This is a genomic window from Thalassospira sp. CA1, assembly GCF_059052855.1.
On the sequence record NZ_JBZCIA010000002.1, the window covers coordinates 1 to 56,152 of the forward strand.

The following is a 56,152-nucleotide window of genomic DNA, read 5'->3' on the forward strand; positions in this document are numbered from 1 at the left end:
GTAAATAAAAACAAATAGTTATTTGATTTTCCTGTTTTTGGTGTTCGGACGTCCTGTGGCAGGCAGCCGATTACGGAGCCCGATTTGCGAAGACAATTCGCGCACAAGCTGCATGAGGCGGGACAAAAAGTTAACGATGTGGATTTTTTGGACAGCCGGTCATTAAAAGGTGCCTTTTGCCGCCTTGTAATCTGTGCCACAAGAATTCTTCCGGTTCGCCCGGATGCCCCACAGCTTGATCCATAGACCGAGGTCCAAATGAACCGCACGCGCCGCTGGTTCGGCAAGGGTGATCGACGCGTTCTGGCGTTGACCCTGCCGATTATTCTTTCCAATGCGACTGTTCCGTTGCTTGGCGCGGTCGATACGGCTGTGGTCGGACATCTCGATAGCCCGCACTATATCGGGGCGGTCGCGGTTGGCGCGCTTATTTTTTCCTACGTGTTCTGGAGCTTTGGCTTTTTGCGCATGGCCACTACGGGCCTTGCGGCACAAGCCTATGGACGGCGTGACCCAAATGGCGTGCGTGCAGTATTTGCCCGCGCGGCCCTGATTGCGGTGGTTGCCGGTTTGGCGGTCATGGTGTTGCAATGGCCGATCATTGAACTGGCGATGAGCCTGATTGCGCCGACACCGGCGGTCGAGGCCGCCGCACGCGATTATTTCCATGTCCGGATCTGGGCGTCGCCTGCGACGCTGATGCAATATTGCATGCTGGGCTGGTTGCTGGCGATGCGTGACAGCCGGGCAGTGTTTATTTTTCAGGTGGTCCTAAATTCGCTGAACATCATCCTGGATATCCTGTTTGTGCAAGGGTTCGGCTGGGACGTGCGCGGGGTGGCTGGGGCCACGGTGATTGCCGATTATTCCGGTGTGGTGTTGGGCTGGTTCCTGATGCAGCCGCATCTGAAAAGACTGGGTGGGACCTGGCGCGGCATTGGTCTTTTTGATCGCGCGCAACTGGCCCGGCTGATGAAGATTAATGGCGATATCTTTATCCGCACCATGGCGCTGACATCGGCCTTTGCACTGTTTACCAGCTTCTCCGCCCGGTTTGGTGAAGTGACGCTTGCCGCCAACGCGGTTTTGCAAAACTTCCTGATGTTCGGGTCATTTGCCCTTGATGGTTTTGCCCATGCGGCAGAAACCCTTGTCGGGCAAGCCTATGGCGCGGAAAAGCGCAAGCAGTTCCTGTGGGCGGTGCGCAAGACGACCGTTTGGGGGATTGTTTCAGCCGTGGTGATGGCAGCCCTGTTTGCAGCATCGGGGCCTTGGATCATTGATGCCCTTACAAGCATTCCGGAAGTCCGCGCAGCATCCTATGAATATCTGATGTGGGCGGTGGTATTGCCGATTACCGGCGTATTGGGCTTTCAGTTTGACGGGGTGTTTCTGGGCGCGATGCAGACCAAGCATTGGCGCAACATGATGTTGCTGTCAGTCGCGGTCTATGCCGGTTTTGCCTGGTGGGCCGTGGTGATGGGCAGCAACCATTTTCTGTGGGCCGCGTTTAACGGGTTTTTCCTGCTGCGCGGGCTGACACTGGCGGTGCTGTTCCCGACGATCATTCCCAAGCAGCGTCAGGCTGTGGCGTAGAGCGTTTGTCAGGTTCGGGAACTTGCGGATCGAGGTCCCCGCCTTTGCGGGGATGACGGTGCCAGACGATGTGGTTCCTGCCGTCACGCCCGCGAAGGCGGGCATCCGACTGTTATCAGTCGGCGTCAGCAACCGGCAGGGTGGTGCTGTTTTTGACTTCGTGCAGGGTGAAGCTTGATTTCATGTTGGCGACGCCGGGCAACTTCATCATGACTTCGGACAGGAAACGCTGATAGGCGGCCGGATCGGGCACAACGATGCGCATCATGTAATCCTGATTGCCGACCATCGCATAACAATCGACGATTTCCGGGTGTTCCTGCACTGCCGTTTCAAAGCGGCGCAGCGACGGTTCGTCATGCTGGGTCAGCGATACGGTGACGAAGACATTCACACCAAGGCGAAGATGGGCCGGGTCCAAAAGGGCGACATATTTGCGGATGACGCCACTTTCTTCGAGCTTGCGCAGACGCCGCAGGCAGGGGGAAACGGACAGGCCGACCTTGTCAGCCAGTTCGACCATGGAGATTCGACCGTCTTCCTGAATTTCACGAAGAATTTTGCGATCAATTGCGTCGAAACCGTTGCGCGCCATAGCGTGCCACACTCCTTTGGACGATAAGATAACGGGCCGAAATTCGCCCGGAGAACCGTATTTTCGGAAGGGTGGATTTTGCCAAATTCCCGACCGAGCATACATAATTTCTGCTGCGCGATAAGCCATGACTTCGCGTTTCTGTCAATCTTTGCGTCGTCAAACGGTGCAATTTTTACGTCGAAATCCTGTATATGATCGCAATGCGGTGCAACAGATCTTAACCGCATCGTGCATGCCAAAGACTTGCAACAGGCAAGCAATGCAAGTATGACCTTCAATTCCTTGGAATGCCTGCAGTTGTGAGCATCTGCAGCGGAAGTTATCGTTGCCGTGTGCCATCCGGGCAGTGTAGTATAATCGTACCAATTTACTTATTTCGATTGTGATTATTCTCCTGCCGGGAGCCCGGGGGAGGTTGGCACTGTCTGACACTCGTCTGACATTGGCAGCCGATATACTGAAAGGCACGTATGGTGGACGCTGCGCAAAACACGCCGGGATATAACCTGGTTACAATTGGCGAGCATAAAATCAATATTCGTCCGGCGGTTCAGGCAGATCTCGCCAATGTTGTCGATCTTGATGACCGGACCACGGGACTGCGCAAGCCGGATTACTGGGACGACCTGTTTACCCGTTATGGTAACCGCAAGGATTCCCGTTTCTTTCTGATTGCCGAAGAAAACGGAACGCTTCTGGGCTGCATTTTCGGTGAAGTCCGGTCGTGGGAATTCAATTCCGTGCCGTGCGGTTGGGTTGGCACCGTTAGTGTCGAACCGGACCTGCGCATGGGCGGGATCGGTACCATCCTTTATAACGAAATCTGCCGCTGTTTCCGTAAGGCCGGGGTGACCAAAATCCGGACCATGATCCCGCGCGATGCGACCGACTTGATGTCGTTCTTCCGCGCGCAGGGCATGATGGCGGGTCCATTTATCCAGCTGGAAACAGATATGGACGAGGGGGAATAAGCCGATGATGTCCTTGCAAAAGGCGACGCTGTTTGCCCTCTATGCCGTGCTGGAACTGGCCGAAGATACCGACCGCCAGCTTTCGGCATCGGAAATTGCCGAACGTTACAATATTTCGACCAACCATCTGGCAAAGGTCCTGCGTGATCTGGGCCGGGCCGGGCTGGTTGAGTCGGTCCGTGGGGCTGGTGGCGGTTATCGTTTCTGTGGCAATGCCAAGCGCACGACACTTTTGGATGTTGTGCAGTTGTTTGAAGAGGTCGGGACAAGCCCGTCCAACAGCATCGTGCAGAATACCAATGCCGGTGCGGCGCTTTCGATGGTGATGGATGAGATCGAAGAGATCACCCATGCCACATTGCTGTCGATCACGATCGAGACGATGCTGAAACTGATGCGCAAGCGTCGCCCGGAAAAACCGACCTCCACCGGATTGTTCCGAGCGGTTTAACGCATAAACCAACGTACAGATACCTACCAGATAGACAAAAGGCCGTCAGATTACCCTGACGGCCTTTTTGATTTGCGAACGTGCGGCGGGCTTAGCTCTCGCTTTCTGCCGGGGCCGGTTCTGCTGATGCCTGGGCGGTATCCGCAGCCTTGTCAGCCGTTTCTGCCTTTGGGGCAGCCTTCTTGCGCGGACGGCGCGGTGCGCGCTTTTTGACTTCCTTGGCTGGTGCGGCGTCGGACTTTGCGTCGCTAGCAGCCTCAGCCGGTGCCTCGGTTGCTGCGGGTGCAGCGTCCTCTGCCGGTGTTTCGTCGCTGGCCTTTTTGGTCGAACGGCGCGGCTTTCGGGCCGTCGATGATTTCGACTTTTCAGCAGCAGGCTTGCGCTTGGCTGTGGTGGTCTTTTTCGGTGCTTCTTCTTCGTCGTCAGAAGACTTTTTGCCAAGGCTTGAGGCCGGCACTTCGGTCAGAAGGAAGCTTGGCACGTGATCGCCAAAGCCGATGACTGTTTTGTCATCGCGGTCGTCACGGTCACGGCGATTGTTGCGGTTGCGATCAGTGTTGCCCGCATTGTTGCGCGCGTCGCGTGCCGGTGCCTTGGGGGCATCGGCGTCTTTTTGCGGTTGCGCGTCGGATTTGGCCGGTGACGGGGCGTCAGCAACCGCTTCCTTTTTATCCGATCTTGCCGGACGGGCAGGTTTGTCGTCACGCGTATTGGGCTTGCGGCTTCTCTTGTTGCGGCGCTTCTTGCCCGTAAAGTCCAGCTCCAGCGTCTCGATGCCTTCAAGTTCGGTCAGCGGGATGTCCATATTGATCGTCTTGTTGATCGCAGCAACAAGTTTGCCATCCTCTGGCACGGCAAGGGTAAAGGCCTTGCCATCGCGGCCTGCGCGACCGGTACGACCGGTACGGTGGACATAATCCTCGGCGTTGAACGGCACATCAAAGTTAAAGACGTGCGAAACATCAGCAACGTCAATGCCGCGTGCGGCAACGTCCGAGCAGACCAGAAGGGTGATCTCGCCGGTTTTGAACTTTGCCAGCGTTTCGGTACGTTCGCTCTGCGCCAGATCGCCATGCATGCGACCGGCATTAAAGCTGTGCTTGGTCAGCGATTTATAGAGAATGTCGACGTCTTTTTTGCGGTTGCAGAACACAAAGGCGTTGCGGACATCTTCGGCGCGGATCAGGCGACGCAGGGCTTCGCGCTTGTCGAAATCGTCCATGACAAGGAGCTTGTGTTCAACCGTGGTTGCCATCGTTGAAGGCGGCGATACGGTGATTTCCTTGGGATTGGACAGGAACTTGTCGGCAAGGCGTTTGATTTCCTTGGGCATGGTCGCCGAGAAGAAAAGCGTCTGACGCTGCTTGGGCAGCATGTTGACGATCTTCTCGATGTCGGGAATGAAGCCCATGTCGAGCATGCGGTCGGCTTCGTCAATCACAAGCAGTTTGCAATCAGACAGCAGCAGCTTGCCGCGCTCAAACGTATCGATCAGGCGGCCCGGGGTGGCGATGATGACATCGGCACCTTTTTCCAGGACCTTGCTTTGCTCGGCAGCAGATTCGCCACCAATAATCAACGCCTTGGACAGCGATATATATTTGCCATAGGTGTCAAAGTTTGCAGCAACCTGGGTGGCCAGTTCGCGGGTCGGTTCCAGAATGATGGAACGTGGCATCCGCATGCGGGCCCGACCATGATGGAGAATATCAAGCATCGGCAGGGTGAAGCTGGCCGTTTTGCCCGTACCCGTTTGCGCACAGCCCAGAATGTCACGTGCCATCAGCACCGACGGAATAGCTTGGGCCTGGATCGGGGTTGGGGTGTCGTAGCCGGCGTCTGCGACGGCTTTGAGGATATCTTCGCTCAGACCGAGATCGGCGAAATTCATATGGTTCGTTTTCCCGCAAAGAAATGCGTTAAGGTTAAGCGGATCGCTAGAAATCTGATTGCGTCGTAAAGCCAACCCTTAATTAAGTCAAGAAAAACGCCGCTTAATTGCCTTGGAAAACCCATTCGGCGGGCTTTGAGAGGCTTGTTTGCAACAATTTCACAGCGTAATCTGCCACAACAGCTCATACTCGGGGAGAAAAACAGTGCTGATGGACGCAACCCGTTCAAGTTTGCTGATAATCGACGTTCAGGAAAAACTCTATCCGGCCTGTCTGGAACCGGATCAGATCATTGCCAATTGCTGTTTTCTGATCAAATGCGCCAATCGCCTTGAGGTGCCGGTGATCGTTACCGAACAGTATCCCAAGGGTCTTGGACATACGGCCAAACCGATTGTCGACCTTCTGGAAAAGCCGGGTGATGCTGCTGATGGCGGCAATGTCGTTTCCAAGGTGGCATTTTCCGCCGTTCCGGCCGATGGCTTCATCGAGAAGATGGAAGAAAATCAGGGTCGTGATCAGGTGGTGGTTGCGGGCATGGAAACCCATGTTTGCGTGCTGCAAACCGTGATGGACCTGATCGAACGCGGTCGGGAGGTCTATGTCGTCTCCGATGCGGTGACATCGCGCAGCCAGCATGACAAGATTTTCGGGCTTGAGCGCATGCGCGATGCTGGCGCTAAAATCGTAACCCGCGAAAGCGTGATGTTTGAATGGCTTCGGGTGGCAGGCACGCCGGAGTTCAAGGAACTGAGCGCGCTGATTAAATGAGTTCGATCTCAAAGAAAGATACCGGGCACGCCGATGGTGATGGCGTGCCCGTTGTGTTTTTGTCAGGCATGCTTGCCGATCAGCGTATGTGGCATCCGGCGATTGCCGCATATGACGAACTTGACGATCCGGCCAAGCCCGCACTTATGCCGGTATTCTGCGAGTTGTTTGATCAGGATACGGCTGCGGATATGGCGCGCGCGGTCCTTGAAAGTGCGCCGGATCGCTTTGCGCTGGTGGGGATGTCGATGGGTGGCTATGCCGCCTTTGAAATCCTGCGTCAGGCCCCGGAACGCGTCAGTCACCTGATGCTGGTCAATACAAGGGCAACGGCCGACAGTGAGGCGGTGCGACGTCGACGGTTGTTGCTGTCGCGCATTGTCGCGGGCAAGACGCCGTTTGTTGCGGTCAATGACGGCATGCTTGATGAGATGCTTCACCCCGATAACCGCAATGATGCCGGATTGGTTTCCCTGTTGACCGCAATGGGCGACGCATGCGGGGTAGGTGTGTTTGAACGCCAGAATCATGCAGTTGCGACCCGCCCGGACAGCATGACGGATCTTGGCAATATCGCCGTGCCATGCAACGTTGTTGTCGGTACGCATGACCGGATCATAAGCCCTGAAAGCCATCGGGAGATGGCCGAAGCCATTCCCGGTGCGACTTATCAGGAAGTTCCCGGTGCGGGGCATTATGTGCCACTTGAGCAGCCCGTTGAGTTTGCCCGGTCACTTGCAGCGCTTTTGGTGCGTTAGCAGCTTGGCAGGAACGGGCTGCAATACCGGTCATCATTGTTGCGCAAATGACGCGGGAAGAGCTGAAAATTGACCGTGTCAGCGTTGTTTTCGACCTGTTCGGCAAACTGGGCCGCATTGAAGTGTGCGCGGGTTTCCGAAATGATTTTATCCCCGACACAGAAGCCGAAACGGACGGTGACACGATCGCTTGTCTCATCCTTGGGAAGAGATTTTGGGTCAGTGCAGAGCTTGCCCCGCATGGTGGATTGTTCCGGATTGACGACAGCAACCATACGGTTTTCCGGCTTGATGGTTTCCCCATCTGCAATGTCGGCCGGATCGGTAACAAAGCGCAGGCGCGGCGGGTAGCCATGGTTTGACATGGCCGCACTCCAGAAATCATCGGTGAAGGTATTATTGGCATCAACGATTTCAAGCATCATCACACGGCTTGGCGCGCCGGCTGTCCGGAAGCTGTCGACTTCGGAGACCTCATAATGGGCACGTTCGATCACGGCGATGTTGCAACCGGCAAGCGCAAGCAGACCACTTGCAGCAACAGCGATTGAAAACGGGCGTGTCAATTTTGACAGTCGCGATGCGGGCGCGGACATGGCTTTCATCCTTTCAGGCTTGCTGAGACCAAAGAACCTATTCCTAGATATTGTCTGAAAATGTCCAAAGTCACGTCCGGCACGGTTATTCTGCAACTTTAAAGTGATCTTATTCACGAGCGTATACTGAAATCAGCGGGATGATCGGGGCTGGATGTGGGTTTTTCCAGCCGATCAGACGCCGAGCAAAACCACCGGGGCGATCTCTAGAAAACCGACCGGCCAATGGCGCGGATCAGCATTTCCAGAGCACGAATGCCAGCAGCAGAATTGCCCCGCTGATCAAGAAGTGGCGACCATACGCAGACCGAAAATTCACCCGGAACCACGCCAATAATCCCACCGCCGACGCCACTTTTTGCCGGTATGCCAACCGTGAAGGCAAAGTCGCCAACGCCGTCATACATCCCGCATGTCAGCATAAGTGCGTTGATGCGACTGGTTTCTTCTGCCGTAATGACAGGTTTTCCATCAATGCCCACACCCCGGCAGGCCAGAAAACGACAGGCGCGTGCCAGTTCGCGGGCGGTCATTGCGACCGAACACTGTTTGAAATAGGCGCGTACAACGTCTTCGACAGGATTGTCGAGTTTGCCGAAGCTTTTCATCAGATATGCGATGGCACGGTTGCGATCACCGTGCTGGTCCTCAGACATATAAACATCGTTATCAACACGAATATCGGGATTGCCGCAAAGCTGCCCGAGAAATTCGGCAACAGATCGATCCGGGTTCGCATAACGGGACGTGATCAGGTCGGCGACCCGAATGGCGCCAGCATTGATAAACGGGTTGCGCGGTATGCCGTTTTCCTGCTCGAGCTGGATCAGGGAATTGAAGGCTGAACCGGACGGTTCGCGGCGCACGGCCTGCCACAGGTTGTCACCATGGGCGCGCTGGGCGAGCACAAGCGCGAACATTTTTGAAATGCTTTGAATGGAGAAGGACAAATCGGAGTGACCGATGGCAAATTCCTGTCCATCGGTGCCACAGATGACCATGGCAAAATGATCGTCTGGCACGTTCGAAAGAGCGGGAATGTAATCAGCCTTGCGCGCAGCAGCGAAATCCGCCTTCGCAACCTCGTCAGCGATTTGTTCAAGGATGGCAGCATAATCGTGAGACACCATGCGATCCTGTCTTTTTACGGTTGGGGAATGCGGACAAAAAACCCGGCACAACTGGCCGGGTTTTGTCGATGGTTTTGCGTGCTGATCAGACGTCGATATCCTCGACGAAGCGGGCGTGTTCCTGAATGAACTGGAAACGCAGCTCCGGTTTTTTGCCCATCAGGCGGGTTACAAGATCCTTTGTCTGCCCGCGGGCATCCGGTTCGGCTGCATCGGGCAGGGTAACACGCAAAAGCGTGCGTTTCTTGTGGGCCATGGTGGTTTCGCGCAACTGTTGCGGCGGCATTTCACCCAGACCCTTAAATCGGGAAATCTCGACCTTGTTCGGGTTCTTGAACTCTGTTTCGAGGATGACTTCCTTTTCGGCATCATCCATGGCGTAGATCGACTTGCCGCCTTGGGTCAGGCGGTAAAGCGGCGGCATCGCCAAGTAAAGATGGCCGTTTTCGATCAGGCCAGGCATTTCCTGATAGAAGAAGGTCATCAGAAGGGACGCGATATGTGCACCGTCGACGTCAGCATCGGTCATGATGATGATTCGTTCATAGCGCAGATCACCCAGCCGGAAATCGGATCCCGAACCGCAGCCAAAGGCTTCGATCATGTCCTTGATTTCCTGGTTGGCCATCATCTTTTCATAGGTCGCCGACGCAACGTTCAGGATCTTACCGCGTAGCGGCAGGACAGCCTGTGTTTCACGGTCACGGGCCTGCTTGGCAGAACCACCTGCAGAGTCACCCTCCACCAGGAAGATTTCAGTGCCCGCCGCGATTGAACGCGAACAGTCAGCAAGCTTGCCCGGCAAGCGCAGACGACGGGTCGCCGACTGACGCTTGGTTTCCTTTTTTTCCTTGCGGCGCTGACGTTCCTCGGCGCGCAGGATGATGCGTTCAAGCAGACGCTTGGCGTTTTCGGTATCCCCGGTCAGCCAGTGGTCAAAGTGGTCACGCACCGAGGTTTCAACCAGTTTGGTCGCACCCTGGGTGCCCAGCTTTTCCTTGGTCTGGCCCTGGAATTGCGGATCGGGAATAAACACCGACAGCATGATGCAGCCGCCGCCAAAGACGTCCTCGGCGGTGATGGCTGCGGCCTTTTTCTGCCCCAGCATATCGCCATAGGCCTTGATCGCCTTGGTAATGGCGTAACGGAAACCGGCTTCGTGCGTGCCGCCAAGCGGGGTCGGGACGGTGTTACAGTAGGAATGGAAATAGCCTTCGCCGCTTTCCGGCCAGCCAATCGCCCATTCAACACGCCCGGCACTTTCAGAAAACTTGGCTTCGCCAGCGAACGGACGGTCTGTGACCATCTCGCGGCCCTCAAGCGTCATTTCGAGGTAATCAAGAATACCGTTCGGGAACTTCAGGACTTCCTGCTGCGGGGTCGGGTCGTCACTGGTCAGAAGGCTTGGGTCAACCGACCAGCGGATTTCGACACCCTTGTAGAGATAGGCCTTGGAGCGCGCCATACGGAAGATGGTCGCTGCCTTGAGCTTGGCGCGGGTGCCGAAAATCTCGGGGTCGGGTCTGAAAATAACCGTGGTGCCGCGACGATTGTTGATCGCACCGCCATCCTGAAGCGGCCCCAGCGGCGTGCCCTTGGAATATTCCTGAAACACCATCTTGCGATCACGGCAGACTTCAACACGGAACTTGTCGGTCAACGCGTTCACCACCGACATACCGACACCGTGCAAACCGCCGGAGGTCTCATAGGCCTTGCCGGAGAACTTGCCACCCGAGTGCAGGGTGGTCAGGATCACCTCAAGTGCTGATTTGTCGGGAAATTTCGGATGCGGGTCGGTCGGAATACCACGTCCGTTATCGCGTACCAGCACAGTATTGTCTGGCTGCAATTCCAGTTCGATCCAGTCAGCGTGGCCAGCAACCGCTTCGTCCATCGAGTTATCGAGAATTTCCGCAACCAGATGGTGCAAAGCGGCATCATCGGTGCCGCCGATATACATACCGGGGCGTCGACGGACAGGCTCAAGGCCCTCGAGAACTTCAATATCCTTGGCGGAATAGGCTTTATCGGTGGACTGGTTTGAATCTTCAAAAAGGTCGGTCATGCCCCGGAACGCAACTTCTTTTATTGTGTTAAAACAAGGTCCAATACCGTATATCTGTTCTTCGATATTATGGTCTTGGAAGCCTCGGCGCTAAACGAGTACCATATCTTTATCGGTTCGTACCAGATGATCGGTGCGCACCGACCATAAAAATGTGTTTTTGAATCCAATGCAAGTGATGGTCGCGACTTCCGATCATAATTTTGCCGGGCTTGGACGCAGAAAACCGCGACCGGGAGGTCCAATAAAAAAATGGCGTGCCGTAACAGGCGTGCCGCCAACTGGAGTGAGCCTGATGGCGACTGAGAAAGATCAATCCCTTCTTGCGGAAAGCACGATGCCGCGCGGTGAACTTTGCACCCGAACCCTTGCCATGCCCGCCGATACCAACCCGAGTGGTGATATTTTCGGTGGCTGGCTGATGTCGCAGATGGATATCGCCGGTGGCGTGATGGCAAGTCAGGTCGCCGAAGGGCGTGTTGCGACCATCGCAGTGGACGGCATGACGTTCCATCGCCCGGTGTATGTCGGCGATACAGTTTGCGTTTATGGCGACATCGAGAAGATTGGCAATACATCGATTGTGCTGCATCTCGAATCCTGGGTGCTCCGCCGCAATCAACCGCCGCGCATCAAGGTGACCGAGGCGACATTTACCTTTGTCGCGATTGACGCCGAAGGTCGACCGCGCCCGGTACGCAAGGATGAGGCAGACGCCTAAGCCCGCGCGAGATCAAATTCAGGAGCCCCGCCATGCAGAGCCGCACTGTGTCCACTCTTTCGACTGGTCTGGTTCTGATCTGCGGGGCTTTGTTGTTTCCCGTGCTGGCCAACGCCGGCAAAGCCGATGTGGTTGCGGCCAAGGCGACCAAGACCGGCGAGAATATCTATCGGTTTGATGTGACCGTGGCGCATAACGACACGGGTTGGGATCATTACGCCAATGTCTGGCAGGTGATCGGGCCGGACGGGACGATCATTGGGGAAAGGGTTCTGGCCCATCCGCATGTCAATGAGCAGCCCTTTACCCGATCGCTGTCCGGTGTGACGATCCCGGCAGATATCAAAGGTGTCACGGTGCGGGCTGGCGATCTGGTGCACGAATTTGGTGGTGCAGCGTTGACGATCGAACTGCCTGTCAAGGCTGGGCAATCTGTCACGGTTTCAAATTAGACCGAAACGTCTGCCCAAGTCCCCAGGCCGAAGCCCGGGGCAGGGTGTAGCGCCTTGTTACCAGCTTGCCTTGGCAACGCGCATGAAGTTTTCGCCCATGATTTTATCGACGTCATCGGGTGAATAGCCAATTGAAATCATCGCGTCAGCAAGGGCAGGGAGCTTGCGCGGGTCGAACACCGCAGCCCCACCTGCGCCGGGGCCATAGCCGCTGGCGGCGGGCCAATAGAAGTCCTTGTCGACGCCATCCGGGAAGTCGTTGGTGCCGGCGACCGATGGCATGGTATCAAGTCCGATGCCGACATGATCAACACCGACCAGATCAACCGCATATTTGATATGGCGGATCATGTCGGGAACTTCCGGTGCGTTTTTGGATTTGATGAAGCGCTGGAAACCGCAAATGCCGATCACGCCACCGGTATCGGCACAGGCCTTGATCTGTTCATCATCGATGCAGCGTTCATGACCACCCAGTTCCCTGGGGTTGGCGTGGCTGAAGACGACCGGCTTGGATGAGACCCGCATGATATCAAGCGAGCTTTGCCGTCCGGTGTGGGAACAATCCATGATCATGCCGCTGGCATTCACGGCCTTGACCATTTCAACACCCAGATCGGTCAGCCGGATATCAACATCATGACAGCCCCCAGAGACCGAATTGTTGCGGTTATAGGCAAAGTGGATCTGCTTCACACCCAGCTTGGCAAAGACCGGCACCATTTCGGGCATGTCCTGGAGCATGACTGAGCCTTCAAGATCAAACCCGACGCCGAGCAGGCCCTTGGATTTGGCAATCGCCAAATCCTCAAAGCTTTCGATCTGCATGTATTTGTCAGGGTGCGCGGCGACCTTGGCGCGGAAGGCAGCGATCACGCGCAGAATATGGGCAATGCTGTTCATATCCATGCCGACATTGACACAGACATAGTCGATATGACCGGCGACATAGGTATCAAGGAGGTCTATCGGCGTTTTTTCATCAAGCGGCAGGCAGGCATGCGCATCCCACGTGAAAGACGGGATATGCCGACGTTGATAATTGGCAAGTTTGCTGTCGGCCGGTGCGAAGGGGGTTGCGAAGCTCAGTGTGGTGGCGGAAGTCATGGTGTCTCCGTTCAGTCCCAGTCGACAAAGCTGTCAACAACGGCGCGGTCATAGCCGCCGGCAGCCTTGTAAAGCTGTTGCGAATAGGGATGTTCAAGTCTGCCATCTGCCAGTTGGCTTGCGGTGGCGCGTTCAACAATACGGCCATGGTTCATAATGGCAATATCGTCGCACATATGGGCCACCACGGCGAGGTCGTGACTGACCATGATGTAGGTCAGGCCAAGTTCGCGGCGCAAGCGCGACAGAAGATTAAGCACTTCGGCCTGAATGGAAACATCAAGGGCCGAGGTCGGTTCATCAAGCAGCAGGATTTTTGGTTCAAGGATCAGGGCGCGGGCAATCGCAACACGCTGGCGCTGCCCACCGGAAAGCTGATGGGGATAGCGGAAGCGGAACGAATTATCGAGTCCGACCTGTTCAAGGGCCTGCACCACACGGGCATCGGAATTGCCAAGCCCGTGAATATTGACCGGTTCGGTCAGGATGCGGTCAATGGTATGGCGCGGATGAAGCGATCCGAACGGGTCCTGAAACACCATCTGCACAAGGCGATAGAATGCCTTGTCGCGTGTGGGGCCAAGTTCCTTGTTGTTGACAAGAATTTCACCTTCCCAGTCATCGACAAGGCCCGTGATGGTGCGAAGAACCGTCGATTTGCCCGATCCCGATTCACCAACGAGGCCGAAAGACCCGTTTTTCGGAACCTTGATATCGACATCCTTGAGAACGTGGTTGTCGTCAAACCAGGCATTGAGTTTGTTGATTTCAATCATGTGTCTACCCCTTAACCTTCGGCCCAGCTTGCTTCGCGTTCAAGGATCGGCAGATCAGAATGATCGCCATCCATTTTCGGCAAGCAGTTCAAAAGTCCCTTGGTATAGGGGTGTTTGGCTTCGTGCAGGGCGGACGCCTTGATTTCCTCGACCACGTGACCCTGATACATCACCAGCACACGGTCGCAGAAGCTTGAAACCAGTTGCAGGTCGTGACTGATGAAAATCAGCGCCATGCCACGATCCCGCACCAGATCATCAAGGATCGCCATCACCTGAAGCTGCACGGTGACATCAAGGGCCGATGTCGGTTCATCGGCAATGATCAGTTCAGGATCGGGGATCAGCATCATGGCGATCATGACGCGTTGCCCCATGCCGCCGGATACCTCATGCGGGTAGGAATTAAACACGCGTTCTGGATCTCGGATTTTAACCGCATCAAGCATATCAATCGCGCGGTGGCGGGCTTCCTTGGCGTTGACCTTATGGTGTTCGCGGTAGGCCTCGATGATTTGATCGCCAATCGTCATGACAGGGTTCAGAGAATATTTTGGGTCCTGCATGATCATGGAAATGCGCGCACCGCGTACCTTGCGCCATTGTTTGGGCGTCAGGTTTGCCAGATCGACGTCATGGAAGGTCATCTGATCGGCGGTGATCTTGCCGTTGGCCGCTGTCAGACCAAGTATGGCGCGACCGGTCTGGGATTTCCCAGACCCGGATTCGCCAACAATACCAAGCCGTTCGCGACCAAGATTAAACGACACGCCACGCACAGCATGCACATCACCCTTGGGCGTGTTGAAGGTGACTTCGAGGTTTTTGACCGACAGAAGGGTTTCATTGGACATGATCAATCGCCTCCACGCGGGTCAAGAACATCACGCAGGCCATCACCCAGAAGGTTGAAGCCAAGGCTGACGACGAAAATGGCGATACCCGGGACGGTGGCAACCCACCATTGTTCGAGCAGGAACTGACGACCCTCAGAAACCATTGCCCCCCATTCCGGCATCGGTGGTTGTGCGCCAAGACCAAGGAATCCAAGACCGGCGGCAATCAGGATCATGCCCGCCATATCAAGGGTCACACGCACAACAAGCGAGCTCATGCACATTGGCATGATATGGCCCGTGATCAGGCCCAGGTTCGATGTGCCCTGAAGACGGGCGGCTTCGATAAAGTCGGATTTGCGCACCGTGATGGTTTCAGCCCGTGCGATACGGGCATAAGGCGGCCATGCGGTAATTGCGATGGCAAGAATGGCGTTTTCCAATCCCGGTCCAAGGGCGGACACAAAGGCCAGCGCCAGGATCAGTTTCGGGAACGCCAGAAAGATATCGGTGATGCGCATCAGGGTGGCATCGACCCAACCGCCGAAGAACCCGGCGGCTGTGCCAACCAGCAGGCCGACCGGGGCTGCGGTGATGACAACAAGGGCGACGATCAAAAGGGTGTATTGCGCACCATAGATCAGACGCGACAGAATATCGCGGCCCAATTGATCCGTGCCAAACCAGTGTTCTGCACCGGGTGGTTGGATTCGATTGGCAAGGTCAGCTGCCAGCGGATCATAAGGGGCCAGAAGCGGGGCAAATATAGTTACCAGAATAAGGCCGATCACGATCGAAAGGCCGATCATGGCAAGTTTGTTTTCGGTGAATTTGATCCAGCCCAGCCAGGCACGTCCGCATTTTGCCTGCCAGCGCGATTTTGGCGTATCGGATGTCAGCCATTGTTTTAGGCCGGTTTGCGAAACTTGTGTTTGTGTTGTCATGATTATCTCCGCGCTCTGGGGTCGAGCAGGCGGTAAAGCACGTCAGAAAGCATGTTCACGCCGATAAAGACCGCACCGACCACAATCGTGCCACCAAGAACCGCATTCATGTCGGCATTGAGCAACGAGTTGGTGATGTAAAGACCAAGTCCCGGCCACGCGAAGATGATTTCGGTCAAAACCGAACCTTCGAGCAGGTTGGCGTATGACAGGGCAATCACGGTCACTAGCGGAACCATGACGTTGCCAAGAGCGTGACGCCAGATGATGCGATGTTCGGAAATGCCTTTGACCCGCGCGGTCAGGATGTATTCCTGGCTCAGCTGTTCGAGCATGAAGGAACGAGTCATGCGGGCGATATAGGCCAACGAGAAATAGGCCAGGATCGAGGCAGGCAGAACAATGTGCGAGACAGCGTTCCAGAACAGGTCCATGTCGCCTTCGATCAGGGTATCAACCAGCATCAGACCGGTGGTGGGTTCGATATAGTCGAGATAGAACGAATCAAGACGCCCAGGACCCGCAACCCAGTCGAGCTTCATGTAAAATACCAGAAGCCCCATCAGACCCAGCCAGAAGATCGGCATGGAATAGCCAGCAAGGCCGATCACGCGAACCATGTGGTCAGGCCATTTGCCCTTGTTGATGGCGGCAAAGACGCCAGCGGGAATGCCCAGAACAACACCGATAATGGTTGCAATGGTTGCCAGTTCAAGGGTGGCCGGGAAGACACGTTTAATGTCATCTAGCACGGTATTGGATGTCAGCACCGATTGGCCGAAGTTACCCTGCAGTACGTTGGAAATATAAATAAAGAACTGCTGCCAAAGCGGCAGGTTAAGCCCCATTTCTTCTCGCACGCGGTTGTATGTGCTTTGCGATGCATGATCACCAACAGCGGCCAGCACCGGATCAATCGGCAAGACGCGACCGATCAGGAATGTGACAAGCAGCAGGCCAAAAAATGTAATGGCAAGCGAGAATACCAGCCGCAGGAAAGTTCCCGTCGGGCCGGAAGCGAAACGGGCGCGGTTGCGCCCGTCCCGTTTTTTGCGTTTAACAGCGGACATTACGACCGTTGTCTCCTTCGTCGAGATTAGTCTTTGGTGACATAACGATAATAGTTGTTATCGAATGACGGACCGAGGACGAAGTTGTTCACGTTACCGCGCATGGATGCGATCTCGGTTTCCTGGAACATGATCACGAACGGACCATTTTCCAGAACTGCTTTCTGAAGATCGACATACATCGCAGCACGTTTCGCATCGTCGCGTTCCAGCGTGGCGGCATCGGTTTTTGCCGTCAAGTCACCGGCATCCCATGAGTTGCGCCAAGCAAGCGGCTTGGCAGCGGCATCGTCGGAGTTGTCCGGGTTCCATGCAAAGGTGGATGCGTTGGTGTGCGGATCCTGATAGTCCGGACCCCAGCGACCGATATAGATATCGTGCTGACGGGCGCGGTATTTGGTCAGGGTCTGCTTGCCATCACCCGGAATGATTTCCAGATTGATGCCAGCCTGTGACCAGGTCGCCTGGATCGACTGAGCCATAGCCATGATCGCGGTGGTGTTACGGGTATCCATGGTTACGCTGAACCCGTCCGGATAGCCGGCCTCGGCCAGAAGGGCCTTGGCTTTTTCGACATCCAGGGAATAGGGGTTCTCGTTATATGCGCCCAGGAAACCTTCAGGCAGGAAGGCCTGATGGATCTGCGAACGACCAGCCAGGATGGTTTCGGAAATGCCTTTGTAATCGACAAGGTATTTCAGAGCTTCGCGGACTTTCGGGTTCGACAGATATTCGTTTTTCTGCGACAGACCGAGATACCAAAGAGCACCTTTGCCCTTGGACATCATCTTGATGTCGTCATTGTCAGAAATGGCAGCCAGCTGATCGGCTTCGAGGTTACGGGCAATATCGATATCGCCTTTTTCAAGGAGGAGCTGCTGAGCTGCGGCTTCCTTGACGCTCTGGATGATTACGCGCTTCATTTCTGGCGCGCCATCCCAGTAATCTTCGTTGCCGGTCAGGCTAAGGCTTTCGCCCGCGGTCCATTTGTTCAGTTTGAACGGGCCGGAGCCGGCATAGTTGGTTTTAAGCCACTCGTGGCCAAGGTCACCGTCCACTTCATGGGCAAGGACTTCTTCCTTGTCGACAACCGAGCCAACGCCAGCGGTCAGGCAATACAGCACGAAGCTTGGTGCGTAAGGCTTGTCGACTTCCATGACCAGCGTGGAATCGTCGGTGGCGTAGATCTTTTCCTTGACGTTATCGGCGGTGAAACCGAACTGGCCCAGAATGAAGGCCGGCGACTGATCCAGCAGGATCACGCGCTGCAAGGAGAAGGCCGCGTCTTCGGCGGTCAGCTCGTTGCCCGAGGCAAAGGTGATGCCGTCACGAATTTTGAAGGTAAAGGTCTTGCCGTCTTCTGAGACATCCCAGCTTTCGGCAACGACGCCATAGATCTTCGACACATCGTCATTGTCGAAACCGATCAGGCGGTCATAGGTGTTGCCGGCATATTCAGCGCCCGAGAATTCGAAAATCTGAGCCGGGTCGAGCGTGATGATGTCATCGATGGCAAAAGCCATGACCAAAGCATTTTTCGGCGTTTCGGCCTGTGCCATCATAGGTGCGGTCGCGAGCGCGGTCCCCATGACCAGCCCTGCAATAAATTTGCGCATGATGCGCCTCCCGATTGTTGTTGTGGGACTGCAGGCCAATGCGTGGACTGATCGGCAATCGAAAGGGAGGGCCAAAACGAGACGGACTCAGCTTTATAACCATCCGGAGTTCTATCGACGCCTTCAGGCCCTTATAATTGCGGGGCGGCCTGCAGGTTCGCTTAGTGCATGTGGAGCTGAGCATAATTTATACGATTAATCAATGACCAGTCGGTCAGCAATGCTGTCTAAATCAGCAAATTGCACAACTTTCCCGAAAATGGATTTCTTAAGGTTGTGTGACGTATTGGTAAAATTACCCACGCGGGTAGAACGGTGGTTTTACGCCGGGGTTTGGCCTTAGAAACAAAAAAGCGCCAGCGAAAAAATCGCGGCGCTTATTTTGTACGTCATTCCCAATCAGGGAGGGAATGGCGCGAGTGACGAGACTTGAACTCGCGGCCTCCGGCGTGACAGGCCGGCGCTCTAACCAACTGAGCTACACCCGCATGGTGCGTGGCGCGGTTTATATAAAGACCACCCAATTGAGGCAAGTGTTTTTTGACCGATTTTTAAAGAAAAATGCGCGGACGTGTTTTGCTGGTTTGATCGGCAAGAAAGCGGCGCAAAAACAAAAAAGCGCCAGCGAAAAATCGCGGCGCTTATTTTGTACGTCATTCCCAATCAGGGAGGGAATGGCGCGAGTGACGAGACTTGAACTCGCGGCCTCCGGCGTGACAGGCCGGCGCTCTAACCAACTGAGCTACACCCGCATGGCGTGGCGCGGTTTATATAAGGGGTGGTTCGGTCTGGCAAGGGCTTTTTTGCAAAAAAAAGACGGACCGGAATTTTACCTGGCTGATCGTCCTTGGCAGCCTCGATGCGACGCCTGTTTCGCAGCGAAAAGCGGTCGATCCGGGGTCGGCAGATGTGTAAAAAGCGAGTGGAAAACAAAAAAGCGCCAGCGAAAAATCGCGGCGCTTATTTTGTGCATCATTCCCAATCAGGGAGGGAATGGCGCGAGTGACGAGACTTGAACTCGCGGCCTCCGGCGTGACAGGCCGGCGCTCTAACCAACTGAGCTACACCCGCATGGTGCGTGGCGCGGTTTTTAGCAGCCGGTCACAGGTGGTGCAAGCGCTTTTTTGCCATGATTTTTCAATTTTTAACCGCGTTCTTCCGGCGGTAGAAACCGCCCCTGCATCGGGCACGTTAAAGTTCACCTGTCGGGCTTTGGTAAGGCGGGCAGGTGAGGGGGGTATTTGGGATTGCTGGGCGCGCATAAGCACCACCTGAGACTGCATCGTGAAATGCTGCCCATTGAGCGAGATCGTCTGCGGTCAAGAGGTGTGGGCTATTCGCGCGGTTCTGCGTAGCGTTCGGTCAGTTTGGTCAGGGCCGCGACAGTTGCCTGTTCGACGGTTGAGCCAAAACCGGTCACGCGGCCGGCAAGAATGACATAAAGCGAGTCGATGTGAAGCTGGATCACCAGCAGCTGTTTTTCGTTGGCCGTGGTGCGGTCAGCAACGAAGATTTCCATCGACTTTGCGATTTGGGTCATCAGGGGATACTGGAACGTTCCGCCCAGGGCCTTGACCGAATAGGCAAGGTCATTTGCCGCGATGATGGCTTCTGGCCGCTTGGGCTTGTCGCGCAGGGCGTTGATTACCAGTTTGCGGCATTCCATGAGGTCCTTGCCGATGTCACGGACAAAGGTCTCGGAGCTGCGCTGTACAACCTGTTCGAGCTCTTCAAGCTGTTCAGGTGACAGGTTGATGTCAAATCCCTTGATGAAGTTGACAGCTTTGCGTTTCAGATCGGTCTGCGCAGGGATGATCTGCACATTCTTCTTTTTCTTAGGTTCTTCCGGCTTCACGATGGCTCCGCTTCCCCAGTCATAATGGGTCATTCGTCAAGGCTCCTACGATCAGGACCATCAAACTGGACCTGTCTGCGACGTCGGTCCGGGCCAAAATACGTTCCAGTGTTAATGAAACGTCTTGGTCGGGCGATGACCGAAACCAGACGGCTGTAAAGTGCCTTGGCGTTAAAGGGTTTGGCAAGAAATTCAGTAATCCCAAGGTCACGCGCCGTCGTCACATAACGCATCTCGGAATGTGCGGTCAGCATAATCACCGGAATGAACCGGTTTGGCGAATTGGTCGAATTGCGCATGACATCTAGGAATTCAAGGCCATCCATACCGCGCAAGCGCCATTCACAAATCACGATATCAATTTTTTCGGTGCGTAGTACGTCAAAGGCATTATTCGGCGATTTTACACGCTGGATATGACTGGCTCCGAGATAGGCGAGCGTGTCATAGACCACCTGAGCTGAAATCTTGTCCCCGTCAACGATCAGAAAACTAATCTTACTAAAGTCTATTTTCGCGTTCATCCGGCCTCGGTTCCTGAGCATCATCACGAAATGCGTCGCTGTTCAGGGGGATACAGCAGCAAATCTAACCAGTTGCTGATGTATAAACCCTTATACCTTTGTCTGGTTTCCAGCAAGGCCAAACCACTCTGTGTTCAGCCCGAAAATCTGACAAATACTGACCCCAAGCCAGTTGAAAAGTTAGAACAAACGACGTTTACGTCTTTTTGTTTTTGATGCTCGCGTCCGGTTTGAACACACCCAATATTGGGCCTTTTTTTCAATAGTAAAGAGGAAGATCTTTTTTATTTCATGGGCTTGGTGACGCCGTCGTCATCAATCACCTTAACGGCAACACCGGACTCCTCGAACATTTCGGTCGATATCTTCATATCCTGTTCCCAGCGTTCAAGAAAGTCCGCGGTTAGTTTCGACTTGTCGACATAGACCTCGGCGATGCCCGCCTGGATGATGGCGCGCGCGCAATCGCAGCACGGAAAGTGCGTCACATAGAGGGCGCAGCCATCAAGCGATGTGCCGGTGTAACTGGCATTATAAATCGCATTGCGTTCGGCATGTTCGGTATAGGCGTATTTTTCCGGACGCCGATGGCGGCTTTCGACTTCGTCATCGACCCCGCGCGGAAACCCATTATAGCCGACAGCACGAATTTCTTTTTTCGGGCCGATGACAACCGCACCGACCTGGGTGCTGCGGTCTTTTGACCAGTCTGCAATATGGGCTGCAAGTCCAAGAAAGCGGTGGTGCCATTTGCTCATGAAAAGGGTCCTGTCTGCGCCATAAAATTGGTCTGTTGGGCATTCGTTTTTGACCGGCAGGTTTCACCGGTACGCGTTCTTTAAAGAAGGTGCTTCTTGTAATTGTCCAGCGAAAAATCACATTTTTGTAAAGGCATTTAATGAAAAGTCCCTGTTCAAATAGGGGCTGATTGATTATTAAGGGGTTACCCCCAGAAAAGATCAGGACGCCTTTTCGTCTCGCCGCAGATGCAGGCCGAAGCGGGAAGGCTCACGTGTAAACCGAATAACAAGAGGTAGTAGCCGATGCGCCGTCAACGTAAGGCGAAGATCATCGCGACCCTGGGGCCGGCAAGTTCAAAGCCAGAAATCCTCGAGAAAATTGTGCAGACAGGTGTGGATGTGTTCCGCCTGAACTTCTCGCATGGGGAACACTCAGAACATCTGGCCCGTTTTGAAGCGATCCGTGTCGTCGAAGAAAAACTCGGCCGCCCGATCGGTATTTTGATGGATCTTCAAGGTCCGAAAATTCGTGTTGGCACCTTTGCCGACGGTGAAGTTGAACTCACCGCCGGTGATACGTTCAAATTCGATATGGACAAGAAGCCGGGTGACAACACGCGCGTGTCGCTTCCGCATCCGGAAGTCTATGCTGCAATCAAGCCGGGTGCGAACCTGCTGCTTGATGATGGCAAACTGCGCATGCGTGTTGAGAAATGCGACGACAAGTCGGCCGAATGTACCGTCATTACCGGTGGGCCGCTTTCCAACCGCAAGGGTGTCAACCTTCCGGATGTGATGTTGCCGCTTTCACCGCTGACCGAAAAGGACCGTGCCGATCTGGATTACGGTTTGGAGATGGGCGTTGATTTCGTGGCGCTTTCGTTTGTGCAGCGTCCCGAAGACGTTGCCGAGGCCCGCAAGATCATTCAGGGCCGTGCAGCCATCGTTTCCAAACTGGAAAAGCCGCAGGCGATTGATCACCTTGATGAGATTGTCGATCTGTCGGACATGATCATGGTCGCCCGTGGTGACCTTGGTGTCGAATGCCCGCCGGAAGATGTGCCGATCCTGCAGAAACGTATCATTAAAGCGTGCCGCGAAGCTGGCAAGCCGGTGATCGTTGCAACCCAGATGCTTGACTCGATGGTGTCCAATCCGGCCCCGACCCGTGCTGAAGCATCCGACGTTGCGACCGCGATCTATGACGGTGCCGATGCGGTGATGCTGTCAGCCGAAAGTGCGGTTGGTAAATACCCGCTTGAAACCGTTTCGATCATGGACCGTATCCTGCGTCGTGTGGAGCAGGACGATCTTTATTACCGTATGCGTGACGCCAACCGCCCGGATCCGGAGCATAACGCACCGGATGCGATCAGTGCGGCGGCCCGTCAGGTGGCCACCACCATCGGTGCGAAAGCGGTAGTTAACTATACATCGTCCGGGTCGACGGCATTCCGTGCTGCACGTGAACGTCCGGAAGTGCCAATTCTTGGCCTGACCCCGCGGATTCAGACCGCACGTCGTCTGGCGCTGTGCTGGGGCGTGCATCCGGTCTTTACCCGTGATGCCACCAACTTCGCCGAAATGGTCGGAATTGCGACCGAAGTGGCAAAGCGTGAAGAATTTGCAGGACCGGGTGATTCGCTTGTTATCACCGCCGGTGTGCCGTTCGGAACGCCGGGGGCGACCAATATTCTGCGCATCGCATGGGTCGGCAATAATTAACGCAAATGATTGCGTGAAACGATTTTCGATGACGGGCGTCCTTTTGGGGCGCCCGTTTTCATTTGCGCGGACAGCAAGAATTCCGTCGGCGTGCAGGTTTTTCGATGGCGACGGGCAGGAGGGGGCATAGACCCCTGTATCGTTAATGTTTTTTTGAGTCTTTGCGCCGATAGTCATTCTGTAATCAAGGCTCTGTCTATTGATATGTGCTCTTGAGATTGGGTTATGAAAATTAGACGCCTTGTCTGGTTGTGTAACACTGTCAGTTTGGGTTAAGCTGTTCTGACAAAACACAAAAATAAGGCATCGCAACGTCGATGCCGATACGCCGCCAGGCACGGGACCAGGGGAATTACTGCGATAATGCTGAGTTGGATGTTCAATCGGCAGAAAAATGCGGGCAATGGGGGGCTTGATGATAAAGCCTCGGCCAAACTGCGTGATCTGGCCGACACTGTTCGCACCATCGCACCTGAAACGTTTGGATCTGATACAGGTCGCGTTCAGGGTCGCGCGATTCCCCGCAGACATGTTTCCGAAAATAACGCCGATGCATCGGCCCTTGAACACGCAGCGCGTCTTTCGTCTGAATTGGACGCGCTGGATGATGCCGAGGATGTACCTGATTTTGACAGCGACGTGCGCATGGATGTGGCGCGCCGTCTGCGTCGGCATCTGACAGATTTGAGCCCGTCTGAACGACTGGAAATGGTTGACGAGTTCGTTTCGGCGATTGCCAATATGGGCGACTGTTATCGCCCGCAGGTGATTGCGCTGATCGAACAGGAACTGGGCCATACACCTTATATGACCCGTCAGGCGGCAAATCGCCTGCGTCAGGATATTCAGGCGATTGGCCGCGTGTCGATTGCCGATTATATCGAGCTTCTGAGCGATTCCGATTTCCTTGATGTCATGCGCGGGCGCGGTGAATTCATTCAAACCGCAGCCGAACGTGAACGCGCCGAGCTTGAGGCCGCTGCCAAGGCCCGCCTGATCGAGCAGCAGGCGGAAAAGGAAAAGGGCGGTTTGTTGAACCGTTTGCTGTCATCGGATGACGCACCGCGAAACGTTGTGCCGATGACGCCGCATTTCGTTGAAAAGACCGCAAAGCCAAAGGCGCCGGAGAACGATATCCTCGGTGGTCAGAACCGAATTTCGCGTCAGGCCCAGCGCCGCATTGCCCATTTCATCATGGCCTCCCTGTTTGACACGCTGGTCGAGCAGGGCCGGATGCGGACCGAGGTCGCCCGCGCGTTGCGCCAGTCGGTCCGTCAACGGATTGAAAAGGCCCGTTTTGAAAACCGGGTGCTGATGCCGTCGCGTGATAGAGACATGGATGTCGAGATCGCAGACAATGAAATGGTCGAAAACGATGTCGTCGAGGCAACAGATGCCAAGATGACGATTGACCAGTATGTGCTTGATGCCCTGTCGCGCAATGATGATGCGCTGGTGGTGCAGGCACTTGCCCATTACGCGCAAATTCGTGCCAATGCCGTTTCCAAAATCCTTGATTCCGGCAGTGCCCGGGCGATCACCGCCCTTGCATGGCGGGCAGGGATGACCGCACCTGCGGCCGTCGTTTTGCAGATCAGCAACGGTATCCCGGAATCGGCAATTGAAAGCCCGGCGGCCGGTGGTCGCTTTGCGATGGCAGCTGCCGATATGGACTGGTACATCGATTTCTTTAGCGACATGAAGCCGGTGGCTTCGCGCATGAAGGTCGAAAAAGAAAACGAACCTGCGCCGGCGTCTGCACAGACGGCAAAGCCAACCGGCAGGACCATGTCGCGCGGCCAGGGACTTCGGCCGCGCAGCGGGCGCAACAGTGGCGGGCTCGAGGGGCTCGTCTCCGACAGGCGGTCCAAAGGTCTCAAAGAGGACTGAGTGCCATGAGCAGCAATCACGGCATCTCTTATGACGGGCTGAAACATGCCCTTACCATCAAGGAAAGCTATCTGTCTGGCGAGCCGCTTACCGTGACCGGGGCGGCCAAGCAGCAGCGTCTGTTGATGCCGGAACATTTGCTGAGCAATGATCTTGCCCTGATGCAATATGACGATCCGCTTGCCCTTGCCGTGATCGCAACCAGGGACCCTGAAAGCCCGATGGCCTTGGCTGCTGCGATCCGTATGGGGCCGCATGCCAAATGCAAGGAACTGATCACCGGGGTCTTTGAAGTCGTTTCCGAAGCAACCAAGCATGAACTGGTTGCCGATTGCGCAAAGCTTCTGACCAAGAACGCATTCAGCCCCGAAGCATTCCATCTTGTGCGCACGCGCGCCTCCAATCACGTCGTGGAAATCCGCGAAGCCTATCGCCGGGCGATGGGGGATAACCTGCGCGCGTTGCTGGATGGCAAGATGGCCGCGCGCGAGTTTGTCGAGGAATTCATCGAACTGGCATCAAATGGCAACCTTAGGATTGATATCTATCGCCGTCTGGTGATGAAACTGATGCGCTCAGACGCAGTGCGGCCAAGTGTGAAATTCATGCTGCTGGAACGCCTTGATCGTTTTCCGCAGATGGTAAAGCTTCAGATCGTCAATGAAGTCAATTCGGCACCCGATACGCCGGAATATCAGACCCTGAAGCAGGAATTGCGCTGGATCTACGAGGCAAAGCAGAAACAGCAGTTGCCACATGCCAAGCAAACACCGATCAATGCATCGGGCAATGCGGATGCATCCGGGCCGCGCATAACGGCGGCCGATCTTGTCGGGCGTTCCCAGATCGATTTTGGCGCTGCTGCGGGCATGCATCGCCGCAACAGCATCATCAAACCGGCCGAGCCGACCATGAAGCGCAATGCGACGCCCAGCATCATGACCAGCGGCGGCTTCAGCACGCGCGAACTTTCTTCCTGGCTTAACTAGGGTTCAGGCCCCGGGCTTTGCTGCCGATGCGATTTGCGATTGGCTAGCTCAGCATCTGTGAAGTCGCGGTGTTTGCCGGGACATGAACATGCAGGCCAGCCTGTTTTTCCAGATATACGGTACAAATCACGCGCACAAGCGATGCGAAATTCGGGATGTCACCGCGTTGGGCGACGACCTCGTCGTGGATTTTGCCGAGAAACTGCGGGGTGCTGAATCCTTCACCCGCGGCGATTTCATCAAGAATCTGCCAGAAACGCAGCTCCAGGCGCAGGCTTGTGACAACACCATTGATCCGTACAGACCGGCTGACAGACTGATAAAGTTCCGGGTCAGTTCCAGAATAAATCTGACACATTTGAACGCCCTTTCCTGTTTGTGCCGCTGTTACGAGATGTGCAGCGGTTTTCTTTTTGTTTGGCGCAATGGTCGATCAAATGGCGCCCAAACGCAATCACCGTTTGGGCGCCGATACATTACAAATTGATTTCAGTGCCAAGAACCTTGAGGAAAGCCGCCATCCATTTCGGATGTGCCGGCCAAGCCGGTGCGGTCACCAGATTACCGTCGATGCAGGCATCATCAATGGCGATGTCGGCATAGGTGCCGCCGCCAAGTTTGACTTCCGGTGCGCAGGCCGGATAGGCGGAAACCTTGCGACCCTTGATGATGTCGGCTGCTGCAAGAAGTTGCGCACCATGGCAGACAGCAGCGATCGGTTTGTTGGCGGCATGGAAATCACGCACCAGACGAATGACATCTTCGTTCAGGCGCAGATATTCCGGTGCACGACCGCCGGGGATGACAAGCGCGTCATAGTTTTCGGCACGCGCCGTCGCAAAATCGGCATTCAGTGCAAAGTTGTGGCCGCGCTTTTCGCTATAGGTCTGATCACCTTCGAAATCATGGATGGCCGTTGCAACCGTATCGCCGGCATTCTTGTCCGGGCAAACGGCGTCGACATGATGGCCAACTGCAAGCAATGTCTGAAACGGCACCATGGTTTCGTAATCTTCGGCATAGTCGCCGGTGATCATCAGAATTTTTTTCGCAGACATGTTTTATCCTCCCGCTTGTTTTCATTTGCCGCTATTGGGCAAGGGCAGGGAACTATACGCCTGATACAAGCTGGGCGGGTAACAGCGGGGTACTACGTACGAGGAAGTTGACGTGGTGTACGTTGTGGCACTCGTCGCCCAAACAAAAAAAAGAGGCCCGTTGGGGCCTCTTTCGAAATGCGGTTTTGTGAATAAGCAGATCAGCTTTTGGATGTTGTCGGCTTTTTCGCAGCTGTGGTTTTGGTCGCCGTTTTCGATGCGGTTGACCGTGAACGGGTTGCCGGTTTCTTCGCCGCGGTTTTTGCCGCAGGTTTGGTGGCCGGCTTTGCAATGGATTTTGCGGTGCTTGCGGTTTCTGCACTTTCGATGACGTGCAGGTCGCGCTGCGGGAAGGGAATAGAGAAACCGGCCGCTTCGAGTTCCGTTTTCGATTTACGGGTCAGATCGAAGAAGGTCGGCCAGAATTCACTGGTTGCAACCCAGCCGCGTGCGGTCAGATCGACCGAGCTTTCGCCAAGGGTGGCGACAAAGCTCATCGGTTCCGGATCCTTCAGTACGCGTTCATCGGATGCGACAAGGTTTTTAAGAAATTCGAGGGCCGCATCAACATCGTCATCATAGGAAATGCCAACCTTGATATCGAGGCGGCGGGTTGGATTGCGCGAATAGTTTTTGATCGCGCTATTCCAGATTTGCGAATTCGGGGCAGAAATAAACACACCATCCGGCGTTTTGAGCAAGGTGGTAAACAATGTTATTTCAACAACGGTGCCTGAAATCGAACCAGCTTCGATAAATTCATCAATTTTGAGTGGACGCAGGATAAGAATCATGACACCGGCGGCAATATTTGATAGTGTCCCCTGCAGGGCAAGACCAATTGCCAGACCAGCGGCACCGAGAACGGCGATGATGCTGGTTGTTTCGACGCCGAAGTTCGACAGAACGGCGACGATTACGAAAATCAAGATCACGTAACGTACAATACTTGATGCAAGCGGCTTTAACGTCGCATCAACAAACTTTGTACTTTTTAGGGAATGGCGGACCAATGCAGCCGCCCGGCCGGCGACCCACCAGCCAACAATGAGTATCAGCACAGCGCCAAGCAAATCGAGGCCAAAGCCCAGTGCAAATCCTTTAAGCATTTCTGTGATGGTCGCTACATCGGTTTCAATCATTTGAACCTCGCCCGCTCCGTGTCATAATTGTGTTGATTGCCAACCATACTTCTGTATGAGAGGATTAGCATTACAGGTTTGGGTGCGCTTGAAAAGTAGGACGCTGACACCATTTTTGTTAGATGGCTGGAACAAACCAGAATTCTGTTCGTTTAAGACCATAATTCCACCATCATTGGTGTTAAGTTATTAGCTGAAGAACAACCTTAATGACAGGGGTAAGACATGCAGATCAATCCGAAAATTCTTTGTGCTCTTGGTGGCGTTGCGCTTCTGAGTGCATGTAGCAGTGTGGACAATAGTGGCACCGCGGTACCTTACGGCGGTAACCCGTTCACCTACAGCAGCTCGGTCTCGTCTGCGCTCTCGTCCGAAGAGCCGACCACTGACTTCGGTAAAGCGCTCAAGGCCGAATATCTTGCATACGCGCAGCGCGAAGCTGACGAATGGTATGACTTCTTCGATGCCGACTTCTTTGCGAAGAAAGCCGGTCGCGTAAGCGGTGACACCATTGTTCTTCCGGAAGATCCGGCAAACTGGCGCTTCTCTGATGAGGAAATTGCACAGAAACGCGCCGTCCGTGACGAACTTCTGGCCCTGCTTGATGATGGCAAACGTGATGCGATGCCGGCCACTGCGGCCGTTGCACAGTCTCGCTTTGACTGCTGGGTCGAGGAAAGCGAAGAAGGTTGGCAGACCGAGCTGATCAGCCAGTGCTGGAAAGATTTCGAAGCCGCAATGTCTGAGCTGCGTGCAGAGAAACCGGCCGTTGTTGTAGCCCCGGTTGCAGCTGCTGAGCCGCGTCTGTTCACCATCTTCTTCGATTTTGACAGCGTCGCGATCACCCCGGTTTCCGAGCGTGTTCTTGATGCAGCTGCTGAGCAGTGGGCATCCTCGATGGGTGACATCACCGTCGTTGGTCACGCTGATGCCGCCGGTCCGGCAGCATACAACCTGCGTCTGTCCGAGCGTCGTGCCGCAGCAGCCCTTAGCGAGCTGACCGGTCGTGGTGTGAAAGGCGACATGGTTTCGCAGGATGCTGTTGGTGAAGGCGATCTTCTGATCCCGACTCCGGATGGTGTTCGCGAGCCGCGTAACCGTCGTGTGACGATTTCTGTCGACTAATCACCGACATTTACCAAATCTTCGGCAACGAGGTGGCATTATGCCACCTCGTTGTTTTTCTATGTGGTTTTGACGATCTGGCGATTTTTCGCGGAAACAGGTGTTGAATTTGGGATTAATGTGAATAATCTCTGGATTGTATTCCTGATTTAAGTGAGAGGCGGGGACAAATGCTGAAGGCCATCAAGACGGTCTTTTCGCGGCGCTCGGGGGGCGTTGCTCTTGCAGTTGCCACACTGGCAGTTGCAACCATGTCGGTCTTGCCGACTGCGCGCGCGGCAGACAAAACACCGGTCGTTCCGTTTGAACGTTATTTCGCTGACTTGCGCGGCGACGGAAAGACCCTGCGTTTCAATGCGTTCTCCGGTGAAATTCCGGGCACACGAATCAAGGAACTTCTGCGTTCAGGCCAGGTCATCGGGGATCGTATCCTGCTGGCAGAGGATGTCGCGGTTTATTTCCCGGATGGTTACATCGTCCAGTCGCAAACGAACTTTGCGAAATATGTGCCGAAATACGGCGTGAAGCCGAGTGAGGTTTCCGGTCGTGACGATCTGGTTGAAAATCCGCGTTATGCCCTGATCAATCGTTTCGATGTTATTTTGGGTCGCGAATGCGCGCGCACCGAATATGCCAATGGATTTGCAGCCCTTCGCATCAAGCCGGATGGCGTGATGTCGCTGGTGCTTGAAACAGCTGGTCACTTCGACACGATTGTTGATGAGCAAACCACGGCATACACCGTGACCAGTGCCGTGCAGCCGGTCTTTATCGGCAACCAGGGCCTTGTCCCGGATCTGATTGCGCAGTGCGGGCTCAGCTAAGCTTTTCAAAGATGTTTTGAAACGACAAAGGCACCGGATCATCCGGTGCCTTTTTTGTTGTTGTGATGCGATGGCGTCCTTTCGGACCTGTGTTTTACGACAGGCGCGGCAGTTCAATTGCCGGGCAGCGATCCATGACCGCGGTCATGCCGTTTGCCTTGGCCTTTGCGAAGGCCTCTGGATTGATCACGCCAAGCTGCATCCAGACCGACTTTGCACCGATTGCAATGGCATCATCGACGACGCCAGCCGCGTCTTCGCTGTTACGAAAAATATCGACCATATCGACCGGATCGGCGATATCGGAAAGTTGTGCCACAACAGTCTGACCGTGAATCGTGCCGCCAGCTTGGCCGGGATTGACCGGAATAACTTTGTATCCCTGATCAAGCAGGAACTTCATCACCCGGTTTGACGGGCGTTCCGGCTTGGGACTGGCGCCCACAAGCGCGATGGTCTTTGTCGTTTCCAGAAGCGTTTTGATTTCCGGGTCGGTGGGATTTTGAAATTCGGCCATTTGGGTTCATCCACTTCGGGTGATCACTGTGTATGATTGTTATATGAGTGGTGGCTTCCTGCAACTTTGATATGCGTCACTAAACGTATCACGGGCGTGCAAATGGCTGCCCTCGCGGAAAGTTGATGGCAATTTAAGTGACGGCGACCATCAAATGCTTTTTGACTGGGGGATCGGCGAAACCTGACAGGGTTATTTTGTATGTATCCATGGCTTGATCCATCCGGGCGGTTTTCCTTTTTCAAACTGGCTGTCTTTGTGGCACTTCTTGTACCCGGCATCGTGTTGTTGTGGCCGGTCATTGCCCAGGGCGGGGCAACCATCCCGGTTAAGGAAGCCATTCTGGAAAGCGGTGAATGGACCATCCGGATATTACTAATCACGCTTCTGGTGACACCGCTTCGCCGGATAACCCGATTTTCAAAACTGGTACAGGTGCGCCGTCAAATTGGTGTGGCTGCCTTTTGCTATGTGATGATCCATTTCGGCCTGTATGCGATCAGCCAGAATCTTGATGTTGGCCGCATTGCCAGCGAGATCGTTTTGCGGATTTATCTGACAATCGGGTTCGTCGCCCTGATCGGGCTGGCGGTTTTGACCGCGACGTCCACCAAATCAGCGATGCGCAGATTGGGGGCCAAGTGGGTGCGCCTGCATAAACTGATTTATCCGATTGCCGTGCTGGGCGTTGTGCATTTCTTTTTGCAGTCCAAGGTCGACGTCAGTGAAGCAACACTGATGGCCGGGATGTTTGTCGGCCTGATGCTGTATCGCTTTGCCCATTGGCGGGGATGGTCGCTTAGATCTGCTGTGACTTTGTCTGTCATTGCCGTGCTTGCCGGGTTGGCAACAGCCGGAATTGAATATGCCTGGTATGCGTTGGCGACCGGTATTCCGGCCGATCGCGTGGTTGCAGCCAATCTTGAATGGATGTGGCCGTTACGCCCGGCATGGAATGTGGTGTTGGCCGGTGTCGCGATCAGCGTGATTTCGTTGTTCGGGCGAGATAAACCGGCACGGAGCTGGATTGCACGGCTCGTTAGGAATAACAGCGTCACCGCCGAGGCATCATCGCGTTAAGCGGCATAACCCGCTATGTCTGTGGTTTTTGAAATTCCGGTCCACCGTCGGCTGACGGACAGTGGACCGGGACGATTTGATTTATTCCGAGCGAATCTTGCTCAGGAAGTTGTTGGTTTCGCGACGCAGATTGACCGAGTATTCCATCAGTTCATGGGCTGATTTCAGAACCGTGTCGGCACTTTCGGTCGACCGGACAGCGGCCGCGCTGACCAAGCTGATGCTTTCAGTCACACCGCTGGTCCCGACAGAAGCATTTTCAACACTGCCGGAAATCTCCTGAGTCGCAGCACCTTGTTCTTCGACCGCCGCCGCGATGGCGGATGCGCTTTCGTTAAGTTCGCCGACAATATCGGTGATCTCGTTAATTGCGGTCGATGACAGCTTAGTCGCGTTCTGGATACTTTCGATCTGCTCGGAAATTTCCTGCGTCGCGCGACTGGTTTGGGATGCGAGGTTTTTGACCTCGTTGGCGACAACCGCAAAGCCCTTGCCAGCTTCGCCAGCACGGGCGGCCTCGATCGTGGCATTCAAGGCCAGAAGATTGGTCTGGGCCGCGATGTCGTTGATCAGGGCTATGACATCACCAATACGTGCTGACGCCTCGACAAGGCCATCCACCGTTTCGCGTGTGCTGGTTGCCTTGTTCGAGACATTGGCGGCTACCTCGCTTGAATGGTTGGCCTGACGGCTGATTTCCGTGATGGAGGCAGACAGTTCCTCGGACGAGGCCGCAACGGTCGCAACATTGTTCGAGGCATTTTGCGCGGCATCCATGCCGATCTTTGCCTGTTGGGTCGTTTCATCGGCCGTGCCGGACATGACGCGGGATGCGTCATCCATGTCGCGCGCCGCGTTTTCAAGCCCGTCGATGATGGCACCGACGGTATTTTCAAATTCATCGGCAAGCTTGCGGCCGAGAGTCTTTTTCTCTTCCTCGTTTTTCCGACGCAGTTCTTGTTGTTCGGCCTCAAGGCTTTTCATGCGCTGTGCGTTGGTCTGGAAAATGGTGACCGCGCTGGCCATTTCGCCGATTTCGTCCTTTTGATCCTTTGCCGGGACTTCGGTATCGAGTTCGCCGCCAGCGATCTTGTTCATGGCCACGGTCATGGCCCGGATCGGATGAGAGATCGACCGGTTGACGCTAAAGGCGATCAGAAGTGCGACCAGCAGGGTTACAATACTTACGCCCAGTGACAGGGTGGTGGCGTCGTTGATGGCACTTGCAAAGAAACTGCGATCAATCCCCATAACGACAATGCCAAGGTTCTGGCCGCTGAAATCTGTGATCGGGCGCGCCATCAGGGCCAGTTCGGTGCCCTCGGCATCCTGCGGGGCAAGGATCTGTTCGCCGTCACGTGCCGCAGCAAGGGTGGGCGATGCAATATCAAGGAAACCTTCCGGGAAGGTGGAGGCGAAGACTTCAAAGGTGCCGTCACGGTCAATCAGAAGGGCGGCATCGGTGTTGGAGTGTGCCTTGAAGTTTTCAAAGAAGGCCGGACCAAAGGATAATCCAAATTCAACCGAGCCCACATGCGTCCCATCGTTGAAAACAGGTGTGACACCGCGCATGCCAAGACCGGCAACACCGACTTCCAGGCCGCTAATGGGTTGTTGTTTTGTATTGGTTTCGACCACTGTCTTGCGGAAAGAAGACAGATCGTCGCCGAATTTATCGAGCTTATGAACCCTAAGGAACGAGATCGCCGGGGCCTTATGGAACTGGAACTGACGAACGCCATGGTTTTCTTTGAGTTCAGCGAAGCCGGGGCCGAAAATATCAGCCAGCGTATCGCGGTCATCTTCCGCCATGGCTTTCTGGGCGGCGGGGATGGTTGCAGCAAAATCCGCCATCGCAAGCGCACGCGAAGCTTCCATATCCAGCGCACTTCGTAACTTTTCGAAATTGACGCGCAGTTCGCGTTGTTCAGCACCTGCGACAATGTCACGTTCAATGGAAAGATTGATAAGTCCGATCACCAATGCAGTCGCAAAGGTTATAAAGATCATCGCGATACTTAGTCGCGGACCTATTTTCAAAGATTTCAGCATGTCCACACTTCCCCGCCTATCTATTGTTTTTCTTAGAAGAATTATAAATATTCATTCTTCTGAAGACTTGCGGAGATCATCTAAACTCAACTTTGAGTTTATGTGAATACCAAATAATACGGGTATTTATATATCTAAAGGTTATAATATTTCGGTAAATATAAGAAAACCTCCAGATAATTGCCTAAAGCAAATTTTTGACGATTGGAGAGGCGACGGTCTTTTGGGCGGGGTGGGGCCCTTAGCCCGCTGCGCGGCGGGTGAGGGCGGTCAGCAATCCAGCACCAATCATCACCCCGCCTCCGATGCGTGTCAGGCGACGCAGGGCGGATGGTTGGCGGAGCCGTTCACGCAGCGCACTTGCCATCACCGCCCAGATCGCAACGTTGATGGCAGCCAATATGACGAACGTCGCGGTCATGATCATGAATTGCGGCAAAAGCGGATCACCGGCTGTCACGAACTGCGGCACAAAGGCAATGAAGAAAACAATGCCCTTGGGATTCAGGGCGGTGACGATATAGGCCTGCAGGAACATGCGCGACGGACGGTTGCGTTTGGCATCCGGGTTGTCATGCAGGGCTTCGGGCTTTTCACGCCACATCTTGATGCCAAGATAGATCAGATAGGCCGCCCCAACGAGTTTGAGCACGGTAAAAGCCTCTGCCGAGGCAGCAAGCAACGCACCAGCCCCGGCGAGCGAGATCGTCATTGCGGTGAGATCGCCCAGTGCCACCCCCGGAACCGTTGCCCATGCAGTTTGTTTACCCTTGCCCAAGGCATAGCTGACGACAAGCATGATGGTCGGGCCGGGGATGGCCAGAACCACAGCACAGGCAAAAGCAAAGGCAAGCCAGATTTCAAACGACATGGGGCGTACTCCGAAAAAGCTACCTGTTGACAGAATGCGTCATTCCAAAGGGTTTGCAAATACCGTCATAAGGTAATTTACCCGATATAGGGCAGTCTATTCGTGGCGCCAGCTCGGATGACGCTTTTCGACAAAGGCGCCGATCCCTTCGCGAGCATCATGTTTTTGCATATTCGCCGTCATGACGTCGGATGCATAGGAATAGGCCTGCGACAGCGGCATTTCGAGCTGTTTGTAAAATGCCTGTTTGCCAAGCCGAACCGTCATGCCCGACCGGGCGGCAATTCCGGCGGCCAGGGCATTGGTGTGTTCTTCAAGTTCCTCATCCCCGACCACATCAGACACCAGTCCCATGGCAAAGGCGGTTTCGGCATTGATCGGATCGCCGGTCAGAAGCATCCGCATGGCATGTTTGCGGGCAATGTTGCGGCTAAGTGCGACCATGGGGGTAGAGCAGAACAAGCCGATATTGACCCCCGGGGTCGCGAACTTGGCACTGTTGGCGGCGACAGCCAGATCGCAACTGGCGACAAGCTGGCAACCGGCTGCTGTTGCCATGCCGCGCACACGCGCGATGACGGGTTGCGGCAGACTGACAATCGTCATCATCAGGTCGCTGCATTGCGTAAACAGGCTGGCATGCTGATCACACTCGGTAATGCCGTTCATTTCCTTAAGGTCGTGGCCGGCACAAAAGACAGGGCCCTCGGCTGCCAGAATGACACATCTGACGGTGGTCTCCTTGGCGATCTTGTCAAAGGCGTCCTTAAGGGCCGTCATCATCGCCCCCGACAGGGCATTGCGGCGTTTGGGGTTGTTCATCGTCAGGGTGACAAAGCCGTCATTGTCTGTGCGTGTGACAAGCTCTGGCTCGGTTGTGGAAACGGTCATGGCGGGCCTCCCGGATGGCTGTATGTGTTTGACGTTTTTTGATTTTTAAAACACGGTATACCGTAGTAGAATTACACGCAAAGGGTTAGCGGCCTGTGCCAATAATAAAACCCTGGGGATGTGCCGAATGTTATTCTGTCTTTGCCTGATCAATAAAAATTAATTCGGCAAGTGGTTGTGCATGAGTAAAGATTTCCCAAATCGGCGGGGGCGGGCACCGGGGCGTTTTGTTCCGACCCGGACGGTCCGCGAGTCTGTGCGGCTGACGAAACCCGTGCGTGAAACGCCCATCAAGCGGTTTGACAGCAAGGACATGATGGAACGCGATCTTGAAAGATATCGCGCAGAGGCCCGTGCACGCCTTTTACAGAACGGTTTTGATATTCCAGCCTTTCTGATGCCCAAGCCCAAGATCAATCCTGAAGACGAGGACGCAGGTGATGCACCCGATCCTGTCATCGAGGAGGATCTGCGTCCGCCAGCCATGATCGGGCCAAAGCCCACCATGCCGGTTAAGAGTGAAAAGCTCTCTGATGTTAAAAATCCGCCTGCTGTTGCCGCGGCAAAGGTCAAACCTAATCGCCATGTCTATGTCCCGGACAAGGCAAGCGGGCTTGTTTCGATGTTCCTGCCAGACGATAGCCAGCTGAAATCTGGCGCATCAGACGGGGCCGGCGCAGCGGGCGGGCAATTGGTGCGACCGCAGGATCGTACAGCCCATGAAGCTGCCCAAAGGGCTGCCATCGACAAGGAACGCAGCGCCTATGACGACTATGTCGACAGCCTGAATGGCGGTAAGACATTGCTTGATCGGACTCGGGAAAAGGACAGCCAGGGCGGGGATGTCGGCAATGACATTGCAGGCCGGGTAGACGACCTGAAAGAGACCGAGGTCCGAAAGTCCCGCATCAATCTGCCAGATAGCGAAGACAACTGGGCCCTGCAGGAAGACCTTGATGCCAAGCGTCGGGCGATTTTGCAAAAGCAGGGAAAGTCGGCGGGATCTGCAAAAGGGCAATCATCGAAGGGGCGTAAACAGCCGGGTGAACCCTTAGGCTTTAACAAAATGATCGCGCGGTTGGCAGCCTATATGATTGCAGCGGTGGCTGTGGGATATGTGCTGGTTCTGACGGTCAACGAATTTTCGGCAATTCTCGGCAGATAACATAGATAACAAACTATTGCCGAACGATTGCCTTAATCCCCATATATCAGTGAGGAATTCGGTGGTGTGACGTCAGGGTCGTCTGGGCCCTGGGCGTCGCGCAACGATAAGAACAAGGTACGGGGAAGACAGAGCGAAATCATCCGAGGCGGGGCCGCCGTGATCATGGCATGATGGAAATGATGCCGGGATCAGGGCGAAATAACAGTTCACCCTGTTGCAGGAGGCAGCAATCGATGCTGTGAAGTCGCCATGATGTATGACGAAACCGGTCAGGAAGACCGTCAGCCTGTTTACTTGCCAGAGAACCGCTTTCACTGGGCATCCAACGACGAAGTCGACAAACCGCTGCGTGATCTTTCGCGTGGGCCGGTTCACGCCCGTTTCAGGCAAAAATCCGATCAAGGGCCGGGGATGTCGCCCGGTGAGTGGATGCGTGAAAATTTGCCCGGGCTCGGCGCAACGGCGATTGCGGCAATCGTGATCCTGTGTGTCGTGGTGGCGATCTATACCGACGTGGCCGGGATTTTGACCCGCTAGTGGTTGGGGATCTGATGTCCTCTAAAAGCAGTCTGTGTATGCGCAAATTGTTGACGTTAACGTAAACGTTATGTCAGGCTATCTCCCTGAAACAAAAATGCTGCGTCAAAGCAGCTCCAGAGGGAGGCCATCCAAGCCATGAACAGTTCCGTGACCCGGACCGGTGTAACGCCAGCCGACTTTGATGCCATCATGCGCGAGAAGGTCCCGTTTGTCGGCGATATGGATGTCAGGACCGAAAGCCTTTCAGACGATACCGCAATCCTGCGTCTGCCATTCAAGGAACGCTATCTGCGTCCGGGCAATGTGGTGACCGGGCCTGCGATCTTTGCTCTGGCCGATATTGCACTGTATGCCGTGGCGTGGCTTGTGGTCCCCAAGGCGGATCTGGCGGTAACAACCGAGGCGACGGTTCATTTCCTGTCCGGGGCAAAGCCCGGAGATCTGATTGCAGAGGCCAAAATCCTGAAGGCGGGCAGGCGGCTTTTGATTGCCGAATGCCATATTCGATCTGCCGTTGATGACAGCCTTTGTGCGCATGTGATCGGGACTTATGCGATGCCGCCGGCCGAAAAATAGGCTAAATTGTTGTGGTAAAATAATACCGCAACAGGTAAGTCGTTGATTTAATGTGAAATATTCCTGTTGTTTTCCTGTTGGATGCTGGCATAATGCGCCGACTTTCAACGAGGGAACATTCCCTCCGTGGAACCCAGTTTTCGAGTATAGAAATAATGAAAACCTTCACTGCGACACCGAGCGACATCGAGCGCAAATGGTTCGTGGTCGACGCAGAAGACGTCGTCCTTGGCCGCCTTGCAGCCGTTGTTGCCAACCGTCTTCGTGGTAAACACAAAGCGATGTTTACCCCGCACATGGATTGTGGCGATCACATCGTCATCGTCAATGCCGAAAAAGTCAAACTGACTGGCCGTAAACTTCAGAACAAGAAGTTCTACTGGCACACCGGTTACCCGGGCGGCATCAAAGAACGCACCATGGACAAGCTCCTGAACGGTGAGCATCCGGAACGCGTCATCATCAAAGCTGTTGAGCGTATGATGAGCCGTGGCCCGCTGCGCAGCCAGGTTCTTTCCAAACTGCACGTCTATGCTGGTACCGAGCATCCGCATGAAGCTCAGAAGCCGGAAGTCCTCGACGTAGCGGCTATGAACGAAAAGAATAAGCGGAGTGGCAAATAATGGCCGACACCAAAACTCTTGAAGATCTCAAGGATCTGGCACAGGGCGGCGAAGTTGCTGCTGCTGCAGAAGGCACCCTGCCGGAGCCGAAGATCGACGCACAGGGCCGTTCATATGCAACCGGCCGTCGTAAGAACGCAATTGCACGCGTCTGGATTAAACCGGGCTCGGGTAAAGTCACCGTCAATGGCCGCGAGTTCGAAGACTACTTCGCACGTCCGGTTCTGCGCATGGTGATCAACCAGCCGTTCGGCGTAACCAATCGCAAAGATCAGTTCGACGTTGTCTGCACCGTTTCCGGTGGCGGTCTTTCCGGTCAGGCCGGTGCCGTTCGTCACGGTATCTCCCGTGCACTGACCATGTTCGAGCCGGCACTGCGTCCGTCACTCAAAGCCGGTGGGTTCCTCACCCGTGACTCGCGTGCTGTTGAACGTAAAAAATACGGTCGCGCCAAAGCTCGTCGTAGCTTCCAGTTCTCGAAACGTTAAGTCGTTTTCGGGCAACAGGCTCGCGATACTGGTTGGAAAAGCGTCACCTTCGGGTGGCGCTTTTTCTTTTTGCGTAAGCCAATAAAAAAGCGGCGTTCTCACATAGGAGAGCGCCGCCTTTTTGTTTCGTATCAAGACGTTCCGATAGCTTATTGCCAGCGGTCCGAGAAATCGCGCGGTATCATCAGGATGTCGCGATCGACCTTGGTGACGTCCGTATGCCCGCAAAGCGCCATCGAGACTTCAAGCTCTTTGTGAATGAGCTCAAGCGCCTTGGTCACACCGGCTTCGCCCATTGCACCCAGGCCATAGACATAAGCGCGCCCGATATAGGTGCCCTTTGCCCCGAGTGCCAAGGCCTTCAGCACGTCCTGGCCAGAGCGGATCCCGCTATCAAGATGGACTTCGATTTTGTCACCAACGGCATCCATGATCGCCGGCAGTGCGCGAATAGAGGACAGGGCACCATCAAGCTGGCGTCCGCCGTGGTTGGAAACGATGATGGCGTCTGCGCCGACATTCAATGCTTCCAAAGCATCGCGCGGATCAATGATCCCCTTGATGATCAGCGGGCCATCCCACATTTTGCGGAATTCGCGAATACGATCCCAATCAAGGGATACATCGAACGCTTCGGCGGTCCAGGTGCTTAGCGATGACGCGTCGGCCACACCCTTGGCGTGACCGACAATGTTGCCAAAGAACCGCCGCTTGGTGCCGAGCATGCCAAGGCCCCATTGGACTTTGGTCATCATGTTGGTAACCGATTTGAAAGTCAGCTTGGGCGGGGCGGACAGGCCGTTTTTCAGATCCTTGTGGCGCTGGCCCAGCATCTGAAGATCGACCGTGATGACCGCGGCCGAACATTTGGCAGCTTTGGCGCGATCAAAAAGGCGCTTCATGAAATCGTCGTCTTTAAGTGTGTAAACCTGCAGCCAGAACGGTTTGGAGGTGTTTTCCGCAACATCCTCGATCGAGCAGATCGACATGGTCGACAGCGTATAGGGGACGCCGAATTTCTCTGCCGCACGCGCAGCCTTGATCTCGCCATCAGCACTTTGCATGCCAGTCAGTCCGACCGGGGCAAGGGCCACGGGCATGCTCACATCCTGACCGATCATCTGGCTTTTGGTGGTGCGCCCGGCCATGTCGATTGCGACCCGCTGACGCAGATGAATTTCCTGAAAATCGGTGGTGTTTTCACGGAATGTCTGCTCGGTCCAGCTTCCGGATTCTGCGTAATCGTAAAACATGCGCGGCGTGCGCCGTTTATAGATGCGTTTCAGGTCTTCGACGCAGGTAATCACTGGCATGAGGTCAACTCCGAATAAAATGTGCCTTGTATTGGTAATACCACTTTCCGAGATTGTCGCAAACCGAATTGAAAATCAGCTTCTGAGTTGTTGTTCTCGGATGCCGGATTCAGGCCGATGTTGTTATCACCAAAGAATTTTAAAAAGAGGGATCGAAAATTCGAAAGGTTGTGATATTAACAAATCTCTGACGCGATAATTTTTGAATTTAAGGTGTGATCCAATGGTTGGAACAATGCGACGAGTTTTCAAAACATAACTGTTTGAACCTCTGTTGGATAACCTTGCGATATGTGAAGGGCCGCTAATGGAGCGGCCTTTTTTTATGCCAATTTGAAAGTTTGGCACTTACCTGAAGCCCAAAGAAAGGGACCCCCGATATGCAGTACAGAAAGCTGCACGACGCCGATTTTGATGCCGCAAACGCATTCCTTGCCAACCATGCTGCCACTTGCATGGTGCTGCGCGGAAACCTGCGAACTGCCGGTATTGAACGACGTCGTCACCCGCTTTCTGGCAACTGGTTCGGGGAAGTGGCCCCGGATGGCAGCATCAGCGCGATTGTCGCGCAGTTTGGCAATGGCAATGTCTTTGTCGAGGCCGGCGATCAGAAGGCAATCCCAAAGGCCCTGACGGTTGCGTTTGTTGCAGACCCGCTGAAACCGGTTGCAGGTGTGTTTGGTCAATCAGATCAGGCGCAGGATATGCTGTGCCAGCTGGGGCTTGAGTATGCGGTCTATGCGATCAATGCATCGGATGTGCTTTACGAGCTTGATCTCAGCAACCTGATCGTGCCGCAAAACGCCCGCGCCGACGATTTTCAGATGGTTGATGCGGAAAAGATTGACCGCAATACATTGCTGCGCTGGTTGCGCGCCTACGAGATCGAGGCACTTGGCGCGGAAGACACCCCCAGCCTTGATAGCAAAATCGCCTCACGCCTTGTCCATGCGCTGGATGCCCGGACGATGTGGGGCCTGATCGTCGATGGCAAAGCGGTGTCGCTTTCGGGCTTCAACGCAACCTTGCCAGACATGGTGCAAGTTGGCCCGGTATGGACCCCGCCCGAAGAACGATCGAACGGTTATGCACGTATTCTGGTGGCCAAAACACTTCTCGCGGTGCGGGCGCGGGGCGTTAAACGTGCTATTCTGTCAACCGACAGTGAAGCAGCCGCCAAGGCGTATGAGGCGCTTGGGTTTAAGAAGATCGGGCGGTATCGGTTGGCGTTGTTGAAATAGCTAGGGGAAAGTCAGGCGAACCTGGTTGGCAAACCGGCAAGCTCGACTGTCAAGCGGGAGTTTTAGTATGCAGGGCATTCGTTGGTCATTACTGCTGCGTTGGCGCAGTAATTGTAATGAACGGTGGGACATACAAGCGTTCCGATGATAGCCATTGCTTTTGATAGAAGTTGAGGTCGATTTCGTCAGCTTGAAAATCAAAGGGTACTGGGATGTGAGCCCCGTTGATGGCAGCGTCAAGCCGGTCCGCACATGCCTTTAGCGAAAACGTTTTACGAATAAACTCAGCTCGTTCCTGCAACTTTTTTATGTTCGGCCCGTCTTTTCTAAAGTTTTGTATTTGATCAATTAGTTCTATTGGTGAGTCGGACAGGTAGTCGTCACCAAACATTCCGCCTTTGGCTTTGCAGCCAAAGGTAGGGAGGCACAGAAGCATCGCATTGGTAACTGACGTTCCTCCACCTTCAGGGAAGCTATCAATGTAAGCTTTAGCATTCTTCATCTGACGGATGGTTGCATCCCTGGGTTGGGTGCCGAGAAGTTCCAAATTGCTTTTTGCTTTATCAGAGAGCTTGGCGAAGGGGGTCGCGTTACCCACTCCAATAATTTTAAGCTTTTCGCCAAGTTTTCCACAAAGCTCTTCAACGAAATCTATGAAAATTGTGGAATTATCCAAGTGATATTTGTGGGCTCCGCCAACTGTAATGAAGTAGCTTCCGGCATCTTTGTCTTCGGTTGGCTCATCGCTTACATGCAGAGCAGTACACGGAATGCCAAGGAACGATTGGCTTTTCGGGTTGCGGAATGCTTGCGTTGACAGCCAGCTGCCTGCGGATATCTCCAGTACGGTGGAGCATTGCGAAGGGCCGTAACTGAAATGAATATCTGCATGGTTTACAAATAGACACGGTATTCCTGCTTGTTCTGCAAACATTGCGGCGCAACATGCAACGATGTCATCTGGATGGATGTGTAATACTACCGCCTTGCTTTGCAAAAATAAGTTCGTCAGGCGATTGAGCTTCTCTAAGTGCGCGCCGCTGCAGACATGCGTAGAAATACCCGACTGCTTGATATCTGATGCTACATTCGGCGTGACATTTCGCGTGATCGCAAGTTGTACGTTCTCTCCTCGCTGTGCCTGCTCTTTCGCGAGGTTAACGCATAGGGGGGTATGACCACCGACGTCGTAACCCTCGGATAGTACATGGGTTACCGCACTCTTTTTGGAGGATGTGGCGCTGGTCGCGATTTGCGACGAAACTTTGTTGAATACGTGTCTTTCGACCTGTGGGCAGGCCCAGCGATTGGTTGTGTTTAGCCAGTGAAACTTCCCATAATGTTCAGCTAGGTTAATGAGCTGGTTTATATCTGTGCTTTTTTCTATGGCTTGGAGAAGCGCACCATCAATCTTGGCTACGAGTTGTTCTTTAGCTGGGCCGTGCATTCAACTTGCTTTCTCTTTTTGGTGTCCAATAAGTTTTTCCTAGCCGAGAAAATCAAGGACGTGGTCCGCGACAATATATGCGTCCGTTTCGGACATATGTGGCCCCATCGGTAGGCTCAGGACCTGTTGCGCCATCAGGTTGGCAATCGGATAGCTTTCAGGGGCAATTCGCAGTTCTGCGTAGGCTTCTTGACGATGGGGCGGAATTGGATAGTGAATTAAGGTGCCTATCTGATTGGCTTCAAGCGCTTTTTGTAGTTGATCCCGCTTTGGGTGCCTTATGACAAACAAATGCCATGCATGACCACAGTTTTCGGGACTGGCTGGCAGAACAAGTTCGGCACCCCTGAGCTTATCAAAATAAACATTCGCAATATCCTTGCGGCGTTCATTCCAAGTGTCGAGGTGCCTCAGCTTAACCTGCAGCATTGCAGCCTGAAGAGGGTCTAACCGACTGTTCATACCTTTAAGCTGGTTTTGGTATTTGACTTCCGAGCCATAGTTTCGAATTAACTTCAGTTTGTGTTCGATCTTTTTCGAATTGGTTGTGATGGCACCTCCATCTCCGAAAGCTCCCAGATTTTTTCCTGGATAGAAGCTCCAGCAGACGGCATCCCCGTGGCCGCCAATCTTTTTGTTTTTGTAAGTCGCACCATGTGCCTGCGCAGCGTCTTCAATTAGAAAGAGAGAGTTGCTTTTGCAGAACTGTTTTATTCCATCAATGTCGGCAGGAAGCCCATACAGGTGTACTGCTATGACAGCACGCGTTCTTGGAGTTAATACACTGTTAAGCTGCTCAGCCGTCAGATTAAAGGTTTTTTGATCTGGCTCGACAGGTATTGGCATAGCGCCGACAGCGGACACAGCGAGCCAAGTTGCGATAAATGTATGAGATGGAACGATAACTTCGTCCCCGGGGCCAATGTCCAACGCCTTCAGGCTAAGCACCAGCGCATCAAAGCCACTTGCGACGCCAACACAGAAATCTGCTTCACAATATGTTGCAAAGTCTTTTTCAAAGTTTTCAACAAACTTGCCAAGTATATAAACACCTGAATCCATAACCGTTTGATATGCTTGGTCGAGCTCTTCCTTGATCTCTAGGTAGCTAGCCCTGGGGTCCAAAAAGGCAACAGTCATTCGTCGCTCCATCGGGCACGCATGAATTCAGCGTAATCGCGATGATAATCTTCCTCGCGATAAATACTTGATGCGAGCACCATACAGACAGATCCAGAAGAAAAGTTGTCGAGTTCTCGCCAAATCATAGGGCAGATGTAAAGGCCATAATAGGAGCGGTTGAGATGGTAAGTTTTCTTATCTTTTCCGTCGTCAATGGTGATGTCAAAACTACCAGACATTGCGATTATAAGCTGATGAAGATTTTTGTGGGCATGGCCACCTCGGACACCACCTCCCGGAACGTCATAAAGATAATATACGCGCTCTATATTGAAGGGGATGTGATTGTTTTCCTCCACAAAGGTCAGACTGCCTTGGTCGCTGGATATTTTTGGTAGTTCGATGATTCTACACCCATCAATCGACATCCGAAGGGCCTCGTCTCTGTCTGTAAAACGCTTCAACTCCAACACAGTAGCACATTTTCCGTGCGGAATGTAACGCCCTGTTTCTGCTTTTGTACTCAGCAGAAGGATTAGTTGGTTAACTGCTTGTGCTGCAGAAGTTCTTCCCAGAGAGAAGCGTCAAACATTGATATGGAGGAAATAATGGCATCTGGCGAGCATGCTTCAAGGGTCGACTTGAGAGTGTGTCCTGTTTCTACAGCTACGGTTAAGATGTTTAATGCTTTACCCGCACAGATATCTTCGCTGGTATCCCCGACGATAATGTCCGTTGCGCGTGGTAATGTGCGCGACTTTATTGCATCTTCTTTGCTCGATTTGGAATGCGTGACAATTACATTCTTGAAATACTTGTTCCAACCGAGCTCTTTTAATTGTTGTTTCACTCCGCTAGCGGACTGACGCGCAGTGACCAAATGCAAATCTGAGTAAGTCGAAAACTTGGACAAAAAACTCTCGGCGTCAGAGAAGGGTTCGTCTAGTGCCAAAAGCTCTGGATTTTCGACCTGAGATAGCCATTCGGCCTTGAACGTTTCGACTTGCTGTCGATTTAACCGAAGAATATCCGTTAGTAATGCTTCTTGTGTCAGTCCGGTATTCTTGAGGTCCCAGTATTCCGAGAACGAAATTTTTCGGCTCGTTGGATTGAGTTGACTAAAGAGTCTGTAAAGACGCTTGCTAGGATCTATTAGCGTGCCGTCAAAATCCACATAGAGGTTTTTGTTAGATGGAAGAAGCATCTATTCGCTCTGCCTCAAAAAACTCTGCTTCATCGTATCTGTTGGATAGCTTTGAGTCGAATGCGACCTCGAGTTCAATGATGTAGGGCTTATGGTCGGCTAAGGACTCTTTGAGAGTGTAAATGTCATCGAGATTCTTGATGCAGACGTATTCGATGCCATACGCCGTCGCTACTGCATTTAAGTCGACGCATTGAAACTCATCTCGATTGGAGCCGTAGTAATGATTGTTGTAATATCGAGACTGAACTTCTCTCATCATTCCTAGCGTATTATTATTAAATACCAAACACTTGATTGGGATTTTGCGCTGTCCAACGAACATCAATTCCTGGATATTCATTTGCAAACCACCATCACCGGTAAAGCAAATAATCTGTTTGTCCGGATAAGCTATTTGGGCCCCGATGGCGCTAGGAAGCGAAAATCCCATACTACCCAGTCCGGAGGAATTTAGAATGCGCTGCTCGCCACGGGATTTAAATCCTTGAGCGACCCACATTTGGTTGTGGCCAACATCAGAAGTTATGATCGCATCTTGATTTACAAGACCAGAAATTTTTTCGACCGCTTGAACGGGGTCCAGGCCCTCGGTGTTAAGGTAAGCATTTTTCTTATATTTTCTTTCCCACTCTTGGATCATAGCATGCCAATGAGAAAAGTCGGGAAATGGGAAGCCAGTACACTCGGAGTTAATGTTTTGCAGGAAGTGCTTTAAGTGTGATTTTACAGTTATTTCTTCTTTGAAAATTCGATGAAGTTCATTTTCGTCTATGTCGACGTGAACGACCTTTGCGCTACTGTATTTGGACGGATCTTTTCCTACTTGCCGTTGTCCAAAACGTGCCCCTAGGGCGATTATAAGGTCGGAATTCTGAATTGCCATATTGGCACAAGTATTTCCGTGAAGCCCCGCGAAACCATAGTTGTCTTCAACACTGTCCAAACCCATTAGTGTGGCGATAACAGGTATACCTGACAATTTGGCAAATTCGCGGACTTCTTTGTGAGCTTTGGCTGTTCTAATGCCACCTCCGACCAAAATTGTCGGACGCAGAGAACCTACAATCAGTTGTTTAATTTGGGGGATTTTTAGGTCAGGCGTGTTCCGAATAGGAGGGGTAAACCCGTGAAGACTTTCAAGCGCCACTTCTGCAAATTGAACATCTATAGGGATATCAAGTAGCACAGCACCAGGACGCCCCGATACTGCAAGATGATATGCCTTTTCCAGCTCAAATCGGATATCTTGCGGATTTTCCACGAGTTTAGCGTACTTTGTGATCGGCTTTACAATTGCTGAAATGTCTAGGTCCTGAAAGCCATTTTGGCGGGCGTTTCCCTTTTTTAGGATATTGTTTCGGTAATCTTGGCCTGTGATAAACAGTGTCGGGGTTGAATCTAGATAAGCATTAGCGATACCTGTAACCAGATTTGTGGCTCCTGGGCCAGAAGTTGCCAAAGCTACGCCGATAGTATCGGTTACTCGACCATACGCGTCTGCTGCAAAAGAGGATGCTTGTTCATGGTAGTTTTGAATATACACGATCTGTCCGGTTGCGACCATTTCGTCAAGCATCTTCAGAATGGCACCACCAGAGTATCCAAAAACATGCCTTACATTTTTAGAAACGAGGAATTCAGCAATATATTTTGCGACATTCATGTTCATGGAACCTCGTTAAGCAGAGCGCGAATTTCCGTTGCTGTCGTCAAAAGTGGGGCGCGATCCATAGCCCTCAACCAAAGCAATCCATCAGGAAGAGGATTCCGCATCTTGGCTTCTTTGGGAGGAAGGCGATTGTATAGTACGATGTCTTTCAGGATCGCAGGCATATTGAGGCCAGCTTCTGCGAAAAACTGAATCGTGGTAAAAAAACGAGAAATATTGATCTCTGTAGGATTAGGGACGCCATTCTTATCGTAAGTCATATCAACACCATATATACCATGAGGCGTCTTACTTACTGCCCGAACAGCATTCGTACCTATTTCCTCAACTTCGGGATCAGAACAGGTTTCACCAATTTTCGTAACCCCGGTTACACCTGAAGGACTAAGGGAACTGTGAGCCCAGGCTTTGCGCCGCCTTGATTGGGAAACGACCAGATCGCCATCTTTCCAGATTGATAGCCAAGTCACTGTTTGGCTTGTTAACAGTTCTGCTGCAGAAAAATGTCCCCAACCATCATAACGCTCAATCCATTCGGTTGCTTCATTAAAGTCATTGGTGGGAAAGGCACCTTTTCCTCCGCCACCAATCTCAGTAGAGCGAAGCCAGATTGTGCCTTCTTCGCCGCCTAAATTTTCTAGTGCGGCTTTTAAGTCTTGCGGAGTGTTAATTAGTATATTTTCTGGGACCACTATGCCATGACTTTTGAATTTTTCCCAAGACTTGAATTTGTGAACGCAAGTATCAATCGTTTCAAAGTCGGGGACGAGCATTCTTACGCCGGTGGCTTCAATCTCGTCACGAAATTTAAGCGCGGTCCAAAGCTCTAGGTCATGTTGAAAATGAATCATATCGGGCTCAAGCGCCGCGAGTGTTGCGAGCAATTTAGTCTTGTAATCAGGATGTTGTGAGTGCGGTATCAAGTAACGAACGTCGGCATCACACATCACGAGGTCAATTGGATCAGAGCCAAACCCGATGATTTGTTCGCCACTGTTGGCCATGCGCAAACAATTTATAACCCCGTTAGCCTGCGCGCTTCCTGCACCTGTGATAATAATTTTTTTCATTATTCTCGGGAGTCCGATACGAGTTCAGCATAACCCATGCCATCCATGCCATAATGATTTCCACAGTAGAACAGATAGACCTTATCTTTAAATTGGAAGCGCTCGGCAAAAGCAATCATTTCGCTATCCCAACCTGAGTCGGACACACCAAGACCGATTTCTTCGTCTCTTCGTTCAAAACCGATACCATTTTTTGAGGTCGCATATCCAAGACGATACCCCTGCGAAAAGCTCCGAATTGAGTATATGATGCGATACAAGCCGTCTTCTTTCCATAGCGTGCATTTTGCAATTCCATGTTCATCGCGATTTTTGAACGTTAACGAAGTTTTCCCAGGCGACCGAGGCCATTCCGTTGGGCTGCTGGAGGTTAGGTATTTCAGATCATAAAGCGGAAGCTTTTTGCCGTTGCTCGTGATCCAGCCGTCTTTAGTATCGGCAGTATACCACATACGGTAAGTTTCCCCTTCTTTTAGCACAAAGGGCGCACACCGAGTTGACTTCTCTCCTGTAGTGCGATCAAGCATTGGCGAATGCGTACTCATTTTGTGGAATGAGCTGCCGTTGTCGTCACTTACAGCTACGCCAGCAAAAATCATGTAGGGGACTTTTACAGATAGTTGATATCCAGAATAATAAAGGAACAGCTTGTTGCCATCCTCTAGAATGGAGGCGGTTACAACGCCATTATCATCAAAAGCACCGTCGGCACCAATATCAAGAACGGGGTGTCGGCTGTAATCAAGGATCTCAGAAGGATTGCTTGGGGATACATCGACATAACCAATTCTGCCGACATTATTTTCATCGCACATGGTTACGAAAATGCGAAGTCGGGCGTCATTGATTAGGTAAGGTACCGGAACCATGGTGTTCCGTTTGTACCAAGATAAATTAAACGTCTTATTGTTGCAGATGAGACCTTTTTTTAACCACTGCATCCAAGCATCCATTCAATTTGAGGTGATTTTTGCATTTTCGCGTATGCCTATGATTGGCATTAAGATTTGGTGCAGACAACTAACCATAGGTGAACTGCATCTCCCCAAAAATCATCTTTAGTGCTACCAATGGAAATATCCTTAAATCCATGCGCCAGGTAACTTCGGACTTCGCCCTCGGTTTTGAACTGCTTCATTAATGTGCCGACACGAACGCCGTAAGGGTCTTCCGTGATCCTCATATGGCCTTCTCCAGTATCAATGGCATTTCTCATGATGAAAGTGCTGGGCATAGGCAGAGAATGAATGAAAATACCTCCGGGTTTTAAAACGCGATGAATCTCTGCGATATTATCTTCGTACTTGTTGCCTTCATCCATATAGTACGATGAGCTGCTAGCAACGATACAGTCGAAGAAGGAGTTCTCGAACGGAATCGAGGTGTTCCGACCAACACGGGCGTCAATCCGAATTCCTTTTCTTCGGTGCAGCCGTTCTGTGATTAACTCACATATGGAGCTGGTAATTTCGGTGCCATAAAGCTCCATGCCAAGATCGTGAAGCAACTGAAAGTTGCGGCCATCACCAAAACCTAAATCCAGAACTTTTTTGCCTCTGAGAAGTTTGTGGTCGATTTTGAGTCTTTCATAGGTTCCCAAGAATGCTCTCACCAAAAACTCTGACGGATACACGTCGACCTCGGACGCTTTATAATGCCCGGTATAGTCTGTTTTCTTCGTGCTGCTAGGAGAAGAGGCCATCGCGTCATTCCTTAATCTTGGAGGATCGGGTTGTTTGTTCAAAACTTTAGCATGCGAAGTCTGCTAAAACATTCTAAGTTTACGTGAGGTTTGAAGCAGCGTTAAGTGATTGGTGCAAAAGTGATACAGAGTTCGGGCAGTAACACAGTTCATTTAGTTCAGCATGACGGTAGGTCAGCGGAAGCTTGGCGCTCAATAGTTCTTGTTGCAGACAACAGTCACTTTATGTTTGACCGCGCCTATATGGATTATCACGAAGATCGCTTTGATGACTGCTCGTTCCTCGTGTATCGGGATCAGCAACTGGTTGGGGTTGCGCCCGGGAATATTAGAAGTGAGGCGTGGTATAGCCATGGCGGTTTGACCTTTGGTGGTCTGTTGTTGTTACCCAAGTTCAACAGAATATCAGTCGTCAAAGAAGTTTATGACATGCTATTTTCCACTTTGCTCGGGCAGGGTGTTAAGGCGGCCTTCGTTAAACCAGTTCCATGGATTTATCATCGAGTACCCGCAGAGGGCGAAATTTATGCTCTTAACGCGATTTCTGATGCAAGGTGTTTGACTGAAGTTACGACAACTGTGGATTTGAAGGCAGATTCAAAGCCGTCGAGCCTGAGGCTGCGTGGTCGCAAACGCGCTTTGAAAGCTGGGTTCTCAGTAGCTCAAAGTAATGATTTCTCGTCGTTCTGGAAAATTTTGAGCGCTCGATTGCAAGAAAAGTATGAGCGAATGCCCGTCCATTCCTGTGAAGAGATCATCCTTTTGGCGGCTCGGTTTCCAAAGCAAATAAAACTGTTCTTGGTTAACAACGATCAGGGAATTCCACAAGGTGGTACAGTGATTTTTGAGACTGAGACTGTTGCGCATGCTCAATACATCTCAGCGACATCAGATGGGATGAACTTGGGGGCTTTGGACCTGTTGTTTCTGGAAATTATTGAGCAGTACCGGAGCCTTGGAAAGCGATACTTTGACTTCGGCATTTCAACAGAAAGTGACGGTCAGTATCTCAACGAACAGCTTGTCTCGTTCAAAGAGGGCTTTGGTGGGCGTAGTGTGGTGCACCACAAGTTTGAAATCGGCCTTTAATTTAAAATTGATTTATCGCTGTCACCGTTGGCGGAAATCGTTCGCCTCTGCAAACAGAAAAGATTTTGGATTATGACTTGCCAAAGACTCTACAACATCTGCATCGTCCAGCCTCCCGGTTACATTCATTCGCTGGCGTTTGCGGAGCTGGCCGAGCTGTTGATGTATTCAATACGTGATGCCGGTCATCCGGCACAGATTCAGACCAATCAGTTTGTGCAAGGGGCGGTCAATATAATTGTCGGGGCGCATTTGCTTGATGTTTCGGCTCTGCGCGCTGTGCCAGAGGGAACGATTATCCTTAATACCGAGCAGCTCACAGGTGTTGGAGAGAAATGGCGGGAGCAACTGACAGGCTGGTTTGAGTCTGGTCTTGAAATCTGGGATTACAGCCCGGCCAATATCGAGGTCATCAAGGCGCTGGAGGCTGAAAAGGTCCGCTACTTGCCGATTGGCTTCCAGAAAGAGCTCCAGCGGATCGATATTACCGTCGAACAGGACATTGACGTTCTGTTTTATGGATCGATCAATGAGCGCCGTCGGGACATCCTAAACCAGATTGAAGCCAAGGGGCTCAACCTGAAGGTCCTGATGGGGGTTTATGGCAAGGAGCGTGATAAGTGGATCGCGCGGTCAAAAGTCATCCTGAACCACCACTTCTATGAGAGCCAGATTTTCGAGATTGTGCGCGTTTCGTATCTTTTGACCAACGCCAAGGCGGTGGTCGCGGAAGTGAACCCGGAAACCGTGATTGAGGATCGATTCCGCAAAGGGCTCATCGATGTGCCATATGCCGGTTTGGTGGACGCAGTGTGTGACTTGGTTGCCGACACGACCAAACGCAAGGCGCTGCAGCGCCGCGCGTTAAACAGTCTCATCAAATATCCGCAGGTTGAGTTTACCAAACCTCTTTTGGAATTCACGCACTAAGGCAGATCGACATGCTCCGAGCACACACGCGTATCAAAGTTGCAGCGTGCCGTGCCGGTGCCATGTTTGCGCTTGTCTTCGTTATTGCCTTTGGGGCTGTGCTTCCGGCATCAGCTGAGAACCTGTCACAGGTCCTATACCGGTTTGAAAACCGGGCACTGACCTTGGGCCGATATGGCGCGGTGGCGGTGTTCCAGGAACGGCTTTTTACGCAGGCGTCGAACTGTGCAGGCAAATCGGCCGGTAGCTATGGCGCACCGGATGGGGTTGTCGGGGCGAAAACGCGGCAGGCGATCATTGATCTGCAACCTTGTCTGAATGCGGCTGTGCGGGCTGCCGTCGGGGCTGAGAGTTATGGGGCGATCACGGTCGGGCTTTGGCGGTTATTGATGCCAGCCCAGTTGCCACCACCTGATGCGATCTCGCGGGCCAATCACCTGACCTTTGCGCTGGAGGGCACGGACTACGACGTCATCCAGTTCAATTTCTGTCAGTCGAAAAATCCCCGCAGCGGCAAGACCTTTCTGGAAGGTGATCCTTATTGCCATACCAATGACCCGCGCGCCTATCTGACATGGGGGCCGCGCGGAGCAACCGCCGGGGCAGGGGCGGAAATTCAGCAAATTCTGTTTGCGGCTGAGCGCGCCAATCCCGGATTGCTGCAAAACGTCTTTGGCCCGTTTACCGAGGATATGCATCGCCTGGCACTTGGCAACAACGATGCGGCGTTTGATATACTTTGCGCGATCTGGGTTGATGAGCGTAAGCGTACTGCCTTCGAAAAACGCTTTGCCGCCTATGGCGCGCGGTATGAGGTACAGGTGGCATATCATCGGGTATATGACGCGGCCAATGCCGATGGCGGCAAGATAGCGCGATTTTTCAAATTATATAGTGCCCTGAAACCGGTAATAAATCGCGACCCGACCGAAATTGATCTGGCCTTTTTCATCGACCGTGCAACCCATGGCTCCGTCCCGCCCGGCGATATCAGTGATCTTGTCGATCGCATGACAAAATTCGTCACCCGCACGCGAAATGTGCCAAGCCCGGGCGAGCTGCGTAAACAGCTGGCCGCCTGGCTGCCGACACATCACAAATACAATGACCGGCTGGCCCGTGATGCGATTTTTCTGGTTGATGACCCGGATGTCGTGGTGTCGGATGCCCATCGGCGCATGTGGTTGCAACGATCCGGGCTAAAGGCCAGTGACTTCGGGCTGTCCGATGCGCGCTATGTTGCAAGCTATCCCGTTGCAAGCCCCACGGGATACGAGAAGATCGAGAAATTCTATACCGTTCTGCCCGAGGATGCGCGCGCCTGTCCCGATACCGTGCGTCGTGCGCGCAAGAAATAGGGCGCAATGATTTGCAACCATGACCAAAGCGCATGGGCATATTGCAAATCGTAAAGGGTATTTTCCGCCTAATTGCTTGCATCTGCGGGGCTTGTTTGCCAACATCCGGGCGTTATCAATGCCTGTTTTCCAACAGGTGCTAAATATGGAGTAGGAATTGAAATGAGCGACGTTAAGGTCAAAGTCGGAATTCTCGGTGCCAGTGGCTATACCGGGGCGGAACTGGTTCGCATTCTTGCGCATCACCAAGCTTCGGAAATTACCCTGTTGACCGCCGACCGACGCGCCGGACGTCCGTTTGGGGAAGTTTTCCCCCATCTTGCCCATATCAAACTGCCGACCATGATCTCGATTGCCGAGGCGGACTGGTCGACCGTCGATCTGATTTTCTGTGCGCTACCGCATGGTACGACACAGGAAGTCATTGCCGGTCTGCCTGATCACGTTAAGGTCGTCGATCTTTCGGCCGACTTCCGTCTGTTTGATCCGGCGACCTACAAGGAATGGTATGGCGCGGAACATGCCGCCCAGGATCTGCAGAAGGAAGTCGTTTATGGCCTGACCGAACTGCACCGTGAAAAGATCAAAAAGGCACGTGTCGTTGCCAATCCGGGCTGCTATCCGACACCGGTGCAGCTTGCACTGACGCCGCTTCTGGAAGGCAAGCTTGTCCATGCTGAGGACATCATCATTGATGCCAAATCCGGTGTGACCGGGGCTGGTCGTGCGCCCAAGGAAATGACGCTCTATGCCGAAGTGACCGAAGGCATTCATGCCTATGGCACCGGTGGGCACCGCCATGCGCCAGAGATCGAACAGGGCCTTGCTTGGGCGTGCGGCAGTGACGTTGTGGTGAACTTTTCCCCGCACCTGATGCCAATGAGCCGCGGTATCCTTGAAAGCATCTACGTCAAAATGACCAACGGCACCACGGCCGAGGACATTCAGGCAGCCCTTGAAAAGCGTTTTGCCGACGAGCCGTTTGTGCGCGTTCTGCCATTCGGTGTCACGCCGCAGACCCGACATGTGCGTGGATCCAACTATGTCCTGATGGGCGTGGTCAAGGATCGCGTGCCAGGCCGTGTGATCATCGTTGCGGTCGAAGACAACCTTGTCAAAGGCGCATCCGGTCAGGCGGTTCAGAACATGAACGTCATGCTGGGCTTGCCCGAAACCATGGGGCTTGAGATCGAGCCGCTGTTCCCGTAAGCGAACCGGCGAACAACAAATTGAAGGCGGAGCCATCTGGTTCCGCCTTTTTCGTTATCGGCGAAGCTTTTCGGGCAATGGTCGAATTTTGCCACAGCGGGCTTTCATGTCGACCGGATCAACTTTAAACTGACGGCAACTAATTGAGTGCCAGTTTGTGAAAGGTCCCACAGCATGCGTTTGTCCTATCGCGGGGTGAAGCCCACCATTGATGAAACCGCCTTCATTGCCCCCAATGCGACGATCATTGGTGATGTTGAAATCGGGGCTGAGACCGGCATCTGGTTTGGCTGTGTTATTCGTGGCGATGTGCATGAAATCCGCATTGGATCGCGTACCAATATTCAGGACCTGACGATGGTGCATGTCGCCAAGGGCAAGTTCGGCACCTATATCGGCGATGACGTCACGATCGGCCATTCTGCGATCATTCATGCCTGCACGCTTGAAGATCGAAGCTTTGTCGGTATGGGCGCGACCGTGATGGATGGTTGCGTGATCGAGCAGGGCGGGATGTTGGGTGCCAATGCGCTTTTGGCACCGGGAAAACGCATTCCAGCAGGAGAGCTTTGGGCCGGGGTACCAGCACGCAAGGTGCGGGATCTGACGCAGGAAGAAATCGAATTCTTCAAGGTGTCGGCTGATCGCTATGCCGATCTTGCGCAGGAATATGTCAAATCAATCCCCGAGGACCTGGCATAATATCCATCAGCAATGCACGCCAGTCAGCGACCATATGGACGTGATGTCCTGTGATGCCGGTTCTGGTCGGTGCGCGTTTGAATAAACGGATGTGAAGGAAGCCAAAGGCAGCCAGCCATTGACTTTGATCAAGGCAAGGGGCAATTGTGTGGGTGTAAATGAAAAGCGTTCGCGATTGAGAGATTGCGTGACCCTCACCCGATAATCGACCAAATCAAAGTGTTTTCGATGCCCCACAATCTTCGTTCGTTACTGCATCTGACCTCTGTTTTCGCCCTTATGGGCTGCTTTGCGGGTAGTCCTGCCTTGGCAGAAGATGCGTCGGCGATGCTGCATCGGCTTGCCGATACGGGACATCGCAACACGGCGAGTGTGTCAGAAGTTGCGACGGCCACAGAGGCGCAGTCACCCTTTGAAAATCTGGCGGACCTGGGCAAGGCACTTTATTTCGATACCAACTTGTCGGCCAATCGCACCATGTCCTGCGCCACCTGTCATGATCCGTCAACGGGGTTCCGTGATCCTCGTGTCGATGTTGCAAGCGGGGCGTTTTCATTGGGCGATGATGGCGAAAGCCTTGGCGACCGTAATGCGCCGACCGCAAGCTATGCCAAATTCTCCCCGCCATTTCATGTGCGCGAAGATGGTGTCGCGGTTGGCGGCCAGTTCTGGGATGGACGGGCGATGGATCTGGCCGAGCAGGCCGGTGGGCCACCACTAAACCCGATTGAGATGGGGATGCCTGACAAGGCCAGTGTGGTTGCGCGTCTGCGAGAGGACGACGATTATGTTGCAGGCTTCAAGGCGTTGTTTGGCAATGATGTCTGGTCGGATGCCGATCAAGCATATGGCGCAATGACCAAGGCAATTGCCGCCTTTGAAGAGGGTGATGAGTTTGCACCGTTCGATAGCAAATATGACCGGTTCCTGCGCGGCGAATACAAAATGACGCCGCAGGAAGAATTGGGTCGTGTCCTGTTCTTTTCGCAACAATTTACCAATTGCAATACCTGCCACATGCTC

At 53.3% G+C, this 56,152-nt stretch carries 55 protein-coding genes and 3 tRNA genes (1 of these 58 cut by a window edge); 25 read left to right on the forward strand and 33 right to left on the reverse strand.

What is annotated here, in order from left to right:
* Positions 1–258 precede the first annotated feature (258 nt).
* A complete protein-coding gene (locus AC5Q5A_RS04010; RefSeq protein WP_493894423.1) occupies positions 259–1,596 on the forward strand; it encodes an MATE family efflux transporter in 1,338 nt (445 codons plus the stop codon).
* Positions 1,597–1,711: 115 nt separating this feature from the next.
* Here the strand turns inward: AC5Q5A_RS04010 and AC5Q5A_RS04015 are convergent, their stop codons facing one another.
* Positions 1,712–2,191, reverse strand: coding sequence for an Lrp/AsnC family transcriptional regulator (locus AC5Q5A_RS04015; RefSeq protein ID WP_008891470.1), 480 nt, complete (start codon positions 2,189–2,191; stop codon positions 1,712–1,714).
* Positions 2,192–2,664: 473 nt separating this feature from the next.
* Here AC5Q5A_RS04015 and AC5Q5A_RS04020 point away from each other — a divergent pair, with 473 nt between their 5' ends.
* A complete protein-coding gene (locus tag AC5Q5A_RS04020; RefSeq protein ID WP_493894424.1) occupies positions 2,665–3,165 on the forward strand; it encodes a GNAT family N-acetyltransferase in 501 nt (166 codons plus the stop codon).
* A gap of 4 nt (positions 3,166–3,169) precedes the next feature.
* Positions 3,170–3,616 (forward strand): Rrf2 family transcriptional regulator, encoded by a 447-nt coding sequence (locus tag AC5Q5A_RS04025; RefSeq protein ID WP_008891472.1) that lies wholly within the window; start codon positions 3,170–3,172, stop codon positions 3,614–3,616.
* 91 nt (positions 3,617–3,707) lie between these two features.
* Here AC5Q5A_RS04025 and AC5Q5A_RS04030 read toward each other — a convergent pair whose 3' ends face one another.
* On the reverse strand, positions 3,708–5,507 hold the full coding sequence (locus AC5Q5A_RS04030) for a DEAD/DEAH box helicase (protein ID WP_493894425.1): 1,800 nt from the start codon (positions 5,505–5,507) through the stop codon (positions 3,708–3,710).
* A 211-nt stretch (positions 5,508–5,718) separates the two neighbouring features.
* On the opposite strand from AC5Q5A_RS04030, the gene AC5Q5A_RS04035 reads away from it, so the two are divergent.
* Together AC5Q5A_RS04035 and AC5Q5A_RS04040 are read left to right on the forward strand one after the other, a co-directional pair.
* The gene (locus AC5Q5A_RS04035; protein ID WP_008891474.1) at positions 5,719–6,279 is read left to right on the forward strand and encodes a hydrolase; all 561 of its coding nucleotides are present in this window, start codon (positions 5,719–5,721) and stop codon (positions 6,277–6,279) included.
* Entirely contained in the window at positions 6,276–7,037 is a 762-nt protein-coding gene (locus tag AC5Q5A_RS04040) for an alpha/beta fold hydrolase (RefSeq protein ID WP_493894426.1), read from the forward strand. Before AC5Q5A_RS04035 ends, AC5Q5A_RS04040 begins: the two co-directional genes overlap by 4 nt.
* On the opposite strand, the gene AC5Q5A_RS04045 is transcribed toward AC5Q5A_RS04040, so the two are convergent.
* The 3 genes from AC5Q5A_RS04045 to parE form a co-directional block, all read right to left on the reverse strand.
* Positions 7,034–7,633 (reverse strand): hypothetical protein, encoded by a 600-nt coding sequence (locus tag AC5Q5A_RS04045; protein WP_493894427.1) that lies wholly within the window; start codon positions 7,631–7,633, stop codon positions 7,034–7,036. The genes AC5Q5A_RS04040 and AC5Q5A_RS04045 overlap by 4 nt on opposite strands.
* A gap of 206 nt (positions 7,634–7,839) precedes the next feature.
* Complete coding sequence (locus AC5Q5A_RS04050) at positions 7,840–8,763, reverse strand: glutaminase (protein ID WP_493894428.1); 924 nt, start codon at positions 8,761–8,763, stop codon at positions 7,840–7,842.
* A gap of 85 nt (positions 8,764–8,848) precedes the next feature.
* Positions 8,849–10,831: a DNA topoisomerase IV subunit B gene (parE, locus tag AC5Q5A_RS04055; protein ID WP_493894429.1), complete on the reverse strand. Its 1,983-nt coding sequence runs from the start codon at positions 10,829–10,831 to the stop codon at positions 8,849–8,851.
* Positions 10,832–11,126: 295 nt separating this feature from the next.
* Between parE and AC5Q5A_RS04060 the strand changes: the two genes are divergently transcribed.
* Both AC5Q5A_RS04060 and AC5Q5A_RS04065 read left to right on the forward strand, forming a co-directional pair.
* The gene (locus tag AC5Q5A_RS04060) at positions 11,127–11,552 is read left to right on the forward strand and encodes an acyl-CoA thioesterase (RefSeq protein WP_008891479.1); all 426 of its coding nucleotides are present in this window, start codon (positions 11,127–11,129) and stop codon (positions 11,550–11,552) included.
* Positions 11,553–11,584: 32 nt separating this feature from the next.
* On the forward strand, positions 11,585–12,004 hold the full coding sequence (locus AC5Q5A_RS04065; RefSeq protein WP_493894430.1) for a hypothetical protein: 420 nt from the start codon (positions 11,585–11,587) through the stop codon (positions 12,002–12,004).
* A gap of 57 nt (positions 12,005–12,061) precedes the next feature.
* On the opposite strand, the gene AC5Q5A_RS04070 is transcribed toward AC5Q5A_RS04065, so the two are convergent.
* The 12 genes from AC5Q5A_RS04070 to AC5Q5A_RS04125 form a co-directional block, all read right to left on the reverse strand.
* Positions 12,062–13,111, reverse strand: coding sequence for a dipeptidase (locus AC5Q5A_RS04070; RefSeq protein WP_493894431.1), 1,050 nt, complete (start codon positions 13,109–13,111; stop codon positions 12,062–12,064).
* An 11-nt stretch (positions 13,112–13,122) separates the two neighbouring features.
* Complete coding sequence (locus AC5Q5A_RS04075; protein ID WP_493894432.1) at positions 13,123–13,887, reverse strand: ABC transporter ATP-binding protein; 765 nt, start codon at positions 13,885–13,887, stop codon at positions 13,123–13,125.
* An 11-nt stretch (positions 13,888–13,898) separates the two neighbouring features.
* The gene (locus tag AC5Q5A_RS04080) at positions 13,899–14,741 is read right to left on the reverse strand and encodes an ABC transporter ATP-binding protein (RefSeq protein ID WP_296994958.1); all 843 of its coding nucleotides are present in this window, start codon (positions 14,739–14,741) and stop codon (positions 13,899–13,901) included.
* Between the two features lie 2 nt (positions 14,742–14,743).
* Complete coding sequence (nikC, locus tag AC5Q5A_RS04085; protein WP_493894433.1) at positions 14,744–15,667, reverse strand: nickel transporter permease; 924 nt, start codon at positions 15,665–15,667, stop codon at positions 14,744–14,746.
* Between the two features lie 2 nt (positions 15,668–15,669).
* Positions 15,670–16,737, reverse strand: a complete 1,068-nt coding sequence (locus tag AC5Q5A_RS04090; RefSeq protein ID WP_083952752.1) for an ABC transporter permease — start codon at positions 16,735–16,737, stop codon at positions 15,670–15,672.
* A 26-nt stretch (positions 16,738–16,763) separates the two neighbouring features.
* The gene (locus AC5Q5A_RS04095) at positions 16,764–18,353 is read right to left on the reverse strand and encodes an ABC transporter substrate-binding protein (RefSeq protein ID WP_008891486.1); all 1,590 of its coding nucleotides are present in this window, start codon (positions 18,351–18,353) and stop codon (positions 16,764–16,766) included.
* 411 nt (positions 18,354–18,764) lie between these two features.
* Positions 18,765–18,841, reverse strand: a tRNA-Asp gene (locus tag AC5Q5A_RS04100).
* A 187-nt stretch (positions 18,842–19,028) separates the two neighbouring features.
* Positions 19,029–19,105, reverse strand: a tRNA-Asp gene (locus AC5Q5A_RS04105).
* A 242-nt stretch (positions 19,106–19,347) separates the two neighbouring features.
* Positions 19,348–19,424 (reverse strand) — tRNA-Asp (locus tag AC5Q5A_RS04110).
* Positions 19,425–19,686: 262 nt separating this feature from the next.
* Positions 19,687–20,241: a hypothetical protein gene (locus AC5Q5A_RS04115; protein WP_008890967.1), complete on the reverse strand. Its 555-nt coding sequence runs from the start codon at positions 20,239–20,241 to the stop codon at positions 19,687–19,689.
* Positions 20,238–20,732 carry a response regulator gene (locus AC5Q5A_RS04120; protein ID WP_008890966.1) on the reverse strand — a complete coding sequence of 165 codons (495 nt, stop codon included), beginning with the start codon at positions 20,730–20,732 and terminating at the stop codon, positions 20,238–20,240. The genes AC5Q5A_RS04115 and AC5Q5A_RS04120 overlap by 4 nt, the downstream gene beginning before the upstream one ends.
* 284 nt (positions 20,733–21,016) lie before the next feature.
* Positions 21,017–21,490 (reverse strand): deoxycytidylate deaminase, encoded by a 474-nt coding sequence (locus tag AC5Q5A_RS04125; protein WP_493894434.1) that lies wholly within the window; start codon positions 21,488–21,490, stop codon positions 21,017–21,019.
* A 285-nt stretch (positions 21,491–21,775) separates the two neighbouring features.
* On the opposite strand from AC5Q5A_RS04125, the gene pyk reads away from it, so the two are divergent.
* The 3 genes from pyk to AC5Q5A_RS04140 all read left to right on the forward strand — a co-directional run bounded on the left by pyk (position 21,776) and on the right by AC5Q5A_RS04140 (position 26,076).
* Entirely contained in the window at positions 21,776–23,197 is a 1,422-nt protein-coding gene (pyk, locus tag AC5Q5A_RS04130; RefSeq protein ID WP_008890964.1) for a pyruvate kinase, read from the forward strand.
* Positions 23,198–23,560: 363 nt separating this feature from the next.
* Complete coding sequence (locus AC5Q5A_RS04135; protein ID WP_493894435.1) at positions 23,561–25,087, forward strand: DUF2336 domain-containing protein; 1,527 nt, start codon at positions 23,561–23,563, stop codon at positions 25,085–25,087.
* Between the two features lie 5 nt (positions 25,088–25,092).
* On the forward strand, positions 25,093–26,076 hold the full coding sequence (locus AC5Q5A_RS04140; protein WP_493894436.1) for a hypothetical protein: 984 nt from the start codon (positions 25,093–25,095) through the stop codon (positions 26,074–26,076).
* 43 nt (positions 26,077–26,119) lie between these two features.
* Here the strand turns inward: AC5Q5A_RS04140 and AC5Q5A_RS04145 are convergent, their stop codons facing one another.
* The 3 genes from AC5Q5A_RS04145 to AC5Q5A_RS04155 form a co-directional block, all read right to left on the reverse strand.
* Positions 26,120–26,434 (reverse strand): ribbon-helix-helix domain-containing protein, encoded by a 315-nt coding sequence (locus tag AC5Q5A_RS04145; protein WP_008890961.1) that lies wholly within the window; start codon positions 26,432–26,434, stop codon positions 26,120–26,122.
* A 118-nt stretch (positions 26,435–26,552) separates the two neighbouring features.
* Complete coding sequence (locus tag AC5Q5A_RS04150; protein ID WP_063090085.1) at positions 26,553–27,134, reverse strand: DJ-1/PfpI family protein; 582 nt, start codon at positions 27,132–27,134, stop codon at positions 26,553–26,555.
* 200 nt (positions 27,135–27,334) lie between these two features.
* The gene (locus AC5Q5A_RS04155; RefSeq protein WP_493894437.1) at positions 27,335–28,315 is read right to left on the reverse strand and encodes a mechanosensitive ion channel family protein; all 981 of its coding nucleotides are present in this window, start codon (positions 28,313–28,315) and stop codon (positions 27,335–27,337) included.
* Between the two features lie 225 nt (positions 28,316–28,540).
* On the opposite strand from AC5Q5A_RS04155, the gene AC5Q5A_RS04160 reads away from it, so the two are divergent.
* Both AC5Q5A_RS04160 and AC5Q5A_RS04165 read left to right on the forward strand, forming a co-directional pair.
* A complete protein-coding gene (locus AC5Q5A_RS04160) occupies positions 28,541–29,440 on the forward strand; it encodes an OmpA family protein (protein WP_493894438.1) in 900 nt (299 codons plus the stop codon).
* 170 nt (positions 29,441–29,610) lie between these two features.
* Positions 29,611–30,264, forward strand: coding sequence for a hypothetical protein (locus AC5Q5A_RS04165; protein WP_008890957.1), 654 nt, complete (start codon positions 29,611–29,613; stop codon positions 30,262–30,264).
* Positions 30,265–30,358: 94 nt separating this feature from the next.
* Here AC5Q5A_RS04165 and AC5Q5A_RS04170 read toward each other — a convergent pair whose 3' ends face one another.
* Positions 30,359–30,781: a CoA-binding protein gene (locus AC5Q5A_RS04170; RefSeq protein WP_493894439.1), complete on the reverse strand. Its 423-nt coding sequence runs from the start codon at positions 30,779–30,781 to the stop codon at positions 30,359–30,361.
* Between the two features lie 201 nt (positions 30,782–30,982).
* Here AC5Q5A_RS04170 and msrQ point away from each other — a divergent pair, with 201 nt between their 5' ends.
* Positions 30,983–31,861, forward strand: coding sequence for a protein-methionine-sulfoxide reductase heme-binding subunit MsrQ (gene msrQ, locus AC5Q5A_RS04175; RefSeq protein WP_493894440.1), 879 nt, complete (start codon positions 30,983–30,985; stop codon positions 31,859–31,861).
* A gap of 81 nt (positions 31,862–31,942) precedes the next feature.
* Here the strand turns inward: msrQ and AC5Q5A_RS04180 are convergent, their stop codons facing one another.
* From AC5Q5A_RS04180 to AC5Q5A_RS04190, 3 genes are all read right to left on the reverse strand, one after another.
* Entirely contained in the window at positions 31,943–33,913 is a 1,971-nt protein-coding gene (locus tag AC5Q5A_RS04180) for a methyl-accepting chemotaxis protein (RefSeq protein WP_493894441.1), read from the reverse strand.
* A 241-nt stretch (positions 33,914–34,154) separates the two neighbouring features.
* Positions 34,155–34,784, reverse strand: coding sequence for a LysE family translocator (locus AC5Q5A_RS04185; protein WP_493894442.1), 630 nt, complete (start codon positions 34,782–34,784; stop codon positions 34,155–34,157).
* 96 nt (positions 34,785–34,880) lie between these two features.
* A complete protein-coding gene (locus AC5Q5A_RS04190) occupies positions 34,881–35,675 on the reverse strand; it encodes an enoyl-CoA hydratase (protein ID WP_493894443.1) in 795 nt (264 codons plus the stop codon).
* Positions 35,676–35,949: 274 nt separating this feature from the next.
* On the opposite strand from AC5Q5A_RS04190, the gene AC5Q5A_RS04195 reads away from it, so the two are divergent.
* The 5 genes from AC5Q5A_RS04195 to rpsI all read left to right on the forward strand — a co-directional run bounded on the left by AC5Q5A_RS04195 (position 35,950) and on the right by rpsI (position 39,070).
* Entirely contained in the window at positions 35,950–36,840 is an 891-nt protein-coding gene (locus AC5Q5A_RS04195; RefSeq protein ID WP_493894444.1) for a hypothetical protein, read from the forward strand.
* 252 nt (positions 36,841–37,092) lie between these two features.
* Positions 37,093–37,380, forward strand: coding sequence for a hypothetical protein (locus tag AC5Q5A_RS04200; protein WP_296992598.1), 288 nt, complete (start codon positions 37,093–37,095; stop codon positions 37,378–37,380).
* 138 nt (positions 37,381–37,518) lie between these two features.
* The gene (locus AC5Q5A_RS04205) at positions 37,519–37,959 is read left to right on the forward strand and encodes a PaaI family thioesterase (RefSeq protein ID WP_063090063.1); all 441 of its coding nucleotides are present in this window, start codon (positions 37,519–37,521) and stop codon (positions 37,957–37,959) included.
* Positions 37,960–38,114: 155 nt separating this feature from the next.
* The gene (rplM, locus tag AC5Q5A_RS04210) at positions 38,115–38,582 is read left to right on the forward strand and encodes a 50S ribosomal protein L13 (protein ID WP_008890948.1); all 468 of its coding nucleotides are present in this window, start codon (positions 38,115–38,117) and stop codon (positions 38,580–38,582) included.
* Positions 38,582–39,070: a 30S ribosomal protein S9 gene (gene rpsI, locus AC5Q5A_RS04215; protein WP_008890947.1), complete on the forward strand. Its 489-nt coding sequence runs from the start codon at positions 38,582–38,584 to the stop codon at positions 39,068–39,070. Before rplM ends, rpsI begins: the two co-directional genes overlap by 1 nt.
* Positions 39,071–39,219: 149 nt before the next feature.
* On the opposite strand, the gene AC5Q5A_RS04220 is transcribed toward rpsI, so the two are convergent.
* The gene (locus tag AC5Q5A_RS04220; protein WP_064780742.1) at positions 39,220–40,383 is read right to left on the reverse strand and encodes an alpha-hydroxy acid oxidase; all 1,164 of its coding nucleotides are present in this window, start codon (positions 40,381–40,383) and stop codon (positions 39,220–39,222) included.
* Positions 40,384–40,763: 380 nt separating this feature from the next.
* On the opposite strand from AC5Q5A_RS04220, the gene AC5Q5A_RS04225 reads away from it, so the two are divergent.
* Positions 40,764–41,624, forward strand: a complete 861-nt coding sequence (locus AC5Q5A_RS04225; protein ID WP_493894445.1) for a GNAT family N-acetyltransferase — start codon at positions 40,764–40,766, stop codon at positions 41,622–41,624.
* Positions 41,625–41,712: 88 nt separating this feature from the next.
* On the opposite strand, the gene AC5Q5A_RS04230 is transcribed toward AC5Q5A_RS04225, so the two are convergent.
* The 8 genes from AC5Q5A_RS04230 to AC5Q5A_RS04265 form a co-directional block, all read right to left on the reverse strand.
* The gene (locus AC5Q5A_RS04230) at positions 41,713–43,071 is read right to left on the reverse strand and encodes a glycosyltransferase family protein (RefSeq protein ID WP_493894446.1); all 1,359 of its coding nucleotides are present in this window, start codon (positions 43,069–43,071) and stop codon (positions 41,713–41,715) included.
* A 39-nt stretch (positions 43,072–43,110) separates the two neighbouring features.
* Positions 43,111–44,211: a DegT/DnrJ/EryC1/StrS family aminotransferase gene (locus AC5Q5A_RS04235; protein WP_493894447.1), complete on the reverse strand. Its 1,101-nt coding sequence runs from the start codon at positions 44,209–44,211 to the stop codon at positions 43,111–43,113.
* On the reverse strand, positions 44,208–44,621 hold the full coding sequence (locus AC5Q5A_RS04240; protein WP_493894448.1) for a sugar 3,4-ketoisomerase: 414 nt from the start codon (positions 44,619–44,621) through the stop codon (positions 44,208–44,210). Before AC5Q5A_RS04240 ends, AC5Q5A_RS04235 begins: the two co-directional genes overlap by 4 nt.
* A gap of 107 nt (positions 44,622–44,728) precedes the next feature.
* Entirely contained in the window at positions 44,729–45,397 is a 669-nt protein-coding gene (locus AC5Q5A_RS04245) for an HAD family hydrolase (RefSeq protein ID WP_493894449.1), read from the reverse strand.
* Positions 45,381–47,069, reverse strand: a complete 1,689-nt coding sequence (locus AC5Q5A_RS04250; protein ID WP_493894450.1) for a thiamine pyrophosphate-binding protein — start codon at positions 47,067–47,069, stop codon at positions 45,381–45,383. The genes AC5Q5A_RS04245 and AC5Q5A_RS04250 overlap by 17 nt, the downstream gene beginning before the upstream one ends.
* Positions 47,066–48,139, reverse strand: coding sequence for an ATP-grasp domain-containing protein (locus AC5Q5A_RS04255; protein ID WP_493894451.1), 1,074 nt, complete (start codon positions 48,137–48,139; stop codon positions 47,066–47,068). The genes AC5Q5A_RS04250 and AC5Q5A_RS04255 overlap by 4 nt, the downstream gene beginning before the upstream one ends.
* A complete protein-coding gene (locus AC5Q5A_RS04260; protein WP_493894452.1) occupies positions 48,139–49,080 on the reverse strand; it encodes a hypothetical protein in 942 nt (313 codons plus the stop codon). The genes AC5Q5A_RS04255 and AC5Q5A_RS04260 overlap by 1 nt, the downstream gene beginning before the upstream one ends.
* A 59-nt stretch (positions 49,081–49,139) precedes the next feature.
* Positions 49,140–49,841 (reverse strand): class I SAM-dependent methyltransferase, encoded by a 702-nt coding sequence (locus AC5Q5A_RS04265; protein ID WP_493894453.1) that lies wholly within the window; start codon positions 49,839–49,841, stop codon positions 49,140–49,142.
* A 225-nt stretch (positions 49,842–50,066) separates the two neighbouring features.
* Between AC5Q5A_RS04265 and AC5Q5A_RS04270 the strand changes: the two genes are divergently transcribed.
* From AC5Q5A_RS04270 to AC5Q5A_RS04295, 6 genes are all read left to right on the forward strand, one after another.
* A complete protein-coding gene (locus AC5Q5A_RS04270; protein WP_493894454.1) occupies positions 50,067–50,930 on the forward strand; it encodes a GNAT family N-acetyltransferase in 864 nt (287 codons plus the stop codon).
* A 72-nt stretch (positions 50,931–51,002) separates the two neighbouring features.
* Entirely contained in the window at positions 51,003–51,860 is an 858-nt protein-coding gene (locus tag AC5Q5A_RS04275) for a hypothetical protein (protein ID WP_493894455.1), read from the forward strand.
* 11 nt (positions 51,861–51,871) lie between these two features.
* Positions 51,872–53,218, forward strand: a complete 1,347-nt coding sequence (locus AC5Q5A_RS04280; RefSeq protein WP_493894456.1) for a hypothetical protein — start codon at positions 51,872–51,874, stop codon at positions 53,216–53,218.
* A gap of 162 nt (positions 53,219–53,380) precedes the next feature.
* Positions 53,381–54,427, forward strand: a complete 1,047-nt coding sequence (argC, locus tag AC5Q5A_RS04285; protein WP_493894457.1) for an N-acetyl-gamma-glutamyl-phosphate reductase — start codon at positions 53,381–53,383, stop codon at positions 54,425–54,427.
* A gap of 174 nt (positions 54,428–54,601) precedes the next feature.
* Positions 54,602–55,129, forward strand: a complete 528-nt coding sequence (locus AC5Q5A_RS04290; protein ID WP_083952754.1) for a gamma carbonic anhydrase family protein — start codon at positions 54,602–54,604, stop codon at positions 55,127–55,129.
* Positions 55,130–55,357: 228 nt separating this feature from the next.
* Positions 55,358–56,152, forward strand: the 5' portion of a protein-coding gene (locus AC5Q5A_RS04295; RefSeq protein ID WP_493894458.1) for a cytochrome-c peroxidase. It continues 483 nt past the right edge of the window; 795 of the gene's 1,278 nt are visible here — the first part of the coding sequence; its start codon is at positions 55,358–55,360; the stop codon falls past the right edge of the window.

Bases quoted from the DNA above. Each gene is read 5' to 3' on its own strand.
- AC5Q5A_RS04155 (WP_493894437.1), bottom strand. From the start codon at position 28,315: ATGATTGAAACCGATGTAGCGACCATCACAGAAATGCTTAAAGGATTT.
- AC5Q5A_RS04080 (WP_296994958.1), bottom strand. From the start codon at position 14,741: ATGTCCAATGAAACCCTTCTGTCGGTCAAAAACCTCGAAGTCACCTTC.
- AC5Q5A_RS04125 (WP_493894434.1), bottom strand. From the start codon at position 21,490: ATGAGCAAATGGCACCACCGCTTTCTTGGACTTGCAGCCCATATTGCA.
- AC5Q5A_RS04135 (WP_493894435.1), top strand. From the start codon at position 23,561: ATGCTGAGTTGGATGTTCAATCGGCAGAAAAATGCGGGCAATGGGGGG.
- AC5Q5A_RS04045 (WP_493894427.1), bottom strand. From the start codon at position 7,633: ATGTCCGCGCCCGCATCGCGACTGTCAAAATTGACACGCCCGTTTTCA.
- rpsI (WP_008890947.1), top strand. From the start codon at position 38,582: ATGGCCGACACCAAAACTCTTGAAGATCTCAAGGATCTGGCACAGGGC.
- AC5Q5A_RS04025 (WP_008891472.1), top strand. From the start codon at position 3,170: ATGATGTCCTTGCAAAAGGCGACGCTGTTTGCCCTCTATGCCGTGCTG.
- AC5Q5A_RS04050 (WP_493894428.1), bottom strand. From the start codon at position 8,763: ATGGTGTCTCACGATTATGCTGCCATCCTTGAACAAATCGCTGACGAG.
- AC5Q5A_RS04165 (WP_008890957.1), top strand. From the start codon at position 29,611: ATGCTGAAGGCCATCAAGACGGTCTTTTCGCGGCGCTCGGGGGGCGTT.
- AC5Q5A_RS04240 (WP_493894448.1), bottom strand. From the start codon at position 44,621: ATGTCGATTGATGGGTGTAGAATCATCGAACTACCAAAAATATCCAGC.
- AC5Q5A_RS04220 (WP_064780742.1), bottom strand. From the start codon at position 40,383: ATGCCAGTGATTACCTGCGTCGAAGACCTGAAACGCATCTATAAACGG.
- AC5Q5A_RS04035 (WP_008891474.1), top strand. From the start codon at position 5,719: ATGGACGCAACCCGTTCAAGTTTGCTGATAATCGACGTTCAGGAAAAA.
- AC5Q5A_RS04075 (WP_493894432.1), bottom strand. From the start codon at position 13,887: ATGATTGAAATCAACAAACTCAATGCCTGGTTTGACGACAACCACGTT.
- AC5Q5A_RS04140 (WP_493894436.1), top strand. From the start codon at position 25,093: ATGAGCAGCAATCACGGCATCTCTTATGACGGGCTGAAACATGCCCTT.
- AC5Q5A_RS04270 (WP_493894454.1), top strand. From the start codon at position 50,067: ATGTTTGACCGCGCCTATATGGATTATCACGAAGATCGCTTTGATGAC.
- AC5Q5A_RS04235 (WP_493894447.1), bottom strand. From the start codon at position 44,211: ATGACTGTTGCCTTTTTGGACCCCAGGGCTAGCTACCTAGAGATCAAG.
- AC5Q5A_RS04120 (WP_008890966.1), bottom strand. From the start codon at position 20,732: ATGAACGCGAAAATAGACTTTAGTAAGATTAGTTTTCTGATCGTTGAC.
- AC5Q5A_RS04030 (WP_493894425.1), bottom strand. From the start codon at position 5,507: ATGAATTTCGCCGATCTCGGTCTGAGCGAAGATATCCTCAAAGCCGTC.
- AC5Q5A_RS04160 (WP_493894438.1), top strand. From the start codon at position 28,541: ATGCAGATCAATCCGAAAATTCTTTGTGCTCTTGGTGGCGTTGCGCTT.
- msrQ (WP_493894440.1), top strand. From the start codon at position 30,983: ATGTATCCATGGCTTGATCCATCCGGGCGGTTTTCCTTTTTCAAACTG.
- nikC (WP_493894433.1), bottom strand. From the start codon at position 15,667: ATGACAACACAAACACAAGTTTCGCAAACCGGCCTAAAACAATGGCTG.
- AC5Q5A_RS04250 (WP_493894450.1), bottom strand. From the start codon at position 47,069: ATGAACATGAATGTCGCAAAATATATTGCTGAATTCCTCGTTTCTAAA.
- AC5Q5A_RS04190 (WP_493894443.1), bottom strand. From the start codon at position 35,675: ATGACCGTTTCCACAACCGAGCCAGAGCTTGTCACACGCACAGACAAT.
- argC (WP_493894457.1), top strand. From the start codon at position 53,381: ATGAGCGACGTTAAGGTCAAAGTCGGAATTCTCGGTGCCAGTGGCTAT.
- AC5Q5A_RS04060 (WP_008891479.1), top strand. From the start codon at position 11,127: ATGGCGACTGAGAAAGATCAATCCCTTCTTGCGGAAAGCACGATGCCG.
- AC5Q5A_RS04065 (WP_493894430.1), top strand. From the start codon at position 11,585: ATGCAGAGCCGCACTGTGTCCACTCTTTCGACTGGTCTGGTTCTGATC.
- pyk (WP_008890964.1), top strand. From the start codon at position 21,776: ATGCGCCGTCAACGTAAGGCGAAGATCATCGCGACCCTGGGGCCGGCA.
- AC5Q5A_RS04070 (WP_493894431.1), bottom strand. From the start codon at position 13,111: ATGACTTCCGCCACCACACTGAGCTTCGCAACCCCCTTCGCACCGGCC.
- AC5Q5A_RS04205 (WP_063090063.1), top strand. From the start codon at position 37,519: ATGAACAGTTCCGTGACCCGGACCGGTGTAACGCCAGCCGACTTTGAT.
- AC5Q5A_RS04145 (WP_008890961.1), bottom strand. From the start codon at position 26,434: ATGTGTCAGATTTATTCTGGAACTGACCCGGAACTTTATCAGTCTGTC.
- AC5Q5A_RS04260 (WP_493894452.1), bottom strand. From the start codon at position 49,080: ATGCAGTGGTTAAAAAAAGGTCTCATCTGCAACAATAAGACGTTTAAT.
- AC5Q5A_RS04095 (WP_008891486.1), bottom strand. From the start codon at position 18,353: ATGCGCAAATTTATTGCAGGGCTGGTCATGGGGACCGCGCTCGCGACC.
- AC5Q5A_RS04225 (WP_493894445.1), top strand. From the start codon at position 40,764: ATGCAGTACAGAAAGCTGCACGACGCCGATTTTGATGCCGCAAACGCA.
- AC5Q5A_RS04020 (WP_493894424.1), top strand. From the start codon at position 2,665: ATGGTGGACGCTGCGCAAAACACGCCGGGATATAACCTGGTTACAATT.
- AC5Q5A_RS04040 (WP_493894426.1), top strand. From the start codon at position 6,276: ATGAGTTCGATCTCAAAGAAAGATACCGGGCACGCCGATGGTGATGGC.
- AC5Q5A_RS04230 (WP_493894446.1), bottom strand. From the start codon at position 43,071: ATGCACGGCCCAGCTAAAGAACAACTCGTAGCCAAGATTGATGGTGCG.
- AC5Q5A_RS04180 (WP_493894441.1), bottom strand. From the start codon at position 33,913: ATGCTGAAATCTTTGAAAATAGGTCCGCGACTAAGTATCGCGATGATC.
- AC5Q5A_RS04010 (WP_493894423.1), top strand. From the start codon at position 259: ATGAACCGCACGCGCCGCTGGTTCGGCAAGGGTGATCGACGCGTTCTG.
- AC5Q5A_RS04150 (WP_063090085.1), bottom strand. From the start codon at position 27,134: ATGTCTGCGAAAAAAATTCTGATGATCACCGGCGACTATGCCGAAGAT.
- AC5Q5A_RS04090 (WP_083952752.1), bottom strand. From the start codon at position 16,737: ATGTCCGCTGTTAAACGCAAAAAACGGGACGGGCGCAACCGCGCCCGT.
- AC5Q5A_RS04265 (WP_493894453.1), bottom strand. From the start codon at position 49,841: ATGGCCTCTTCTCCTAGCAGCACGAAGAAAACAGACTATACCGGGCAT.
- AC5Q5A_RS04115 (WP_008890967.1), bottom strand. From the start codon at position 20,241: ATGACCCATTATGACTGGGGAAGCGGAGCCATCGTGAAGCCGGAAGAA.
- AC5Q5A_RS04290 (WP_083952754.1), top strand. From the start codon at position 54,602: ATGCGTTTGTCCTATCGCGGGGTGAAGCCCACCATTGATGAAACCGCC.
- AC5Q5A_RS04015 (WP_008891470.1), bottom strand. From the start codon at position 2,191: ATGGCGCGCAACGGTTTCGACGCAATTGATCGCAAAATTCTTCGTGAA.
- parE (WP_493894429.1), bottom strand. From the start codon at position 10,831: ATGACCGACCTTTTTGAAGATTCAAACCAGTCCACCGATAAAGCCTAT.
- AC5Q5A_RS04280 (WP_493894456.1), top strand. From the start codon at position 51,872: ATGCTCCGAGCACACACGCGTATCAAAGTTGCAGCGTGCCGTGCCGGT.
- AC5Q5A_RS04170 (WP_493894439.1), bottom strand. From the start codon at position 30,781: ATGGCCGAATTTCAAAATCCCACCGACCCGGAAATCAAAACGCTTCTG.
- AC5Q5A_RS04255 (WP_493894451.1), bottom strand. From the start codon at position 48,139: ATGAAAAAAATTATTATCACAGGTGCAGGAAGCGCGCAGGCTAACGGG.
- rplM (WP_008890948.1), top strand. From the start codon at position 38,115: ATGAAAACCTTCACTGCGACACCGAGCGACATCGAGCGCAAATGGTTC.
- AC5Q5A_RS04275 (WP_493894455.1), top strand. From the start codon at position 51,003: ATGACTTGCCAAAGACTCTACAACATCTGCATCGTCCAGCCTCCCGGT.
- AC5Q5A_RS04245 (WP_493894449.1), bottom strand. From the start codon at position 45,397: ATGCTTCTTCCATCTAACAAAAACCTCTATGTGGATTTTGACGGCACG.
- AC5Q5A_RS04200 (WP_296992598.1), top strand. From the start codon at position 37,093: ATGATGTATGACGAAACCGGTCAGGAAGACCGTCAGCCTGTTTACTTG.
- AC5Q5A_RS04185 (WP_493894442.1), bottom strand. From the start codon at position 34,784: ATGTCGTTTGAAATCTGGCTTGCCTTTGCTTTTGCCTGTGCTGTGGTT.